General features: G+C 73.7%; 51 protein-coding genes, 1 rRNA gene and 1 pseudogene (1 of these 53 running past the window's edge). 14 read left to right on the top strand and 39 right to left on the bottom strand.

The features are described 5' to 3' along the window. From ACZ4M5_RS18760 to ACZ4M5_RS18750, 3 genes are all read right to left on the bottom strand, one after another. A protein-coding gene (locus ACZ4M5_RS18760) for a S1 family peptidase (RefSeq protein WP_369198067.1) crosses the window boundary here: on the bottom strand, positions 1-97 show its 5' end (the start). Its footprint begins 809 nt before the window's first position; only the first 97 of its 906 coding nucleotides appear in the window; it begins with the start codon at positions 95-97; its stop codon lies beyond the left edge, outside the window. A gap of 213 nt (positions 98-310) precedes the next feature. Beyond that, on the bottom strand, positions 311-1,096 hold the full coding sequence (locus ACZ4M5_RS18755) for a DUF1684 domain-containing protein (RefSeq protein ID WP_467738146.1): 786 nt from the start codon (positions 1,094-1,096) through the stop codon (positions 311-313). Positions 1,097-1,123: 27 nt separating this feature from the next. Further along, the gene (locus ACZ4M5_RS18750; RefSeq protein ID WP_467738144.1) at positions 1,124-2,371 is read right to left on the bottom strand and encodes a DUF5685 family protein; all 1,248 of its coding nucleotides are present in this window, start codon (positions 2,369-2,371) and stop codon (positions 1,124-1,126) included. A gap of 289 nt (positions 2,372-2,660) precedes the next feature. Between ACZ4M5_RS18750 and ACZ4M5_RS18745 the strand changes: the two genes are divergently transcribed. Then, complete coding sequence (locus ACZ4M5_RS18745; protein WP_467738142.1) at positions 2,661-3,098, top strand: cell division protein SepF; 438 nt, start codon at positions 2,661-2,663, stop codon at positions 3,096-3,098. A gap of 51 nt (positions 3,099-3,149) precedes the next feature. On the opposite strand, the gene ACZ4M5_RS18740 is transcribed toward ACZ4M5_RS18745, so the two are convergent. Together ACZ4M5_RS18740 and ACZ4M5_RS18735 are read right to left on the bottom strand one after the other, a co-directional pair. After that, a complete protein-coding gene (locus tag ACZ4M5_RS18740) occupies positions 3,150-4,340 on the bottom strand; it encodes an acyl-CoA dehydrogenase family protein (RefSeq protein ID WP_467738140.1) in 1,191 nt (396 codons plus the stop codon). 152 nt (positions 4,341-4,492) lie between these two features. Further along, on the bottom strand, positions 4,493-6,103 hold the full coding sequence (locus ACZ4M5_RS18735; protein ID WP_467738138.1) for an MFS transporter: 1,611 nt from the start codon (positions 6,101-6,103) through the stop codon (positions 4,493-4,495). Between the two features lie 266 nt (positions 6,104-6,369). On the opposite strand from ACZ4M5_RS18735, the gene ACZ4M5_RS18730 reads away from it, so the two are divergent. Together ACZ4M5_RS18730 and ACZ4M5_RS18725 are read left to right on the top strand one after the other, a co-directional pair. Continuing rightward, complete coding sequence (locus ACZ4M5_RS18730; protein WP_467738136.1) at positions 6,370-7,578, top strand: mannosyltransferase family protein; 1,209 nt, start codon at positions 6,370-6,372, stop codon at positions 7,576-7,578. A gap of 227 nt (positions 7,579-7,805) precedes the next feature. Continuing rightward, the gene (locus ACZ4M5_RS18725) at positions 7,806-8,801 is read left to right on the top strand and encodes a phosphatase PAP2 family protein (protein ID WP_467738134.1); all 996 of its coding nucleotides are present in this window, start codon (positions 7,806-7,808) and stop codon (positions 8,799-8,801) included. A gap of 84 nt (positions 8,802-8,885) precedes the next feature. On the opposite strand, the gene ACZ4M5_RS18720 is transcribed toward ACZ4M5_RS18725, so the two are convergent. The 4 genes from ACZ4M5_RS18720 to ACZ4M5_RS18705 form a co-directional block, all read right to left on the bottom strand. After that, positions 8,886-9,101: an I78 family peptidase inhibitor gene (locus ACZ4M5_RS18720; protein WP_467738132.1), complete on the bottom strand. Its 216-nt coding sequence runs from the start codon at positions 9,099-9,101 to the stop codon at positions 8,886-8,888. 388 nt (positions 9,102-9,489) lie between these two features. Next, entirely contained in the window at positions 9,490-10,530 is a 1,041-nt protein-coding gene (locus ACZ4M5_RS18715; RefSeq protein ID WP_467738130.1) for a helix-turn-helix transcriptional regulator, read from the bottom strand. 39 nt (positions 10,531-10,569) lie between these two features. Next, a complete protein-coding gene (locus ACZ4M5_RS18710) occupies positions 10,570-11,856 on the bottom strand; it encodes an ABC transporter substrate-binding protein (RefSeq protein ID WP_467738128.1) in 1,287 nt (428 codons plus the stop codon). Beyond that, on the bottom strand, positions 11,831-12,388 hold the full coding sequence (locus ACZ4M5_RS18705) for an MTB12 C-terminal domain-containing protein (protein WP_467738126.1): 558 nt from the start codon (positions 12,386-12,388) through the stop codon (positions 11,831-11,833). The genes ACZ4M5_RS18710 and ACZ4M5_RS18705 overlap by 26 nt, the downstream gene beginning before the upstream one ends. 163 nt (positions 12,389-12,551) lie before the next feature. Here ACZ4M5_RS18705 and ACZ4M5_RS18700 point away from each other — a divergent pair, with 163 nt between their 5' ends. From ACZ4M5_RS18700 to ACZ4M5_RS18680, 5 genes are all read left to right on the top strand, one after another. Further along, positions 12,552-13,028, top strand: coding sequence for a hypothetical protein (locus ACZ4M5_RS18700; RefSeq protein ID WP_467738742.1), 477 nt, complete (start codon positions 12,552-12,554; stop codon positions 13,026-13,028). Continuing rightward, a complete protein-coding gene (locus tag ACZ4M5_RS18695) occupies positions 13,028-16,072 on the top strand; it encodes an ABC transporter permease subunit (RefSeq protein ID WP_467738124.1) in 3,045 nt (1,014 codons plus the stop codon). The genes ACZ4M5_RS18700 and ACZ4M5_RS18695 overlap by 1 nt, the downstream gene beginning before the upstream one ends. Then, a complete protein-coding gene (locus tag ACZ4M5_RS18690; protein WP_467738122.1) occupies positions 16,069-16,710 on the top strand; it encodes an ATP-binding cassette domain-containing protein in 642 nt (213 codons plus the stop codon). Before ACZ4M5_RS18695 ends, ACZ4M5_RS18690 begins: the two co-directional genes overlap by 4 nt. A gap of 351 nt (positions 16,711-17,061) precedes the next feature. Next, the gene (locus tag ACZ4M5_RS18685) at positions 17,062-17,844 is read left to right on the top strand and encodes a hypothetical protein (protein WP_467738120.1); all 783 of its coding nucleotides are present in this window, start codon (positions 17,062-17,064) and stop codon (positions 17,842-17,844) included. Between the two features lie 86 nt (positions 17,845-17,930). Further along, entirely contained in the window at positions 17,931-18,323 is a 393-nt protein-coding gene (locus tag ACZ4M5_RS18680; protein WP_467738118.1) for a hypothetical protein, read from the top strand. Between the two features lie 62 nt (positions 18,324-18,385). Here the strand turns inward: ACZ4M5_RS18680 and der are convergent, their stop codons facing one another. The 5 genes from der to aroH form a co-directional block, all read right to left on the bottom strand. Beyond that, positions 18,386-19,879: a ribosome biogenesis GTPase Der gene (gene der, locus ACZ4M5_RS18675; RefSeq protein ID WP_467738116.1), complete on the bottom strand. Its 1,494-nt coding sequence runs from the start codon at positions 19,877-19,879 to the stop codon at positions 18,386-18,388. 80 nt (positions 19,880-19,959) lie between these two features. Then, positions 19,960-20,607 (bottom strand): lysophospholipid acyltransferase family protein, encoded by a 648-nt coding sequence (locus tag ACZ4M5_RS18670; protein WP_467738114.1) that lies wholly within the window; start codon positions 20,605-20,607, stop codon positions 19,960-19,962. After that, positions 20,604-21,287, bottom strand: a complete 684-nt coding sequence (cmk, locus tag ACZ4M5_RS18665) for a (d)CMP kinase (RefSeq protein WP_467738112.1) — start codon at positions 21,285-21,287, stop codon at positions 20,604-20,606. The genes ACZ4M5_RS18670 and cmk overlap by 4 nt, the downstream gene beginning before the upstream one ends. Positions 21,288-21,413: 126 nt before the next feature. After that, a complete protein-coding gene (locus ACZ4M5_RS18660) occupies positions 21,414-22,499 on the bottom strand; it encodes a prephenate dehydrogenase (protein ID WP_467738110.1) in 1,086 nt (361 codons plus the stop codon). Then, positions 22,496-22,858 (bottom strand): chorismate mutase, encoded by a 363-nt coding sequence (gene aroH, locus ACZ4M5_RS18655; RefSeq protein ID WP_369198046.1) that lies wholly within the window; start codon positions 22,856-22,858, stop codon positions 22,496-22,498. The genes ACZ4M5_RS18660 and aroH overlap by 4 nt, the downstream gene beginning before the upstream one ends. A 222-nt stretch (positions 22,859-23,080) precedes the next feature. Between aroH and ACZ4M5_RS18650 the strand changes: the two genes are divergently transcribed. Together ACZ4M5_RS18650 and ACZ4M5_RS18645 are read left to right on the top strand one after the other, a co-directional pair. After that, complete coding sequence (locus ACZ4M5_RS18650) at positions 23,081-23,506, top strand: Rieske (2Fe-2S) protein (protein WP_467738108.1); 426 nt, start codon at positions 23,081-23,083, stop codon at positions 23,504-23,506. 23 nt (positions 23,507-23,529) lie between these two features. After that, the gene (locus ACZ4M5_RS18645; protein WP_467738106.1) at positions 23,530-24,273 is read left to right on the top strand and encodes a nucleotidyltransferase domain-containing protein; all 744 of its coding nucleotides are present in this window, start codon (positions 23,530-23,532) and stop codon (positions 24,271-24,273) included. On the opposite strand, the gene ACZ4M5_RS18640 is transcribed toward ACZ4M5_RS18645, so the two are convergent. The 12 genes from ACZ4M5_RS18640 to ACZ4M5_RS18585 all read right to left on the bottom strand — a co-directional run bounded on the left by ACZ4M5_RS18640 (position 24,199) and on the right by ACZ4M5_RS18585 (position 38,283). Next, on the bottom strand, positions 24,199-24,957 hold the full coding sequence (locus tag ACZ4M5_RS18640; protein ID WP_467738104.1) for a nucleotidyltransferase domain-containing protein: 759 nt from the start codon (positions 24,955-24,957) through the stop codon (positions 24,199-24,201). The two genes, ACZ4M5_RS18645 and ACZ4M5_RS18640, sit on opposite strands and share 75 nt — an antisense overlap. A 3-nt stretch (positions 24,958-24,960) precedes the next feature. After that, complete coding sequence (locus ACZ4M5_RS18635) at positions 24,961-25,980, bottom strand: ADP-ribosylglycohydrolase family protein (RefSeq protein WP_467738102.1); 1,020 nt, start codon at positions 25,978-25,980, stop codon at positions 24,961-24,963. Next, the gene (locus tag ACZ4M5_RS18630) at positions 25,977-26,696 is read right to left on the bottom strand and encodes an NUDIX hydrolase (protein ID WP_467738100.1); all 720 of its coding nucleotides are present in this window, start codon (positions 26,694-26,696) and stop codon (positions 25,977-25,979) included. The genes ACZ4M5_RS18635 and ACZ4M5_RS18630 overlap by 4 nt, the downstream gene beginning before the upstream one ends. A gap of 61 nt (positions 26,697-26,757) precedes the next feature. Then, entirely contained in the window at positions 26,758-27,879 is a 1,122-nt protein-coding gene (locus ACZ4M5_RS18625; protein WP_467738098.1) for a pseudouridine synthase, read from the bottom strand. After that, the gene (scpB, locus tag ACZ4M5_RS18620; RefSeq protein WP_467738096.1) at positions 27,879-28,565 is read right to left on the bottom strand and encodes an SMC-Scp complex subunit ScpB; all 687 of its coding nucleotides are present in this window, start codon (positions 28,563-28,565) and stop codon (positions 27,879-27,881) included. The genes ACZ4M5_RS18625 and scpB overlap by 1 nt, the downstream gene beginning before the upstream one ends. Beyond that, positions 28,562-29,599 carry a segregation and condensation protein A gene (locus tag ACZ4M5_RS18615; RefSeq protein WP_467738094.1) on the bottom strand — a complete coding sequence of 346 codons (1,038 nt, stop codon included), beginning with the start codon at positions 29,597-29,599 and terminating at the stop codon, positions 28,562-28,564. The genes scpB and ACZ4M5_RS18615 overlap by 4 nt, the downstream gene beginning before the upstream one ends. Positions 29,600-30,166: 567 nt before the next feature. Then, a complete protein-coding gene (locus ACZ4M5_RS18610) occupies positions 30,167-30,709 on the bottom strand; it encodes a hypothetical protein (protein WP_467738740.1) in 543 nt (180 codons plus the stop codon). Continuing rightward, positions 30,706-31,833, bottom strand: a complete 1,128-nt coding sequence (locus ACZ4M5_RS18605) for a ParA family protein (RefSeq protein WP_063888884.1) — start codon at positions 31,831-31,833, stop codon at positions 30,706-30,708. Before ACZ4M5_RS18605 ends, ACZ4M5_RS18610 begins: the two co-directional genes overlap by 4 nt. Positions 31,834-32,258: 425 nt before the next feature. After that, the gene (ald, locus tag ACZ4M5_RS18600; RefSeq protein WP_467738092.1) at positions 32,259-33,383 is read right to left on the bottom strand and encodes an alanine dehydrogenase; all 1,125 of its coding nucleotides are present in this window, start codon (positions 33,381-33,383) and stop codon (positions 32,259-32,261) included. 137 nt (positions 33,384-33,520) lie between these two features. Continuing rightward, positions 33,521-35,560, bottom strand: a complete 2,040-nt coding sequence (locus tag ACZ4M5_RS18595) for a tetratricopeptide repeat protein (RefSeq protein WP_467738090.1) — start codon at positions 35,558-35,560, stop codon at positions 33,521-33,523. 345 nt (positions 35,561-35,905) lie between these two features. Then, complete coding sequence (locus ACZ4M5_RS18590; protein WP_467738088.1) at positions 35,906-36,532, bottom strand: NUDIX domain-containing protein; 627 nt, start codon at positions 36,530-36,532, stop codon at positions 35,906-35,908. Between the two features lie 104 nt (positions 36,533-36,636). Then, positions 36,637-38,283 carry a CTP synthase gene (locus tag ACZ4M5_RS18585; protein ID WP_398110455.1) on the bottom strand — a complete coding sequence of 549 codons (1,647 nt, stop codon included), beginning with the start codon at positions 38,281-38,283 and terminating at the stop codon, positions 36,637-36,639. 472 nt (positions 38,284-38,755) lie between these two features. Here ACZ4M5_RS18585 and ACZ4M5_RS18580 point away from each other — a divergent pair, with 472 nt between their 5' ends. Then, entirely contained in the window at positions 38,756-40,558 is a 1,803-nt protein-coding gene (locus ACZ4M5_RS18580) for a glycoside hydrolase family 15 protein (protein ID WP_467738738.1), read from the top strand. A gap of 80 nt (positions 40,559-40,638) precedes the next feature. On the opposite strand, the gene ACZ4M5_RS18575 is transcribed toward ACZ4M5_RS18580, so the two are convergent. Beyond that, the gene (locus tag ACZ4M5_RS18575; RefSeq protein ID WP_467738086.1) at positions 40,639-41,595 is read right to left on the bottom strand and encodes an LLM class F420-dependent oxidoreductase; all 957 of its coding nucleotides are present in this window, start codon (positions 41,593-41,595) and stop codon (positions 40,639-40,641) included. A gap of 127 nt (positions 41,596-41,722) precedes the next feature. On the opposite strand from ACZ4M5_RS18575, the gene ACZ4M5_RS18570 reads away from it, so the two are divergent. Continuing rightward, positions 41,723-43,366, top strand: coding sequence for a PucR family transcriptional regulator (locus ACZ4M5_RS18570; RefSeq protein ID WP_467738084.1), 1,644 nt, complete (start codon positions 41,723-41,725; stop codon positions 43,364-43,366). Between the two features lie 6 nt (positions 43,367-43,372). Here the strand turns inward: ACZ4M5_RS18570 and ACZ4M5_RS18565 are convergent, their stop codons facing one another. From ACZ4M5_RS18565 to ACZ4M5_RS18545, 5 genes are all read right to left on the bottom strand, one after another. After that, positions 43,373-44,515, bottom strand: coding sequence for a glycosyltransferase family 4 protein (locus ACZ4M5_RS18565; RefSeq protein WP_467738082.1), 1,143 nt, complete (start codon positions 44,513-44,515; stop codon positions 43,373-43,375). 224 nt (positions 44,516-44,739) lie between these two features. After that, complete coding sequence (gene recN, locus ACZ4M5_RS18560) at positions 44,740-46,458, bottom strand: DNA repair protein RecN (RefSeq protein WP_467738736.1); 1,719 nt, start codon at positions 46,456-46,458, stop codon at positions 44,740-44,742. Between the two features lie 161 nt (positions 46,459-46,619). Further along, the gene (locus ACZ4M5_RS18555; protein ID WP_398110451.1) at positions 46,620-47,525 is read right to left on the bottom strand and encodes an NAD kinase; all 906 of its coding nucleotides are present in this window, start codon (positions 47,523-47,525) and stop codon (positions 46,620-46,622) included. Next, positions 47,522-48,337, bottom strand: a complete 816-nt coding sequence (locus ACZ4M5_RS18550) for a TlyA family RNA methyltransferase (RefSeq protein ID WP_467738079.1) — start codon at positions 48,335-48,337, stop codon at positions 47,522-47,524. Before ACZ4M5_RS18550 ends, ACZ4M5_RS18555 begins: the two co-directional genes overlap by 4 nt. Positions 48,338-48,344: 7 nt before the next feature. Then, positions 48,345-48,629, bottom strand: a complete 285-nt coding sequence (locus ACZ4M5_RS18545; protein ID WP_467738077.1) for a hypothetical protein — start codon at positions 48,627-48,629, stop codon at positions 48,345-48,347. Between the two features lie 42 nt (positions 48,630-48,671). Between ACZ4M5_RS18545 and ACZ4M5_RS18540 the strand changes: the two genes are divergently transcribed. Beyond that, on the top strand, positions 48,672-49,019 hold the full coding sequence (locus ACZ4M5_RS18540) for an SCP2 sterol-binding domain-containing protein (RefSeq protein ID WP_467738075.1): 348 nt from the start codon (positions 48,672-48,674) through the stop codon (positions 49,017-49,019). Here ACZ4M5_RS18540 and ACZ4M5_RS18535 read toward each other — a convergent pair. From ACZ4M5_RS18535 to ACZ4M5_RS18520, 4 genes are all read right to left on the bottom strand, one after another. Further along, a complete protein-coding gene (locus tag ACZ4M5_RS18535; RefSeq protein WP_467738073.1) occupies positions 49,003-49,920 on the bottom strand; it encodes an ABC transporter ATP-binding protein in 918 nt (305 codons plus the stop codon). The two genes, ACZ4M5_RS18540 and ACZ4M5_RS18535, sit on opposite strands and share 17 nt — an antisense overlap. Continuing rightward, positions 49,917-50,957 carry a FecCD family ABC transporter permease gene (locus ACZ4M5_RS18530; RefSeq protein ID WP_467738071.1) on the bottom strand — a complete coding sequence of 347 codons (1,041 nt, stop codon included), beginning with the start codon at positions 50,955-50,957 and terminating at the stop codon, positions 49,917-49,919. The genes ACZ4M5_RS18535 and ACZ4M5_RS18530 overlap by 4 nt, the downstream gene beginning before the upstream one ends. After that, on the bottom strand, positions 50,954-51,997 hold the full coding sequence (locus ACZ4M5_RS18525) for a FecCD family ABC transporter permease (RefSeq protein WP_467738069.1): 1,044 nt from the start codon (positions 51,995-51,997) through the stop codon (positions 50,954-50,956). The genes ACZ4M5_RS18530 and ACZ4M5_RS18525 overlap by 4 nt, the downstream gene beginning before the upstream one ends. A 124-nt stretch (positions 51,998-52,121) precedes the next feature. Further along, a complete protein-coding gene (locus ACZ4M5_RS18520) occupies positions 52,122-53,153 on the bottom strand; it encodes an HAD hydrolase-like protein (protein ID WP_467738067.1) in 1,032 nt (343 codons plus the stop codon). Positions 53,154-53,226: 73 nt separating this feature from the next. Between ACZ4M5_RS18520 and ACZ4M5_RS18515 the strand changes: the two genes are divergently transcribed. After that, a complete protein-coding gene (locus ACZ4M5_RS18515) occupies positions 53,227-54,516 on the top strand; it encodes a DUF1015 domain-containing protein (protein WP_467738065.1) in 1,290 nt (429 codons plus the stop codon). Between the two features lie 67 nt (positions 54,517-54,583). Here ACZ4M5_RS18515 and ACZ4M5_RS18510 read toward each other — a convergent pair whose 3' ends face one another. From ACZ4M5_RS18510 to rrf, 3 genes and pseudogenes are all read right to left on the bottom strand, one after another. Next, a complete protein-coding gene (locus ACZ4M5_RS18510) occupies positions 54,584-55,363 on the bottom strand; it encodes a tetratricopeptide repeat protein (protein ID WP_467738734.1) in 780 nt (259 codons plus the stop codon). 363 nt (positions 55,364-55,726) lie between these two features. Further along, a pseudogene (locus tag ACZ4M5_RS18505) lies at positions 55,727-56,530 on the bottom strand (hypothetical protein); the annotation flags it as partial. A gap of 125 nt (positions 56,531-56,655) precedes the next feature. Next, positions 56,656-56,747: ribosomal RNA gene (gene rrf, locus ACZ4M5_RS18500) — 5S ribosomal RNA — on the bottom strand; the annotation flags it as partial.

Genomic DNA, 56,747 nt, shown 5'->3' with positions numbered 1-56,747 from the left:
TCGCGATCGCGGCGGCGGCGACGAGGCCGGTGGAGACGGCGATCAGCCGGGTCCGTCTCGAGATGCCGCTGCTGGGGGTGGTGCGCTTGATCCTCACTTGTCGTTCCTCCACAAAAGGAAGTCGGGGGCCCTCGTGGGGTTTCGGGCCCGTGAGGCGCAGCCGGGGGCGGGCCGTCCGGATTCCGAACACGCCGTGCCCCTGACAAGCGCTGAGGGGGAGTATTCGGCCGAACGGCCGGTCGGCGCAAGGGTGCCTTTCGGTCGTCAACTTTTGAACGATCTTTGCCTACCGTCCCCGGGGGCCCACCCGTCACGCACGTACGCGCTCTCCGGCCGCAATGGGGACGTCCAGGGTGTTGCCCGGCGGCGGGAAGGGGCAGACGAAGTGGTCGGCGAAGGCGCACGGCGGCAGGAGCGCCCGGTTGAAGTCGACCGTCGTACGCCCCTCGGCGTCCGGCGCGCCGGGCTCGAGGAACCGGAAGCGGTAGCTGCCGTTCCCGCTGGTGGCGTCGGCGAACACGGCCCACAGCGAGCCGTCCTGCCGGACGGTCACCTGGAGGGTCAGCTCCCGGCCGTCCAGCTCGAAGGCCAGCTCCCCGCCGAGGCCGAGTCCCCGTTCCCGGCCGTCGGCGTTCGGCACCCGAACGGTACGGCCGCCGGCGTCGTAGGGCGTGAAGCGTCCCGGCACCGCCCAGCGCGGGTCGTACGGGGTCACGCGCAGACCGCCGAAAGCCCGGCGCGCGGGAGACTCGGGGTCGTAGTCCCGCACGCCCCACACCCCCTCGCGCACCAGGACAACCAGCCGGCGCCGCCCGTACGCCACCCTCGCGCGAGCGACCGGCCCCGGGTCGGCCGTGAGCCGCACCTCTCCGGTGAACGGCTGTCCGTCCACCGCGAGTCCGTCCGTTTCGGCGGCGATCAGCACCACCGCGTCACCGTCGGCCCGCCACCGCCCGGGGATGTCCGGAAGTCGACCGTCCGGATAGTCCTCGATCCAGTGCGTGCCGATGAGCGCGAGTGGCCCGTGGGGCGCCGCGACGGTCTCCGCACGCCGCTCGCGCCACCGCTGCCAGTCCTGGATCGCGTCGCTCGTCATACGGGCGACCCTGTCACACGCGGCGGGTCAGCCGTCGCAGGGGCAGCAGCAGTCGCACCCGTCGCAGTCGCAGTCCCGGCAGACGCCCTCACGCTTCTTGCGGGACCACGGCCCCTCGTACTCCTTGGCGCAGCACATCTGGCAGGTGCAGCACAGCAGCCAGAACATCCCGCAGCCCGCCCAGAACCCGCGCCGGCGAGGCGGCTGGGGCACCGGAGCGCCGAAGCCACCGAAGCCGTCGCCCCCGAACCCGCCCCCGCCGCCTCCCCCGCCGTAGGGGTTCCCGCCCCCGCCGGCGTACGGGTGCTGCGGCGAACCGCCATAGGGGCCCTGCTGCCCGTGAGGCCCCGGCTGGCCGTACGGCCCCTGCGGCGGCTGCTGCCCGTACGGTCCGCCGCCCTGGTGCGAGGCGCACACCGGCACCGTGCCGAACGCCCGGTCCACCGAGCGCCGCAGTTCGTGCACCAGGAGCAGGTGCACGAGCCTGCCGTCGGTGAACTCGGCGTCCTCCAGGGCCAGCCGCACCCCGTGCACCGCGTCGTCGGCGAGCCGCCGCGCCTCCGCCAGGGGCGTACCCGTCGCGGCGATCGGGTTCCAGGCACCCACCGCAGCGTCCGTGTGCAGGTCCTCCACGGCGTCCAGCAGGTGGGCGAGGCGCCCGAACAACCGCCCGGCCTCCGCCAGCGGCGCCGCGTTCTCCGGCCGCCCGGCGAGGACCGCCGTGTGCGCGAAGGCCGCTGCCGTGGCGGTCTCGGTCGGCTCGGTGACCGTGAGCAGGGGCGTCCCGGGTCCGGCCAGCGCCTCGACGCCGCCCTGCCGGTCCACCGCGTCGAGCAGGACCGCGGTGTCGAAGCCCACGGCGGTGCCGGTGCGGGCACCGGCCGCGTCCCAGCTCGCCGCGACCCGGCGTGCGGCCCGCGCCACCGGCCGGCGGGCCAGCAGCCCGTCCCCGTCACCGATGTGGTCCCGCACCTTCGCCGAGGCCAGCACCAGCGAGACGGCCGCCGCCAGGCGGGCCCCCTCGCCGTGCGCGACGGAGGCGGTGCGCATGCCGCGCAGCGGGCAGGGACCGGCCGTGCGCCGCGCATTCCCGCCCGGCTCGGCCTGAGCCTCCGTCAACACCGATACGAGAAGGCCGTCGTAGTTCGTCACGATACGGGCGAACTGCCCGTGGTCTCCGCGGAGTGCGAGGCAGAGTCCGCACAAATGCGCCATCCACTGCCCGGCGAGCTTCTCTCCCAGCCGGTGTCTGCACGGCCTGACGATTCCGAACACGACGTTCCCCCGAGGTTCGTTGCGACGTTGAGCTGCGGCATCGTATCGGCCCCCGCATTCACCCGTACGCCCCGGCCGTCACCCGTACGCCGAGAAGAATCATATTTCACTCACAGTCAGCAGCCGTTTGGGAAACGGCCCTTGGGACACACGGACTCTCGACGGATTCGCTGTGCACCAGTACCGTCACAAACCCCCCGCGCGGCGTCTATCCACTTGGCGCGCCATCCGCATCATGGACGACCATAGGGATGCGGAAAGAGAAAGACCGCTGTGAGAGGAGGCGTCCATGGGATCGGTACGCAAGGCAAGTGCCTGGCTTGGCCTCGTCGACGACAACGAAGACGAGCGTTACTACGACGACGACTACTCCGACGGGACCGAGCCCGGGGAGGCCTGGGTCACGGATCCGCGCGTCAAGGTGGCCTCGGACGTCGCCGAGGAGAAGTGCCGGCGCATCGGCACGGTCACCCCGGACAGCTTCCGGGACGCCCGCGCCATCGGCGAGCTGTTCCGCGAGGGCGTGCCGGTCATCATGAACCTCACGGCCATGGAGGCCTCCGACGCCAAGCGCGTGGTCGACTTCGCCGCCGGGCTGATCTTCGGCCTGCGCGGTTCGATCGAGCGGGTGTCGACCCGGGTGTTCCTGCTGACCCCCGCCCACACCGAGATCGTCAACGGCGACCCGGCCGCGCACCGCGCGGACGGGTTCTTCAACCAGAGCTGAGGCAGGGCCGCTCACCGGCCCCGCCCCCGCGCGGGGTGCGACCGGACCCGCCTACCGGAAGGCGTCGAGTCCGGTGAGCGCCTTGCCCAGCACGAGCTGGTGCATCTCGACGGTGCCCTCGTAGGTGAGCACCGATTCGAGGTTGGTCGCGTGCCGCATCACGGGGTATTCGAGCGAGATGCCGTTGGCCCCGAGGATCGTGCGGGCCGTCCGGCAGATCTCGATGGCCTCGCGCACGTTGTTGAGCTTGCCGAAGCTGACCTGCTCGGGACGCAGGCGGCCGGCGTCCATCCGCCGCCCCAGGTGATGGGCGAGCAGAATCCCCTTGTGCAGTTCGACCGCCATGTCGGCGAGTTTGGCCTGGGTGAGCTGGAAGCCACCGATGGGCCGGCCGAACTGCTCCCGTGACTTCGCGTAGTCGACCGCGGCCTCGAAACAGCTGCGGGCCGCCCCCATGGCGCCCCAGACGATTCCGTACCGGGCGTGGGACAGGCAGCCGAGCGGTCCGCGCAGCCCGGTGACCTCGGGCAGGACGGCGTCGGCGGGCAGCCGTACGTCGTCCATGACCAGCTCGCTGGTGACGGAGGCGCGCAGGGACCACTTGTGCCTGATCTCCGGCGCGGAGAAACCGTCGGTCTCGGTGGGCACCGCGAACCCGCGGATGCCGTCCTCGGTCTGCGCCCACACGACGGCCACCCCGGCGACCGAGCCGTTGGTGATCCACATCTTGCGGCCGTTGAGGATCCAGTCCGTGCCGTCGCGCTTGGCGTAGGTGCGCATGGAAGCGGGGTCGGAGCCGTGGTCGGGCTCGGTGAGCCCGAAGCAGCCGATGACCTCGCCGGCGGCCATCCGGGGCAGCCAGTGCTGCTTCTGCTCCTCGCTGCCGAAGCGGTGGATGGCGTACATGGCGAGGGAGCCCTGCACGGAGACGAGCGAGCGGATGCCGGAGTCGGCGGCCTCCAGCTCCAGGCAGGCGAGCCCGTACTGCACGGCGCTCGCGCCGGCGCACCCGTAGCCCTCCAGGGACATCCCGAGGGCCCCGATACCGCCCAGCTCCCGGGCCAGTTCCCGGATCTCGGGCAGCTCCCCCTTCTCGTACCACTCGGCGACGTTCGGCAGCACCCGGTCCGCGGCCCAGGCCCGGACGGTGTCCCGGATGCCGAGGTCCTCCGGCTCCAGCAGGTCGTCCACGCCGAGGGGGTCGGCGGGGTCGAAGGGAGGCAGCTTGGACGAACCGGACATGATCGACACCCTCCGAAGCTCTTTAACTAGCACCGCTAACCGAGACGCTACGGCCTCCCCCGCCCTGCGCACCACCCCGCACTGCCGGCCGCGCGGGACGGGAACCCGTCCGGACCCCTCACCTCCGCGCGGCCGGGTCGCCGAAGGGGCGGTCAGACCGAGACGCGGGACTCCGCCGCGTCCCGCTGCGCGGGCACCTCGACCGGGCCCGCCGGCGCCGCCTCGCACTGCATCGCCCGCGGCAGCCGCAGTGCCATCGCCGCGCCCAGGAGCAGCAGCCCCGCGCTCACCAGCAGCGTGACGTGCAGCCCGTGCACGAACGCGTCCCGGGCCGCGTGCCGCAGGGCGACCCCGGCGGAACCGCCCAGCTGGGCGGCGACCTCGTAGGCCTCCCCGAGCGAATGCCCGGCAGCGGAGGACGCGCCCTCCGGCACCCCGGGCACCCGCGACAGGCCCGGCGCGTACGCCGCGTTCATCACCGTGCCGAGCAGCGCGATGCCGATGCCCGCTCCCAGCTGGTACGACGTCTCCCCGATCGCCGCCGCCCCGCCGGCCTGCTCCTGCGGGGCCTCGCTCAGCATGGACTCGTACGCACCGAACAGCGTCGTCTCCAGGCCGAAGCCCAGCAGCACGAACCCGCCCAGCATCAGCGCGCACTCGTCGGTCCGTCCCAGCCCGGTCAGCAGGACCACCGCGAACGCGGTCAGGCAGAAGCCCGTGCACACCATCCGCCGCGGCCCGAACCGCCGCAGCATGCGCGCCCCGGCCAGTCCGGCCGCCATGGCGGCGAACGTCAGCGGCAGCAGCCGCAGCCCGGTCTCCAGCGGCGACAGCCCGAGCACCAGCTGGAGGTACTGCGCGGCGATCAGCTCCAGGCCCACCAGGGCGAGCATGGCCAGCACGATGCACCCGACGGACGTGCTGAACGCCGGGCGCGCGAACATCCTCAGGTCGACCAGCGGATGCGTCCGCCGCCGCTGCCGCCGTACGAACGCGGTCAGCAGGGCCGCACCGGCCACCAGCGGCAGCACGGTGAGCAGGCTCCCCACGGACTCGCCGCTGCCCAGCCGCTTCACGCCCAGGACGACCCCGAACAGGCCGGCCGCCGCCATCAGCGCCCCGACCACGTCCCACGGGCCCGTGCCGTCGCCCTTCGACTCGGGCAGCAGCAGCCGTCCCACCGGGAGGCTGACCAGCATCAGGGGGATGTTGACCAGGAAGACCGAGCCCCACCAGAAGTGCTCCAGCAGGAAGCCGCCGAGCAGCGGCCCGACCGCGGCACCCACCGCGGCCACGGCGCTCCAGATGCCGATGGCCAGCGCGCGCTCGCGCCGGTCGGGGAAGACCTGCCGCAGGATCGACAGGGTCGCGGGCATGATCATCGCGCCGCCGACGCCGAGCAGCGCCCGCGCCACGATCAGGACCTGGGCGCTGTCGGCCAGGGCCGCGAGACCGGAGGCCACGCCGAACAGGGCGTACCCGAGGAGCAGGACCCGTCTGCGGCCGACACGGTCGCCCAGCGTGCCGAACAGGATCAGCAGCGAGGCGCAGACCAGTGGGTAGACGTCGACGATCCAGAGCAGCTCCATCCCGCCGGGCCTGAGGTCCTCGGTGACGGCGGGAACCGCCACGTGCAGCACGGTGGCGTCGACCGCGACCAGCAGCAGGCTGACGCAGAGGACGACGAGGACCACCCAGCGGTTGGCACCGGCCCCGGCCGCCCGACGGCGCAGCGCAGCGGCGGCCGTGGTCGTCCCGGACATGTACGTACCTCCCAGATGTTCCCTCGCGATCGGCGGGCTCACGGGGTGGGGGACGCCCCCGCGACTCGGCCGGAGAGGAGCGGTGGATCTCCGGCCCGCGCAAACGAAAAGCGAGTGACACGTCAGCGTACGCGAGTCCACGCCGGAGCCCAGTGGCGGACCTCTCACGACTTCGGCGGAAGGATGTGGCGTACGCCACTGCCCTTCGCCGCCGGAAACGCCCCGGCCGGCCCGGCCGGTTCCCGCCGGGGCCGATAATCGGGCCCGTGACCGATCTCCAGACGCGCACGGCCCCGCCGCGCGCCGGGGCGCTGCGCCGGGCGGCCCCGGCACTCCTCGGATACGCGGCCGTCCGCGCCCTGGGCCTGCTCGCGCTGCTGCTGTGGAGCGCGGCGCGGGACAAGAGCGCGTACACGTTGCTCACCGCCCGCTGGGACGCGCTCTGGTACGTCCGGGTCGCCGAACTCGGCTACGGCTACGAGGTGCGACTGCCGAACGGCGACGTCCACTCCAACCTGGCCTTCTTCCCGTTGCTGCCCTGGCTGGAGCGGCTGGTGGCGGTGGTGTCGCCGCTGTCGTACGCGGACGGCGGGTTCGTCGTCAGCCTGCTCGCCTCCCTCGCCGCGGCCTGGGGGATCTTCGCGGTGACGGACCACGTGTACGGCTGCCGGGCCGGGGTGTGCGCGGTACTGCTGTGGGCGGTCCTGCCGGTGGGGATCGTGCAGTCGATGGCGTACAGCGAGTCGTTGTTCACGGCCCTGGCCGCCTGGTCCCTGTACGCGGTGCTGACCGGCCGCTGGGTCACGGCGGGAGTGCTGGCTTCGGCGGCGGGGCTGACCCGGCCGGTGGGGGCGGCGGTGGTCGCGGCGGTCTGGGCGGCGGCGATCGCCTCCTTCGTCGCGGAGCGGCGCACGGACCCTTCGCGGCGGGTGGCGGCTGCGGCCGGGGAGCACGGCGGGCCGGGCCCGGCGGCCTCCCCGGCCCGTCGCCTGGTCGGCATGCTCCTCGCTCCCCTGGGCACCGCCGGATACGTGCTGTGGGTCGGCCACCGCACCGGTGCGGGCCCGCTCGGCTACCTCGACGTCCAGGCCGGCTGGCGCAACGGCTTCGACGGCGGCCACGCCTTCGCCGGGTTCGTCGCCGGCAAGTTCACGTCGTTCCCCTCGGCCCTGGCCGGTGCGGGGCTCGTCCTCGGGGTCGCGTCAGTCGTCTGGCTGTACGGGGTGGGTGTACGTCAGCGCCAGCCGCTCCCCTTGCTGGTCCACAGCGGCCTGGTGACGCTCCTGGCGCTGTGCGCGTCGAGCTACTTCGGTTCGAAACCGCGGCTGCTGATGCCCGCCTTCCCGCTGCTGCTCCCCCTCGCGCTCCTCCTGGCGCGTGCCCGTCCGCGCAGGTCAGCCCTGGTGCTGGGGGGTCTCGCGGTGGTCGGCGCGGTGTACGGGGCGTTCTGGCTGAACGGCTCCGGTCCCCCCTGACCCGCTGTGAGCGCCGGGGGAATTCCAGCCCATGCCCGGGTGAACGAATTCAAAAGCGCGATAAAACCCGGCCCCGGGATGATCAAAGGAATTGAAGGCCGCAGCGGCCGGCGATTACAGAATCGCTGGAAATAAACCCCCTGTTGAGAGGAATCCCACATCACATCGTCATCACAAAGCCGTTGATTCGACCGGGATCTCAGCTCACTCGCTGTAACGTCGATTGGGTGCGTACCGAACCGAAGCTCACCCGTCTGGACCGGGTGTTCGCCCGGCTGGACCGTGAGCCGGAACGACCCGCCCACCTCGATGTGCCGAAGATGAGCAGGCACCGCGTCGTGCTCCTCGCGGCGACGCTCGCCTTCTACGGCGCGATCGTGTGGGCCGTGCTGATCACGTCCTGGCTGGTCCGGCTCGACTGGCAGGTCATGTTCTTCCGGCCCTACCAGCAGTGGTCGCAGATCCACTGGTTCGTCGACTACTACGTGGTCCTCGGCCAGCGCGGCCCGACGGCCGTGATGGTCGCGGCCTGGCTGGGCTGGCGCTCCTGGCGGCAGCACACCCTGCGTCCGCTGCTCGCCCTGGGCGTCTCGCTGCTGCTGCTGAACGTGACGGTCGGCGCCGCCAAGTACGGCATGGGCCGTCTGGGGCCGCACTACGCGACCGTGATCGGCTCGAACGAGATGTGGCGCGGCGGCGATATATTTCCGAGCGGTCACACCGCGAACGCCGTGGTGACCTGGGGAATCCTGGCCTACATGGCCTCCACTCCCGCCACGCGCCGCTGGCTGTCGGCCGTGTCGGCGGTGACCTCCCTGGGTGTCGGGATGGCCACGGTCTACCTCGGTACGCACTGGCTGAGCGATGTGCTCCTCGGCTGGGTCGCCGGCCTGCTGATCCTGCTCGCCCTGCCGTGGTTCGAGCCGCTCATCGCCCGTGCCGAGGCCCGCATCCTCGAACTGCGCGACCGGGTGCGGTCGCGTCGGCGCCGGACCTCGGCCGTTCCGGCCGGCGTACCGCCCCTGGTCGTCACACCGCTGCCGGCCGAGCGGGACGACGTGACGGCCCTGTCGCCGCGGACCCCCGTCTACCTCGCGCCGGGACCGCACACGAGCCGCGCGGAGCGCGCTCCGACCACCCCGGCCGGCAGTCGCCGGCCGCCGCACGCGGAGCGTCACCCCCGCGGTTCCGCCTCCTCGGCCCGCCCGGTGGCGGGCGGCTGACGGCCACGGACCGCCCGGTACGCGGCCGTCTCCCGGCACGGCGAAGGCCCCGGTTCCTCGGTGAACCGGGGCCTTCGGCGCGTCTCAGCCCTTCCAGGCGCGGGCCACGCGGCCGGCCTTCACCTCGAAGTTCAGCCGGCCCACGCGGTACTCCATGGTGATGATCGCCCCCGGCGGCAGCGAGCGCACCGTCGGCCAGCCGCGCTCACGCGCGAGGTGCTCGGCCCGGCCGGCCTCCAGGCCGACGTAGGTGTCCGGGCTGTCGTCGGGTTCCGCGGGAGGTGTCGGAGTCGGTGCCATGCCGCCACGCTATGTCCTGCCCGGCTGCCGCGGAAGCCCGGGCCCGGCTGCCGCGGAGGCCCGGGCCGGGCGCCTCGTCACTGTGCGCGTCAGGTCACGCTTCTGTCACAAGATCACGACAGGTGTTCGGGGCACCACCCGTCACACGCACGAGCGGTTCGCGGCCCCTTGGGCAGGCATTCGGGCGTAATTCCCCGCTCCCCTGTCCGCCACCGGAAAGGCCCGCCGTAAAGCGAATGCGTGAGGTGCTCCAGGCCTTTTCGCATTCCGCCGCCGGAGCGGCCGGGCGGGGCGGCGCACCGGCGGAAATACCGGGCCGGGGAAGCGCCGCGTGCGGTACGCGCCGCCGGGGCCGCGCGGTGACGCGGGAACGAGGTGAGCCGGGACTTCACGACGCCGGGCCGGATCCGCTCGGGGCCGTCGGGGTCCGGTCGGCGCCCTCCGCGGTGCGCGGCGGTGACTGCGCGGCCCGGGCCAGAGCCCCGTCGAGCCGGTCGCGCGTCCTCCTGATCGCGTCCACCAGCCCGGCCGGCTCCAGCACCTCGAAGTCGAAGCCCAGCATGACGACGTGGATGACCATCACGTCGAGGCTGCCGGCACCGCAGCGCAGCAGGCAGGTGTCCGGCCCTTCGGCCTCCAGCACCCCCGCGGAGGGCGAGATGTGCTCCCGGGCCTCGGCCAGGGGCGCGAAGAGCCGCACGACGCCGTGGGTGGCGTAGGCGCGCGTGGACACGCCCTGCGAGACGTAGGCCGCCAGGTCCTCGGCGGGCGGGTCACGGGGGACGAAGCGCGGGCCGTGCGGCGGTGTCGGCGTGATGCGGTCGACGCGGAAGGTGCGCCAGTCCTCCCGGTCGAGGTCCCAGGCGACGAGGTACCAGCGGCGCTCGGTGCACACCAGGCGGTGCGGTTCGGCGCGGCGGCGGGACGGCGTGCCGTCGTGGCCCTCGTAGGCGAAGCGCAGCGTCTCGGCGTCCCGGCACAGGTGGGCCAGTTCGGTGAGCACGGCCGGGTCCACCGAGGAGGGCAGCGAGCCGCGCAGCATCGGCACCGTGAAGGAGTTGAGGGCGCTCACGCGGCGGCGCAGCCGGTTCGGCAGCACCTGCTCCAGTTTGGCGAGGGCGCGTACCGAGGTCTCGCCGATGCCGTCGATGCCCTGCCCGGCGGCGGTGCGCAGCCCGACGGCCACCGCGACCGCCTCGTCGTCGTCCAGGAGCAGCGGGGGCAGTTCGGCGCCCGCGCCCAGCCGGTAGCCGCCGCCGGTGCCCGGGCTGGCGTTGACCGGGTAGCCCAGTTCGCGCAGCCGGTCCACGTCCCTGCGCAGGGTGCGGGCGCTGACGCCGAGCCGGCCGGCCAGTTCGGCGCCGGGCCACTCGCGGTGGGCCTGGAGCAGGGACAGCAGTCGCAGCAGGCGGGCCGAGGTCTCCAGCATGGGGACGAGTCTGCCAGCCCTCGCGGACAACGGCTGTCCTCAAGGGCTGTAGGCCAGTTGGGGGACGTCGAAGCAGGTGCGGTTCATGTCGCCCTGGCTCACCCAGCCCCTGCCGTCCTGCCAGCGGGCCACGGACAGGCAGGTGTGCCGGGTCCTCGGGGGTTCCGCGTCGTGGGCGAACTCGACGGGCAGCAGCAGTCCCCCGGCGGTGTAGCCCCGGCTGCGGTCCATGAAGCGGTCGACGCACGCGCGCGTGACGCCCTCCTTCGTGCAGGACCGGGCGGCGTCGGTGAACCAGCGCGCGGCCGCCCACCCCTCCAGCTGCCACTGGGAGTGCGTCTTCAGGGCGCGGGTGGCCGCACGGAACTCCCGGACGGCCGGGTGGCCCGTGTCCTCGAAGTTGCGGCTGGCGCCGGTCGCCCAGAGGGCGTTGCGGCAGTGCGGGGCGTCCTCGTGGTCGCCGGCGACGGTGGAGGTCCAGTTCTGCACGTTGGTCACCTTCGCGGTGAGCCGGACGCCCTCCTCGTCCAGGGCACGGCACAACCGGGCGTTGCCGTGCCCGTCGAGGGCGTCGAAGACCAGGTCGGCTCCCTGTTCCTTCAGGTCGGCCGCGACGGCGCGGAAGTTGGGCAGGGCGAAGTCGACCTGCTCGGTGACGACCCGGTAGCCCTCGGCGCGCAGGCCGCGTTCGACGAGCCGGGCGTAGGCGGCCGAGGCGGACTGGTTGTAGGAGACGACGGCGGCGGTGCGGGCGCCGTGCTCGCGCCGGAAGTAGCGGTAGACCTCGGTGCCGCCGTACAGCCTGCCGTCCCAGCCGGTGGTGCCCTCGCGGGGGGCGAGGCTGCCGTAGATGCCGTAGAGGTGGGGGTAGGTGTCGTAGGCGGCGCCGATGGGCTGGCCGCCGATGTCGGGCACCCGCGCGGCGGAGACACGGGAGGCGCCCGCGTAGTCCAGGGCGGTGGTCGCGACGAGGGCGACGACCCGGTCCTCGTCGACGAGCCGGTGCACGCACGCGTTGTTGCCGACGCCGCTGCCGCCGTCGTCGCAGGCGCGCACCTCGACGCGCCGTCCGTCGATGCCGCCGCGGGCGTTGAGCCGCTCGAACCAGGCCCGCGCGCCGTCCCGCGGGCCGGTGAAGGCGTTGCCGCCGACCGGGCTGGTGGCGCTGGTGATGATGCCGACCCGCAGGGGCGCCGCCTCCCGGGGCGCCGGGCTGCGCCCCTCGTGCTCGAAGTCGCTCTCCGGGAGCCGGCTGCCGCAGGCCGCGCTCGACGCGAGCAGCAGCACCGCGGCGAGCGTCTCAGCAACCCGGAACCGGCGACGCATTGCCGCTCAGTTGCACCAGCGCGCAGAGGGTCTTGGCCGACACCTTCCAGGTGCCGTCCTGTTCGACGGCGCTCCCGGAGGCGTCCGGAAGGACGGTGGCGCCCTTCAGGGTGAGGGTGTAGGTGACGTCCGCCCCGGTCGCCGAGGTGAACGCGACCTTGTCGACCTGCGCCTGGACCTGCCCGCCGCGCTCGTCACCGCTGAAGGATTCGAGGACCGGGCCCAGCCGGTCGCCGTTCTCCAGGACGGCCTGCTTGTCCTCGGTCGAGGTCCCGGGGTCGAAGAACTTCTGCCAGTTCTGCCTGATCTCCGCCTCGGCCGCGGCGCGGTCGGCGGGGGCGCTGGCCGGAGCGCTCGTGGTGCGCTCGGTGGTCGGCGTGGGCGGGGTGCTCCCGCCGCCGCTGTCGTCGCTGCAGGCCGCCAGCGCCGGCACGAGGGCCAGGACCACGGCGGCGGCCATCGCCGTGCCGCGTCCCGCGGTACGCGGACTCCCCGTCGCGTTCCCCCTCCTGAGGTCGCTGTCGAGCACCATCTGGCTCACCACCGGGTGTCGGTCCGGGCCGTGGGCGCCCGGTGCTTTCAGGGTCGGCTTCCACAGGGCATAGTGCAAGCGATCGGCGGGCGTGGGCAGGCGGCCGGACACGCGCACGGCCAGGGACGACGTGTGGGAGCCGGTGATCCAGGTGATCCAGGTGATGTGGACGAGCCGACTGCGGACCGTGCCTCCCCTGCGGTGGGCCGGCTGGGCGGCGCTCGCCGCCGGTGCCGTGCTGTGCGTGGCCGGCTGGTACGGCGTCTCCGGCGAGCGCTACGCCGAACGGCAGCTCCCCTACCTCGCCTCCTGCACGATCCCCGGTGCCGCGCTGATCGTCGCGGGGGCGGTGCTGCTGGCCCGCGGCAGGGAGGCGGTCGCCGCCGCGCGCGTGGAGGAGCTGTACGGCCTGCTCGTCGAACCCGGTCCCGGCGACGAGGACGCGCCGGGCCAGGGCGTCGCCGCGCCGCTCGCGATCAGCGGCCGGCTGCTCATGGTGCCGGGCGGCACGCTGTACCACCGGGCGGACTGCCCGCTGGTCGCCGGGAAGGCGGAGGCGGTCCCGGTGGACTCCAAGCCGGTGGCGAGCGGTGAGCTGGGGCCCTGCCCGATCTGCGAACCGGCCGGGGAAACCGACTGATGTCCTCGCTGACGTACGACCTCACCCTCGCGGGTCTGTCCGTGGGCGCCGCGGCGGCCCTGACCGGGATCGGCCTGATCGTGACCTACCGCGCGACCGGGGTGCTGAACTTCGCGCACGGGGCGATCGCGATGGTGTGCGCGTACGCGCTGCGGCAGTGCGTGGTCGAGTGGGGCTGGCCGCTGTGGCTCGGGGCGGTGGTGACGCTGCTGGTGCTGGCACCGGGGCTGGGGGTGGTGCTGGAGCGGTTCGTCTTCCGGCCGCTGTCGGTGCTCGGGTCGGACCCGGCGCAGACCCTGGTGGCGTCCCTCGGCGTGTTCGTGCTGCTGGTGGGCGGGGCGGCACTGCTGTGGGGGCAGGGGGCGCGGGACGACGCGCCGGTGCTCGTGCCGGACGAGCCGTGGGGGCAGCTGGCGGTGGTGCTGGTGCTGGCCGCCGGGGTCGCGGTGGTGGTCCGCCGGACGCGGTTCGGGCGGGAGCTGCGGGCCGTGGTCGACGACCGGCGGCTGGCGGTGCTGAGCGGCATCGACGCGGAGCGGGTCGCGGCGGCGGGCTGGGCGTTCGGCGCGTTCACGGCGGGGCTGACGGGCGTGCTGCTGGCGCCGTACGTGCGGCTGGACCCGTACGGGTTGCCGCTGCTGGTGATGGAGGTCGTGGCGGTCGCGGTGGCGGCGCGGATGCGCAGCACGGCCGTCGCCGTGGTGGTGGCCCTGGCCATCGGGGTCGCGCAGAGCCAGCTGACGCGGCTGCACCCGCCCGGCTGGGGCGAGCCGCTGCTGCAGGCGGCCGGCACGAACCTGTTCGTCGTCGCGCTGCTGGTCGCGGCGCTGGTCCTGCCGGGCGTCGGGACGGAGGGCGCGCTGCCGCGTCCGGCCACGGCCCGGGCGCCCGCGGCGCCGGGGGCCTGGATCGTGGCGCTGGTGCTGTTCCTGCTGCCGCTGGGCCTGGCGGGCCGGGACCTGCACACCTCGGTCCAGGTGCCGGCGCTCGCCGTGATCCTGCTGTCCCTGGTGGTGGTCACCGGCCGCGCCGGCCAGATCTCCCTGGGACAGGCGGCGTACGCGGGCCTCGGCGCCCTCTTCACGGCGCTGCTGGCGGCGGGCCGCTTCCCGGGCCTGCCCCGCCTGCCGGAACTGGCGGCCCTCGCCGTGGCGGTCGTGCTGGTGGCCCCGCTCGGCCTGCTGACGGGCGGGCCGGCGATCCGCCGCCGGGGCCTGGCCCTGGCGCTGGCGACGTTCGCCGTCGGCGTCGGCGTGAGCCGCTTCGTCTTCACCCAGCCGTACGCCACGGCGGGCCTCACGCTCGGCCGCCCGGCGGGCTTCGACGGGGACCGGGCCTACTACGCGCTGGAGCTGCTGGTCCTGGCCGGGGCACTGGCGGCGACGCACCTGCTGCGCCGGGGGCGGTCCGGCCGCGCGCTCGCGGCCCTGCGCGACCACGAGGCGGGGGCGCGGGCGGCGGGCGTCCGCGTGCCGTCGCTGAAGCTGCTGGCCTTCGTCGTGGGCGCCGCGCTGGCCGCGCTGGGCGGCGGGATGCTCGGCATGGGGCTGCGGGCCTTCGACGCCGCCGCGTACGACCCGGTGCGCGGTCTGCTCTGGTTCGCCGCGGTGGTGGTGCTGGGCGCCGACAGCACGCTGGGCGCGCTCGCCGCGGCGGCCCTCCTGGTCGGCCTGGACGCGGGGGCGCGCGGTGGTGTCGCGGCGGCGCTGATCGGTGTGCTCGCGATCCTGGTCGGCCGCTTCCCTGGCGGAGCGCCGGAGGTGCTGCGCACGGCCCGGGCCCGCCTCCGCCCGCGGCCGACGGCGGCGCTGACGTCGGCGGGCACCCGGGTGCGCGAGAAGCTGCGCGCCGCGGCGCCCGGCAGGTACGGGACCGGACCGGCGCCCCTGCCGGTGCCGCTGGGCGCGACGCCGACGGGTGCCGGGGGAACCGGAGCCGGCACTCAGAGCCGCACCGGCTCCCCGGCCCGCCCGGGCCGACGCACCCCGGCCACACCTGCCACGCCGGCCGCCACGGGCACCGCGGCCGCACCGTCCCGCCGCCCGCCGGCCGTGCCGGGCACCCCCGGCACGCCGGTCGTACCGCCGACGGCTGCCGCGCCCGCCGGACCGGCAGAACCCGGCACACCCACCCGCCTCGCCGCCCTCACCCGAGCCCTCCGCCCCGGCCGACGCCCCCGGCGCACCCAGGGCGTCACAGCCGCTCCGGCTCCGCGCACGCGGGACGCCCTCGACAGCCCCGCCGTGCCGGCCACGTCGGCGGCTTCGAGTGCCCCGGCCTCTTCCGCCGAGCCCGCCGGTCCCCTCACGTCGGCCACCCCGGTCTTCCACCCTGCGGCCCGTTCCGCCGCTCCCCTCCTCACCGCCCGGCGCCTCCACGCCCGCTACGGCGGGTTCACCGCCCTCGACGGGGTCGACCTGGATCTCTTCCCCGGGCGGATCACCGCGGTGGTGGGGCCGAACGGGGCCGGGAAGAGCACTCTGTTCCACTGTCTGGCCGGGACCGTGCGGCCCGTGCGCGGCACCGTGCGGTTCGACGGGCGCGACATCACCGCGCTGCCCGCCCAGGCCCGCACCCGGCTGGGTGTCGCCCGCACCTTCCAGCAACTGGCCGTCTTCCCCACGCTCACCGTGGCCGAGAACGTCCGGGTCGGTGCCGAACAGGGCCGGCCCGCCGGTCCGGGCGCCGTGGAGCGGCCCCTGCGCCTGCTCGGCCTGGACGGGCCCGTGCGCGCCCGGCCCGCCGCGGGACTGCCCACCGGCACGCTGCGCCGCGTCGAACTGGCCCGGGCCCTGGCCGGCAGCCCGCGCGTGCTGCTGCTCGACGAGCCCGCCGCCGGCCTCGACACCGCCGAAGTGACCGCGCTGGCCGGAGTCCTGAAGGCCCTGGCCGCCGACGGGACGGCCCTGCTGGTCGTCGAGCACGACCTGGACCTGGTCGCGGACCTCGCCGACGTCGTGCACGTGATGAACGCGGGGCGGATCGTCGCCTCGGGTCCGCCCGGGCGGGTCCTGGACGCCCCGGGGACGGGGGCCGGCACATGACCACGATCGCCCTGCGCCACGCGCGCGTGCGCTACGGCCCGCTGGAGGCCCTGCACGGCGTCACCCTCACCGCTCCCGGACCGGGCCTGACCGTGCTGCTGGGCCGCAACGGCTCCGGCCGCAGCACCGTCCTGCGCGCCCTGGCCGGCACCGTCGCCCTGTCGGGGGGCGCGGTCGTCTGGGACGGCGACGACGTCACAGGCGTCCCGGCGCATCAGCGGGCCCGGCGGGGACTCTGCATGGTGCCGGAGCGGCGGGCCGTGTTCGGCTCCCTGACCGTGCGGGAGAACCTCGACCTGACGTCCGCCCGCCACGGCCCGGCCCTGGACGCCTACCCGCAGCTGCGTCCCCTGCTGGAGCGGCGGGCCGGCACCCTCTCCGGCGGTGAGCAGCGGATGCTCGCCCTGTCCCGGGCCCTGCTGGCACGCGCGCGCGTGGTGCTGGTCGACGAGCCCGTCCAGGGCATGTCACCCCCGGTCGCGGCCCGGACGTACGAGCTGCTGAGCGGGCTGGACGCGTGTGTCGTGATCGCCGAGCAGCGGCTGCCGCCCGTCCTGCGCGGACGGCCCGCCGTCGTCTACGAGCTGCGGCGCGGCGCGGTCGTCTTCGCGGGTGAGGCGGGCGAACTCACCCGCTGACGGGCGGGCCGGCAGCCCACCCGGGCAGGCCGTCCGCGCCTACCTCGGGTAACGGCGACTTCCAGCCACCCATTTCATTCGCGGATTTCCTGATTTGTCGACCCAGACAGTAGCGAGTCCACGACCGTCCGTCGACGCCCAACGCCACCTGAGAGGCGTCGAGTTGACGGCAGGCGCATCGAGTGACCCCGAACGGGCTCCCGTGCGCTGGTTGGTTCGATTCCGTTCGCCCCGGGGCGTTACTCCCGCCACGGATCGCCCGTTGTCTTCTTCATGAGCCGGGGCCCACCCGGACCACGGGCCGGGAGCCACCCGGCCTCGCCACGCACCGCATCCCCGAGGGAGCCACCCGTGCCGCGCATGCTCGACGTCAGCGACGAGGTACGCGCCGAGATCGGCGACGAAGAAGCCGACCGCCTGCTCGCCGGAGAGACCGCCCCGGGCAGTTACGACTGCACGTCCTGCCGCACTCCGGGCGACTCCGAGCAGGAGCGCACCAGCACCGTCCTGTTCATCGGGGACGAGACCGCCGTCCTCGCCTTCGCCCACGCCGGCTGTCTGCCCTCCCAGGTCGTCCAGGTCACCGAGGAGCAGCTCCGGGGCGCGGTGAAGTCCATCACCGGCGACACCGTCGACCTGGAGCCCGACAAGATGGTGCCCGAGCAGGCGGTGCTCGGGGTGACCAGCGGGCTGGTCCTGATCGGCGGTGAGCTGCACCCGGCCCTGGTGGTGGAGCCGACCGCGCCCATCGCCCGGCCCGGCACGATCGGCGGCGGGGACGACTTCCTGCCGCTGCTCATCGAGCAGGGCTTCATGCCGCTGACGGAGCTGTCGGCGGTGCCGCCGGTGCTGCACGGCTGGTCCGTGCTGCTCGCGGTGGGCCAGCTGCACGCGGTGCTCCAGCCGGGGACCAACGGAGGCCAGCCCGTGGCCTGGTGGCAGGCGCACCAGCCGCTGCAGGTCACCGACGCCTGGCGTGCGGCCGCCAACAAGCACCAGCAGGTGCTGATGTTCGCCGCGCCCGTCGGCTCGATCGGCCGCCAGCCGCGCGAGGACCTGCTGCGCGACGCCCTGGACAAGGCGGCGGCCAACGGCAAGCTGGTCGCCGCGGCGCTGCCGCTGGCCGGCACCTGAGCGCCCCGTCACCCGCGCGGACCCCACCCCCGCGAAAGCCGTGAGCACGGCCGCATCCCTTGACCCACGAGGTCGTTTGGACATACGTGCACGCATACGACGTTCCCCGCCGCCAGTCCTACTCGCCGATCCCCTCCGCGCGATCGGCGCAGGACGTCCAGGGCGGCCCATCGGCCACGCCGATCTACGACGCGCTCTACGCCGAGTACGTCAAGTCCTTCCGCGCGCTGCCCGGTGACCGCAGCGGCGAGGAGAAGCTGGGCTTCACGGCCTTCGGGAACATCCCGCACAGTACGACCGGCTCGTACGGCAGCGGCTACAGCAGTTCGTACAGCGCGTACAGCGCGGGCGCCCAGAGCGCCCGGCACGCCGCCGGGCAGCAGCCGCAGTGGCAGCGCGTCGGGGCCGTCGGCCCGCACGGCACGCAGATGCACTACGTACCGGCCGCGCTCCCGCCGGGGCGGCGCGGGCACGGCTGAGCGCGCACGCAGCAGTGAGGGGCGGCTCCCATCCGGGGGCCGCCCCTCACTGCTGTACCGGGCTACTTCTTGCGGCCGCGCTTCTCGCGCACCCGCACCGAGATGTGGATCGGCGTGCCCTCGAAGCCGAACTCCTCACGCAGCCGGCGCTCGATGAAGCGGCGGTAGCCCGCCTCGATGAACCCGGAGGCGAACAGCACGAACCGCGGCGGCTTGGTCCCGGCCTGGGTGCCGAACAGGATGCGCGGCTGCTTGCCGCCCCGCACCGGGTGCGGGTGGGCGGCCACCAGCTCGCCCAGGAAGGCGTTCAGCCGGCCCGTCGGAACCCGGGTCTCCCAGCCGGCGAGGGCCGTCTCGATCGCCGGGACGAGCTTCTCCATGTGCCGGCCGGTGCGGGCCGAGACGTTCACCCGCGGCGCCCACGCCACCTGGCCGAGCTCGGTCTCGATCTCCCGCTCCAGGTAGTAGCGGCGCTCCTCGTCGAGGGTGTCCCACTTGTTGAACGCCATGACGACCGCGCGGCCCGCCTCGACGGCCATCGTGACGATCCGCTGGTCCTGCACGGAGATGGACTCGGTGGCGTCGATCAGGATGACCGCGACCTCGGCCTTCTCCACGGCGGCCGCGGTGCGCAGCGAGGCGTAGTAGTCGGCGCCCTGCTGGAGGTGGACCCGCTTGCGGATGCCCGCCGTGTCGACGAACTTCCAGGTCACGCCGCCGAGTTCGATCAGCTCGTCGACGGGGTCGCGGGTCGTGCCGGCCAGCTCGTTGACGACGACGCGCTCCTCGCCGGCCACCTTGTTGAGCAGGGAGGACTTGCCGACGTTGGGGCGGCCGATCAGGGCGATGCGGCGCGGGCCGCCGATGCCGCCGCCGGCGAACGTCTCGCGCGGCGCCTCCGGCAGGACCTCCAGGACCTGGTCGAGCATGTCGCCGGTGCCCCGGCCGTGCAGCGCGGAGACCGGGTACGGCTCCCCCAGGCCCAGCGACCACAGGTAGGACGCGTCGGCCTCGCCGCTCGGGCCGTCGACCTTGTTGGCGCACAGCACGACGGGCTTGCCGGCCTTGCGCAGCAGCCGCACGACGGCCTCGTCGGTGTCCGTGGCGCCGACCTTGGCGTCGACGACGAACACGACCGCGTCGGCGGCCTCGATCGCGTACTCGGCCTGGGCCGCGACGGAGGCGTCGATGCCGAGGACGTCCTGCTCCCAGCCGCCGGTGTCGACGACCTTGAAGCGGCGGCCCGCCCACTCGGCCTCGTAGGTCACGCGGTCGCGGGTGACGCCGGGCTTGTCCTCGACGACGGCCTCGCGACGCCCGATGATGCGGTTCACGAGGGTCGACTTGCCGACATTGGGGCGGCCGACGACGGCGAGCACGGGCAGCGGGCCGTGACCCGCCTCCTCCAGGGCGCCCTCGACGTCCTCGAGGTCGAAGCCCTCCTCCGCGGCGAGCTCCATGAACTCCGCGAACTCGGCGTCGCCGAGCGCCCCGTGCTCGTGCTCGTGCGCGCCCTCGTACGCGTCCGAGCCGTCGGGCTGGCTGTGGTCGTTCATGAAGTCCGTACCTCGTCGTTCATCGTGGTGGTCGGTGGAGCACCCGCGGTCGGTGCGGCTGATCCACTACTCAGTGTCGCCTAGCGCCCGGTCAGGCGCCTGGCGTTTTCCAGGTGGGCGGCCAGCTGCTTCTGGATGCGCCCGGTGGCCTCGTCCAGCGCCTTGCGCGTGCGGCGGCCACTGCCGTCGCCCGCCTCGAAGGGCTCGCCGAAGACGACGTCCACGCGCGAGCGCAGCGGAGGCAGCGCCTTTATCAACCGTCCCGGTCGCCCGGAACTTCCCAGCACGGCCACCGGCACGACCGGGGCCCCGCCGCGCACCGCGAAGTACGCCAGGCCCGCGCGCAGCGAGGCGAAGTCGCCCTCGCCCCGGGTGCCCTCCGGGAAGATGCCGAGCACGCCGCCGTCGTTCAGTACGCCGAGCGCCTGGGTGATGGCCGTGCGGTCGGGGGTGTCGCGGTCGACCTTGACCTGCCCGATGCCGAGCAGGAAGGGGTCGAGCGGGCCGACGAACGCCTCCTTCTTGATCAGGAAGTGCGTCGGCCGGGGTGCCACGCCCATGACCATCGGGCCGTCGATGTTGTGGGAGTGGTTGACCGCCAGGATCACCGGGCCCTGCGTGGGCACCCGCCAGGCGCCGAGCACGCGCGGTCTCCACAGCCCGTACATCAGGCCGACGCCGATGCGCCGCCCGACCTCCGCGCCGCGTGCCGAGGGCAGCTCGGTCACTTCCCGGCCCGCTTCTCCTCGACCAGGGTGACGACGCACTCGATGACCTGGTCGAGCGTGAGCTCGGTGGTGTCCACCTCGACGGCGTCGTCCGCCTTGGCGAGCGGCGAGGTCTTGCGGCTGGAGTCGGCGGCGTCCCGCTTGATCAGGGCCTCGCGGGTGGAGTTCACGTCGGCGCCCTTGAGCTCGCCGCTGCGGCGGGCGGCGCGCGCCTCCGCGGAGGCGGTGAGGAAGATCTTCAGGTCGGCGTCCGGCAGGACGGTGGTGCCGATGTCGCGGCCCTCGACGACGATGCCGCCGCCCTGCGCGGAGGCCGCGATCGAGCGCTGCAGCTCGGTGATCCGGGCCCGCACCTCGGGCACCGCGCTGACCGCGCTGACCTTGGAGGTGACCTCCTGGGTGCGGATCGGGGCGGCCACGTCGACGCCGTCCACCGTGATCGTCGGCCCCTTCGGGTCGGTGCCGGAGACGATCTCGGGCTTGCCGGCGGCGGCCGCGATCGCGCCGGGGTCCTCGACGTCGATGCCGTTGTTCACCATCCACCAGGTGATCGCCCGGTACTGGGCGCCGGTGTCCAGGTAGCTCAGTCCGAGCTGCGCCGCCACGGCCTTGGAGGTGCTCGACTTGCCCGTGCCCGACGGGCCGTCGATGGCGACAATCACTGGCGTGGCGCTTTCCACTGTGGGGACCTTCCTGAACCGGGCCTGAGGGGGTGAGGGCGCGACCGCCCCGCACAAGGTTACTGGGTACGAGTCACTCGTCCGGCCGCGCGTCCCGGGGCCCCGCGGACGCCGGCCGCACACCCCCTACTGCCGCAGGGCCCAGCCCCGCTCCCGCAGTGCGGCACTGAGCACGGGCACCGCCTTCGGCTCCACCATCAGCTGCACGAGACCGGCCTGCTGCCCCGTCGCGTGCTCGATCCGCACGTCCTCGATGTTGACGCCGGCCTGCCCCGCGTCGGCGAAGATCCGGGCCAGCTGTCCCGGCTGGTCGTCGATCAGCACGGCCACGACCTCGTAGGCCCGCGGGGCGGACCCGTGCTTGCCGGGCACGCGGACCTGCCCGGCGTTGCCCCGCCGCAGCACGTCCTCGATCCCGCCGGCGCCCGTTCGCCGTTTGTCCTCGTCGGAGGACTGCAGGGCGCGCAGGGCCCGCACGGTCTCCGCCAGGTCCGCCGCGACGTCCGTGAGCAGGTCGGCGACCGGCGCCGGGTTCGCGGAGAGGATGTCGATCCACATGCCGGGGTCGGAGGCCGCGATCCGCGTCACGTCCCGGATGCCCTGCCCGCACAGCCGCACCGCGGACTCCTCGGCGTGCTCCAGACGCGCGGCGACCAGGCTGGAGACCAGGTGCGGCATGTGGGAGACGAGGGCGACGGCACGGTCGTGGGCGTCGGCGTCCATCACGACCGGCACGGCCCTGCAGTGCGAGACCAGCTCCAGCGCGAGGTTCAGCACCTCGGTGTCGGTGTCCCGGGTCGGGGTCAGCACCCAGGGGCGGCCCTCGAAGAGGTCGCCGGTCGCGGCGAGCGGGCCGGACTTCTCCCGGCCCGACATGGGGTGGGTGCCGATGTACGCCGAGAGGTCGAGGCCGCGTGCCTCCAGCTCGCGGCGCGGCCCGCCCTTGACGCTGGCGACGTCGAGGTAGCCGCGCCCGGCACCCCGGCGCATGGCGTCGGTCAGCACGTCGGCCACGTGCGCGGGGGGCGCGGCGACGATCACCAGGTCGACGGGCCCGTCGGGGGCCTCGTCCGTGCCGGCGCCGAGCGCGGCCGCCGTACGGGCCTGCTCCGGATCGTGGTCGGCGAGGTGCACGGTGACGCCCCGCTGGGTCAGGGCGAGGGCGGCCGACGTGCCGATGAGGCCGGCTCCGATGACGAGTGCGGTCCTCACTGGGCGATGTCCTTGCGCAGGGCGGCCGCGGCGCCGAGGTAGACGTGGGCGATGCCGGAGCGGGGCCGGTCGGACTCGATGTGCGCGAGGACCCGGACGACCCGGGGCATGGCTCCCTCGATGTCCAGCTCCTGGGCGCAGATCAGCGGGACGTCGACGATGCCCAGCTTGCGGGCGGCGGCCGCCGGGAAGTCGCTGTGCAGGTCGGGCGTGGCCGTGAACCAGATGCTGATCAGGTCGTCGGCGCTGAGGTCGTTGCGTTCCAGGATGGCCGTGAGCAGGGCTCCGACCTGCTCGTCCATGTGCCCGGCCTCGTCCCGTTCGAGTTGGACGGCGCCCCGGACCGCTCGTACCGCCACGGCGATGCTCCTTGCTGACGTACGTGTCGCTCTTGTCCGGCCAGCCTAGTCAGCCCGTGCGGCCCGGGTGCGCGGCGCCCGCCCGGTGAGACGCCGGGACGGCCGCCCGTTGGGTATTTTCGTGACAGCAGACCGGAATGACCCTTTTCTCGACTTCCTTCCTTGGCTCCCCTTTCTTCTTGTTCTTCCGATTTTCGGTATACCGACACCCGGAGTGACGACATGACCCACGAGACCACGCGCCGCACGGTTCTACTGGCGACGGGGGCGACGGGCGCGGCGGTGTTCGCCGCGGCCTGCGGCGGGGGCGGGGACGGCTCCTCGTCGGCCGAGTCCCCCGCGGACGAGGGCACGCAGGCCGGCGGGCGGCTCGCCACCACCGGCGAGATCCCGGTCGGCGGGGGCAGGATCTTCAAGGACGAGAAGGTGGTGGTCACCCAGCCCGAGAAGGGCCGGTTCAAGGCCTTCTCGGCGATCTGCACCCACCGGCAGTGCCTGGTGGGCTCCGTCTCCGACGGCACGATCGACTGCCCCTGTCACGGCAGCCGCTTCCGTGTCTCCGACGGGTCCGTCGTCGACGGCCCGGCGACGCGGCCGCTGCCCGCGGAGCAGATCACGGTGGAGGGAAATTCGATCCGCCTCGCCTGATCGGTGCGCGTACGCTCCCGGGCATGCAGCCCGAGAGCCTGGTCCGCGACCACACGATCTACGCCTGCGTGATGGGATCGCGCGCCTTCGGGCTGGCGACGGACGGCAGCGACACCGACCGGCGCGGGGTGTTCGTGGCGCCCACTCCCCTGTTCTGGCGCTTCGCCAAGCCCCCGACCCATGTCGAGGGGCCCGCCGAGGAGCAGTTCAGCTGGGAGCTGGAGCGTTTCTGCGAGCTGGCGCTGCGCGCCAACCCGAACATCCTGGAGTGCCTGCACTCCCCGCTCGTGGAGTACGCCGACAACACCGGCCGCGAACTGCTCGCCCTGCGGGAGGCGTTCCTCTCACGCCAGGTCCACGAGACGTTCGCCCGGTACGCGCACGGCCAGCGCCGCAGGCTGGAGGCCGGTGTCCGCCGCCACGGCACGCCCCGCTGGAAGCACGCCATGCACCTGCTGCGCCTGCTTCTGACCGCCCGCGACCTGCTGCGCACGGGAACCCTCACGATCGACGTCGGCGAGCAGCGCGAGCCGCTGCTCGCCGTCAAGCGCGGTGAGCTGTCCTGGGACGAGGTCGGGGCGTGGATGTCGCGCCTGGAGGAGGAGGCCGCCCGGGAGGCGGAGCGCAGCCCGCTCCCGGCGGAGCCCGACCGGCGGCGCGTGGAGGACTTCCTCCTGCGCGTCCGCCGCGCCTCAGCCCTGCAGCCGGACCCGTACGACGAGGTCGTGCAGGGCGTCGTGGGCGGTGGGGGCCGGCGGCAGGACTGAGTCCTGCTGCGCGGCGTCCAGCACCTCGTGCAGCCGCTCGACGTCCTCCCGCACGCGCGCCCGGTCGACCTCGGCCGGGCCGTGTTCGCGCTCGGCCTTCGCCGCGATGAGGTTCGGCAGGCAGGCGGGCGCGTCGACCTCGCCGAGCAGCGTCGGCAGATGCGCCTGCAGTTCGCCGCTGCGCATCAGGTGGATGCCGGTGAGCAGGACGCGGAACGTGTAGAGCAGCGGCTTGAGTTCGCCGGTCCGGTCGAACAGCCGCCACTGGGTGTTCGCGAAGCCCCGGTAGTGGTGGGCGTGGTGGCTGGTGAGGACGCCGGGGGCGAGCGCCGCCAGTTCGCGGTGCGTTTCGGTGGTGTGCACGACGAGCGGGGAGAGCAGCTGCTCCAGCACGTAGCCGTTGCGGCGCAGCATCAGGCGGACGAACTTGCGCAGGTCGTGCGTGACGAGGTCCATCTCGATCCCGTCGCGGTCCCACATCCGCGAGCGGGTCTCCTCGGGCTCGCGCAGGCCGACCAGGTCGGCGGCGGGCAGCAGGTGCACGCCGCGCAGATCCACGTCCGAGTCGCGGGACGGGAAGCCGTAGAGGTGGGCTCCGGAGACGGTGGCGAACAGCACCGGGTCGGGCTGCTCGGCCACGACGGGGCCCAGGTCGACGTCCATGACGTCCAGGGTGCCGGTCATGGCTCACGCGTCCCAGAGGGCGCCGAGCGCGACGAGGTCGCCGCGGTACTCGATGCGGTCGGCCCACTCGGCCGGCCAGACCTCCGCGCCCAGGTACGCGCCGGCGAAGGCGCCGGCCAGGCAGGCGAGGGAGTCCGAGTCGCCGGCGGTGCAGGCGGCGCGGCGCAGGGCCGTCAGCGGCTCGTCGACGAAGAGCAGGAAGCACAGCAGCCCGGTCGCCAGGGCCTCCTCCGCGATCCAGCCCTCGCCGGTGGCCAGGCACGGGTCGGTCTCCGGCGAGACGGTGCGCACGGCGTGCTGGAGCCGGTCGAGGATCGCCAGGCACTCGTCCCAGCCCCGCGCGATGTACTGCTCCGGACCCGGGTCCCCGGCCCGCCGCCACAGGTCGCCGAGCCAGCGCTCGTGGTAGCGGCTGCGGTTCTCCAGGGCGTACGAGCGCAGGCGCCCGACCAGGCCGGTCGGTTCGGCGCCCCGGGCGAGCAGGTGGACCGCGTGCGCGGTGAGGTCGGAGGCGGCCAGGGCGGTGGGGTGCCCGTGGGTGAGGGCGGCCTGCAACTGCGCCGCCCCCGCGCGCTGTTCGTCGCTCAGGCCGGGGATCAGCCCCAGGGGCGCGACGCGCATGTTGGCGCCGCAGCCCTTGGAGTGGATCTGGCTGGCGTCCTGCCAGGGGAGGTCGGTGCGTTCGAGCAGGGCACAGGCCCGCAGGCAGGTGTTGCCGGGGGCGCGGTTGTTCTCCGGGGAGCGGTTCCAGGCGATGAACTCGCGGCGTACGGCCTCGGTCATGCTCCCGGGTTCGAGCACGCCCCGGTCCATGGCGGCCCGCAGGCCCCGCCCCAGCGCCAGCGTCATCTGCGTGTCGTCGGTGACGATCGCCGGCGTCGGCAGCTCCATCCGCCGCCAGGGGCCGCACTTGGCGAGGATCGCCGGTACGTCGTCGAACTCGGTCGGGAAGCCGAGCGCGTCCCCGAGGGCGAGCCCCGTCAGTGCGCCGGTGGCGGCTTGTTTGTGGACGAGGGTGGTCATGCGGGGCGTCCTTCCCGGGTCGGCCGCAGGAGAGGCGGGTGGAGTGCGGTGGCGGTGCCGGCGCGGTAGAGCGCGGCGGGCTTGCCCCGGCCGCCGGTGAGCCGGGCGGCACCGGGGACGGGTTCGACGAAGCCGGGGGTGGCGAGCACCTTGCGCCGGAAGTTGGGCCGGTCGAGTCCGGTGGCCCAGACGGCCTCGTAGACCTGCTGGAGCTCGCCGAGGGTGAACTCGGGCGGGCAGAAGGCGGTCGCGAGACAGGTGTACTCGAGCTTGGCGCCCACCCGCTCGTGCGCGTCGGCCAGGATGCGGTCGTGGTCGAAGGCGAGCGGCCCGGCCGTGCCGTACGGCACCCAGCGGGCCTGGGCGGCGTCGCTGCCGCCGTGCGCCTCGGGGGCGTCGGGCAGCAGCGCGGCGAACGCGACCGACACGACCCGCATGCGCGGGTCGCGGCCGGGTTCGCTATAGGTGCGCACCTGCTCCAGATGCAGCCCGGAGACGTCGGACAGGCCGGTCTCCTCGGCGAGTTCGCGCCGTGCGGCCGTCTCCGCGGACTCGTCCGGCTGCACGAACCCGCCGGGCAGCGCCCACCGCCCCGCGTACGGCTCCTGCCCGCGTTCGACGAGGAGTGCGTGGAGGACGCCGTCGCGCAGGGTGAACACGGCGAGATCGGCGGTGACGGCGAACGGTTCGTGGGCGTACTTGTCGTAGCCGTCCACGCTCCCACCCCCTTTTATAGTCAGGACGACTATAAAAGGGGGTGGGGGTGGCTCACAAGGCCTAGAGGTCGACTTCCTGCATCAGCATGCCGACCTCGGTGTTGGACAGCCGCCGCAGCCAGCCCGACTTCTGGTCGCCCAGGGTGATCGGCCCGAAGGCGACCCGCACCAGCTTGTCGACCGGGAAGCCGGCCTCCGCCAGCATCCGGCGCACGATGTGCTTGCGGCCCTCGTGCAGCGTCACCTCGACCAGGTAGTTCTTGCCGGTCTGCTCCACCACCCGGAAGTGGTCCGCGCGCGCGTAGCCGTCCTCCAGCTGGATGCCGTCCTTGAGCTTCTTGCCCAGGTCGCGCGGGATGGGGCCGACGATGTGCGCGAGGTAGGTCTTCTTCACGCCGTACTTCGGGTGGGTCAGCCGGTGCGCCAGCTCGCCGTGGTTGGTGAGCAGGATGACGCCCTCGGTCTCGGTGTCGAGCCGGCCCACGTGGAAGAGCCGGGTCTCGCGGTTGGTGACGTAGTCACCGAGGCACTGCCGGCCCTCGGGGTCCTCCATGGTGGACACGACCCCGGCGGGCTTGTTCAGCGAGAAGAACTGGTAGCGCTGCGTGGCGACGGTCAGGCCGTCGACCTTGATCTCGTCCTTCTCCGGGTCGACCCGCTTGCCCTGCTCCAGGACGATCTCGCCGTTGACCTCGACGCGGGCCTGCTCGATCAGCTCCTCGCAGGCACGCCGGGAGCCGAAGCCGGCCCGGGCGAGGACCTTCTGCAGCCGCTCGCCCTCCTGCTCGGCGCCGGGGAAGGTCTTGGGCAGCTTGACCTCCGGCTTGCCGGCGTAGCGGTCGCGGTTGCGCTCCTCCGTCCGCGCCTCGTACTCACGCGAGCGCGAGGGAGCCGTCCGGCCGCCGGAGCGCTGGCCCTGCTTGGGGCCGCCCTTGGCGCCGCCGCGGGCGGAGGGGCCGCGTCCCCACTTCGGGCCGTCCTGCGTCGCGCCGGGGCCCACGTCGTAGCGCCGCTCCTCCGGGCGCGGCTTCTTCGGACGGCCGCTGCCCTGCTTGTCGTCGCGGTTGTTGCCGGCGCCGCGGTGGTTGCCGCGGCCACCGCCACTCCCGCCGCGGCCGCCGCTGTTGCCACCACGGCTCCCGCCGTTGTTTCCGCTGCTGTTCCTGCCGCTGCTGCTTCGCATCAAAGTTCCGTCTGGTCGTCTTCGTCGTCGGTCCCCGGGCTCACCGGGCGGCCCGGCGCGTCGTCGTCGGGCGCGTCCGGGTCGAACGACGGTACGCCCTCCTGGGTCTCGGCCTCGATCGCCTCCGCCTCCGGGAGGAAGGGCGCGAGCTCCGGGAGCTCGTCCAGACCGCGCAGGCCCATCCGCTCCAGGAAGTAGTTCGTCGTCCTGTACAGGATCGCACCTGTTTCGGGTTCCGTGCCCGCCTCCTCTATCAGACCGCGCTGCAGCAGGGTGCGCATGACACCGTCGCAGTTCACTCCGCGCACGGCGGAGACCCGGCTGCGGCTGACCGGCTGGCGGTAGGCGACGACGGCGAGGGTCTCCAGTGCGGCCTGGGTCAGCCGGGCCTGCTGGCCGTCCAGCCCGAAGCGCTCGACGGCCGGGGCGTAGGCGGCCCGCGTGTAGAAGCGCCAGCCGCCCGCGACGTACCGCAGCTCGAAGCCGCGTCCCTGTGCACGGTACTCGTCGGCCAGCTCGCGCAGCGCGTCCGCGATCCGGCGCCTGGGCCGCTCCAGGATCTTCGCCAGGTGCTCCTCGGTCGCGGGTTCGTCGACGACCATGAGGACCGCCTCCAGGGCGGGCTTGAGGTCGAGGTCCGCGACGCCGCGGGTGCCGGCCGGCAGGCCGTTGGTCGGCTGGCTCACGTCTTCTCCTCCTCCTTCGGCGGCTCAGGCGGCCGGTCGAACTCGTCGGTGACGGCCGGCGCCTCGTCCCCGTCGCCGCCGGTCCACCGCACGAGCAGTTCGCCCAGCGCGGCCTCCTGCTCCAGGGCGACGGCCTTCTCGCGGTACAGCTCCAGCAGGGCCAGGAAGCGGGCCACGACCGTCAGCGTGTCGTCCGTGTCCTCGACGAGCACCCGGAAGCTGGCCTCGCCGAGGTCCCGCAGCCGCGCCACGACGACCTGCGCCTGCTCCTGCACGCTGACCAGGGGGGCGTGGATGTGGTCGACGTACACCTGCGGCTCGGGCCGCGGCTGCATCGCCTTGACGGCCAGCCTGGCGAACCCCTCCGCCCCGATGCTGATGACCACCTCGGGCAGCAGCTCGGCGTGCTGGGGCTCCAGCCCGACGGTGCGCGGGTAGCGCCGGGCCTCCTCGTCCAGCCGGCCGTTGAAGATGTCGGCGATCTGCTTGTACGCGCGGTACTGCAGCAGCCGCGCGAAGAGCAGGTCCCGGGCCTCCAGCAGGGCCAGGTCACCCTCGTCCTCCACCTCGGCGGCGGGCAGCAGCCGGGCCGCCTTCAGGTCGAGCAGCGTGGCCGCGACCACCAGGAACTCGGTCGTCTCGTCCAGGTCCCAGTCCGGCCCCAGCGCCCGGATGTGCGCCATGAACTCGTCGGTCACCTTGGACAGCGCGACCTCGGTGACGTCCAGCTTGTGCTTGGAGATCAGCTGGAGCAGCAGGTCGAAGGGCCCCTCGAAGTTCGCGAGCCGGACCTTGAAGACCTTGCCGTCGTCGTCGGCGGCGTCGCCCGGCTCGTTCTCGGGGTCGGGGGCCGCGGCGGGGGTGCCGGTCCCGGCGGTGAGCGCCGCGGTCCCCACCGGACCTTCGGGCGCGACGACGGCCCGGGCCGTCACGGCGGACGCCTCGGCGACGGAGCCCCCGGGTCCGGCCCCCGGACGGGAGACCTGCTCCGGCGCCGGTGGGCCGCCCCCGCGGCCCGCTCCGGCGAAGGGCACATGCCCGGCACCCCCGGAAGCGGCAGGCCCGGGTACAACGGCTTCGGAAGCCGCAGGCCCGGAAGCCGCAGGCCCGGAAGCGGCAGACCCGGGTGCGACGGTTTCGGGAGCGGCACCCTCGGAAGCGGCAGGCCCGGTTACAACGGCGTCGGAAGCCGCAGTCCCGGATGCCGCAGTCCCGAGTGCGACGGTTTCGGGAGCGGCAGGCGCGGAAGCCACCGTCCGGGGCGCGGCAGCCCCGGGCGCACGGCCCGGACCGGTCGCCGTGGCCGCCGCCTCAGGTCCGGCCGGGACTCGCGGCCCCGGAGAAGCGGGCGGCTCCCCGCCGTTCGTGTCCCGGGCGCCCGCATCCGCCTCGGCGGACGGGCCACCCGCGTCGGCGGCACGGGCCGGCTCCTGTGCCGTGTCCGGCTCGGCAGGGTCCGCGGGCGACGCCTCGGAGCAGGCCCCGTCCGGCGGCTCGGGCCGGGGAGCCCCCGGACCCCTCCCCAGCGCACGCCGTCGGCCGGCCGGGCCGCCGGGGGGTGGTGGGGAAGCGTTCGAGGTCATGACCTCCGCAGGCTACCGCTACCGCCCGCGCAGCCGTCGTACGAGGATGCTGGCGTCTCCCCGGGTCTCCAGGTCGGCGAGGACCACCGCGACCGCCTCGCGGACGATGCGCCCGCGGTCGACGGCCAGGCCGTGCTCGCCGCGGAGCACCAGGCGGGCGTGCTCCAGGTCCATGAGCTCCTCGGCCGACACGTACACGGTGATCTTCTCGTCGTGCCGCTCACGGCCGCTGGGCCGGCGAGCGGCGGCCCGTCCGCGCTTGCGCGGGGCCGCTGCGTCGGCGGCAGAACCTTCCTGCGCCGCCGGCCGGCGGCCGGAGCCGGACCGGCTGCGGGACTCCCCGGCCTCGGACCGGTCCGTGTCCGCCGCGGCGTGCTCCGCGCCCTCGCCGTCGCCGCCCTGCGCGGGCACCGACTGCGGGGCGTCCTCCGCGGCCGCGCCGCCCTCCCCCGCCGGAGCGGGCACCCGGGCGTCGCCGTTGGCCGGACGCCTGGGCGAGGACGGCTGCAGCCCCATCCCCCCTGTCGTACGGAAGAGTTCGTCGGCCCCCGGCAGACTCACTCGGCGTGACACCGGGCGAGCACCTCCCTGGCGAGCTGGCGATAGGCGGCGGCACCGACGGAGTTGGAGGCGTACGTGGTGATCGGCTCACCGGCGACCGTGGTCTCCGGGAACCGGACCGTGCGCCCGATGACCGTGTGGTAGACGTGGTCGTCGAACGCCTCGACGACCCGCGCGAGCACCTCACGGCTGTGCACCGTGCGCGAGTCGTACATCGTGGCGAGGATCCCGTCGAGCTCCAGGTCGGGGTTGAGCCGCTCCTGGACCTTCTCGATGGTCTCCGTCAGCAGGGCCACACCGCGCAGCGCGAAGAACTCGCACTCCAGCGGCACGATCACCTTGTGCGCGGCCGTCAGGGCGTTGACCGTGAGCAGGCCGAGCGAGGGCTGGCAGTCGATGACGATGAAGTCGTAGTCGTCCAGCAGCGGCTTCAGGGCGCGCTGCAGCGTCGACTCGCGGGCGACCTCGGAGACGAGCTGGACCTCGGCCGCCGACAGGTCGATGTTGCTGGGCAGCAGGTCCATGTTGGGGACCGCCGTCTTCAGCAGCACCTCGTCGGCCGCCATCCCCCGCTCCATGAGCAGGTTGTAGACGGTGAGGTCGAGCTCCATCGGATTGACGCCGAGTCCGACCGACAGCGCGCCCTGCGGGTCGAAGTCCACGAGCAGGACACGGCGTCCGTACTCCGCGAGCGCGGCACCCAGGTTGATGGTCGACGTGGTCTTGCCGACGCCGCCCTTCTGGTTGCACATCGCGATGATCTTCGCGGGTCCGTGGTCGGTCAGCGGGCCCGGGATCGGGAAGTACGGCAGCGGGCGTCCGGTCGGGCCGATGCGCTCCCGGCGCTGTCTGGCCGCGTCGGGCGCGAGAGTGGCCGCGTACTCGGGATCGGGCTCGTACTCCGCGTCGGGGTCGTAGAAGTGCCCCTCGGGCAGTTCGTCGTAGTCGGCGAAGTGGTTGTGGGGCGCGCCACTTCCGTCGCCGGCCATGGCGTTCACGTGATGGCCATCCATCTTCTGGTGTGCTGTGTGAGTCGCCTGCTGACTCTGGTGGGCTGCGAAGGTGCGCACAGCGACGGAGCCGACAGCCGCGAAGCCCGCGGGCTCCTGGTCCCGTGCAGGCATTCCTGGTTGACCACCCCCGGGAGTAAATGTCGACTCATTCACAAGTCGTCTTACCTCCTTGGTGACCAGGAAACTTCTAGACAGGTCAGCGTGGCACCATGCCGACGGTTGGCGACTCTATGGCGTGTCGGGCGTCCGCAGCAACACAATCCGCCGGACCCGGCCCGATGTGTCGGCAATGAAACATCCCGCTGTCAAGGGCGTACGGCCGTCGCACGGCAGGTTTCACCGGTGTGCGAATCGGTTGAAGGGTTACGTTCGAGGCGAGTTGCCCGAGAACCGCGAAGTGACCATACACACATCCGGCCGGACCTTGCGGGCAAGGTCCGGCCGGGTGCGCGGCGTTGACGACCTGTGTTGACGTATCGCCTTTGCCGTGGGGTGACTTAGCCGACTTGGCGGCTGCCGGGGTGTCGGTGCGCGGCTCAGCCGAGCAGCGAGGACAGCTCGACGTGCTCCACGCCGTGCGCCTCCGCGACCTCGCGGTAAACGACCTTGCCGTCATGCGTGTTGAGACCCTTGGCCAGCGCCGGGTCCCGGCGCAGCGCGTCCACCCAGCCGTGGTTGGCCAGTTCGACGATGTAGGGCAGCGTGGCGTTGGTCAGCGCGTAGGTGGAGGTGTTGGGCACCGCGCCGGGCATGTTGGCGACGCAGTAGAAGACCGACTCGTGGACCTTGAAGGCCGGTTCGGCGTGCGTGGTCGGACGGGAGTCCTCGAAGCAGCCGCCCTGGTCGATCGCGATGTCGACAAGAACACTTCCGGGCTTCATGCGCGAGACCAGCTCGTTGGTGACCAGCTTCGGGGCCTTGGCGCCGGGGATCAGCACCGCGCCGATGACGAGGTCGGCCTCTAGGCAGGCCTTCTCCAGCTCGAAGGCGTTGGAGACGACAGTCTGGATCTTCGTGCCGAAGATCTTGTCGGCCTCGCGGAGCTTGTTGACGTCCTTGTCGAGCAGGGTCACGTGGAAGCCCATGCCGATGGCGATCTGCGCGGCGTTCCAGCCGGAGACGCCACCGCCGATGACGACGGCACGGCCGGCCAGCACGCCGGGGACGCCGCCGGGCAGCACACCGCGGCCACCGTTGGCGCGCATCAGGTGGTAGGCGCCGACCTGCGGGGCCAGCCGGCCCGCGACCTCCGACATCGGCGCGAGCAGGGGCAGCGCGCGGTTCGGCAGCTCGACGGTCTCGTAGGCGATGGCCGTGGTGCCGGACTCCAGCAGGGCGTCGGTGCACTCCTTGGAGGCGGCCAGGTGCAGGTAGGTGAAGAGCGTCTGGTCCTTGCGGAGGCGGTGGTACTCCTCGGCGATGGGCTCCTTGACCTTCAGCAGCAGGTCGGCGGTGGCCCAGACCTCGTCGGCGGTGTCCAGGATCCGGCCACCGGCGGCGACGTACTCCTCGTTCGTGATCGAGGAGCCGACACCGGCGTCGCGCTCGATGACGACCTGGTGGCCGTGGCGCACCAGCTCGTGCACGCCGGCGGGGGTGATGGCCACCCGGAACTCGTTGTTCTTGACCTCGCGGGGGATGCCGACCTTCACGTCGATCACGGTCCTTGGCTCAGAGGGTATGGGGGGTATTTCTTAGACATACCCGGGCACGCACGGGCACACCGGGAGAGACCGCAGGGAACGTGCGGCAGAGCCAGTCTAATGAAGGCGTTCCACCTGTCTAGCCTTTCATTGCATCAATCTTCAGCTGATGCGGTACGGATTTCGCAGGCGTCAGGGTCATTTTGAAGGTTTGAGTCATCGAGAATCTGCTCTGCGGCGCTCCGGTGCAGCCCGGCCGAGGCCGGATCACCGAGGCGTTCGAGGGTGTCGGCGGCCCGCAGGTGCAGGGCCGCCTGAAGGGGCGGGTCCTCCGCCCGCCGCGCCCACTCCACGGCCTCCCGGCACGTGCGCAGCGCCTCCTCGGACCGGCCGGCGTACTCCTGGACCCGTGCCAGCTCGCTCAGCGCCCGCGCCTGGGCGCCCACATCGCCGCTCCTGCGGTGTCCGGCGACCGCGGCGCGCCAGTTGCGCAGGGCCTCGTCGTAACGGCCCGCGACGGCGTGGGCGGCGGCGATGCGCCCGTACAGCCGGGCGGCGTCGGCGTGCTCGCCCCGGGCGAGCCGCTCGACCAGGGCCCGGCCGAACCAGTCGGCGGCCCGGTCGACGTCCCCGAGCTCCAGGTGCGCAGCCCCTACGGATTCCATCGCGCGGCCGGTCGCGTACGGGTCGTTCACCTCGCGTCCGGCGTCCAGCGCCTCCCGGTAGCGCGTCAGGGCGTCCTCGGTACGGCCGCTCCGCGCGTCCAGGTCGCCGAGGTTCAGCAGGGCGGCGGCGCGCTCGCGCGGCAGGTTCCGCCGCTCGGCCACGTCGAGGACCAGGCTGTGGATCTCGTACAGGTCGGGCGCCGCGGCCCGGGTGCCGACGTGGGCCGCCGTGGCCCGCACCAGCTGGGACATCAGCCGCCGGGCCAGGGTGTCCAGGTCCCCGTCGGCCACCGCGAGCCGGGCCGCGGCCAGCAGGGCGGGGCGGGTCAGCCGCAGCCACTCCGCGGCCGCCCGGGGCGTGGGGAAGCGCAGGGTGCGCGGCATCTCCAGGAGCTTCTGGCGGGCCCGCGGGCTGTCGGTCTCGGTGATCGCCCGGCAGGCCTGGAGCAGCCGCACGGTCCGCTCCAGCATGCGGGCGCGGGCGAGCTGGAGCTCGGCGGGGCGTTCGTGGCGTGCGACGAGGACCCGCAGCTCGGGGTGGAGGCACGCGGGCACCTCGTACTGCGGCAGCGGACAGTCGACGGCGTGCAGGAAGCCCAGGGCGACGAAGTCGTCGAGGGCGCTGCGGGCGCTGTCGACCGAGCAGCCGGCCAGCGCGGAGGCGGTCTGCGGGTCGACCAGCCCGGCCGGGGCGAGGGCGAGCAGGCGCAGCATCCGGGCGGCGCTCGCGGGCAGCGCGGCGTGGGCGAGCCGGAACACCCTCGTCAGGGCGGTGCCCTCGCTGTCCTCGGCGCGCAGCTGCTTGGCCAGGTCGGAGACGGCCGCGTTGGGCCGGGCCGCCAGCCAGCCGCCCGCCAGCACCAGCGCCGCCGGCTGGCCCTGGCACTCCTCGGCGAGCCCCTCGGCGGCCCGGGGGTCGACGGTGACGCGGACCGAGCCGGTGTGCCGGGCCAGCAGTTCCACCCCCGACTTGGCGTCCAGACCGCCCAGGGTGCAGGGGCGGACGTCGGAGATGCCGGTCAGCGGGCCCGCGGAGACCGCGACGACCAGGCAGTCGGGGGTGTCGGGGAGCAGCGCGTCGACCTGTCCGGCGTCGGCCGCGTCGTCGAGCAGGAGAACCGCGCGGCGGTCGGCCAGGGCGGTGCGCAGGGCGTCGGTGAGGTCGTCCTCGCAGGCTCCGGCCGGGGCCGACTCGTCCAGGGCGGCGAGCAGGTCCCGGGCGGCGCGCTCCACGGGTACGGGGGTGCCGTCGGGGTCGGTCAGGCGGGCGCGCAGCACCCCGTCGGGGTAACGGTCCGCGACCTGCCGGACGAGTTCCGCGGCCAGCGCGGTGCGGCCGGAGCCGGGCCGGCCGGCGATGAGCAGCACCCGCGCGCGGGGCGCCTTGCGGCCGGCCAGGGTGTCCAGTCCGGCGCGCTCGATGTCGGCGCGCAGTTCCTTCAACTCCCGTGTGCGGCCCAGGAACTCGCGCTGCACGGCAGTGCTCCCGGCCGGACGCGCGTCGTCCGTCTTCACGACCTGATCCGTCACGGGCCACACTCCCGTCCCACCGCACACGCGAGCCCGCCGGGACTCCGGCTCGGGCGTGTTCCAGAGCCTAGTTCACGCTCTGCAACGCCCCCGGAGCAGCACGACGGGCACGACGGACACGTCCCCCGATCGGATCAGCAGATGGTACGACCGACCCCCGTCACTCGGGGGCGCGGGGAACTGCGCAACCACCCACGACAGCGCCGCACACACCGAACGAGCGCACCCACTCAGGGGCGCGGGGAACTGCGCGACAAGCCCCGGCGCCGCCGCACCCGACCACGACCGCCCCCGACCACGACCGTGCCCGGCCGCGCCCCACCGTCACCCCCGCCCGACGGAGCGCTACGCCTCGAACGGCCGCGCCGGCCACGGCGCCTGAGCCGGCCGCAGCGCGTCGAGGCCGTCGCCGGCCCGCGCGGCGACCAGGGACAGCACACCCACGACCAGGCAGTTGTTGTGCAGCTCGCCCGCGAGCACACCCCGCACGAGGTCCTCGACCGGCACCCGGTCGAGTTCCATGTCGGCCTCCTCCTCCGCGACCGCGAACCGCTCACCCACGGCCTCGGACAGATCACGGGCGAGGAAGATCCGCACGGCCTCGTCGCAGCCGCCCGGCGTGGTGTAGACGTCGGTCAGCACCCGCCAGTCCTCGGCCTTGACGTGCGCCTCCTCGTACAGCTCGCGCTGGGCCGCGTGCAGCGGGTTCTCACCGGGGACGTCGAGCAGACCGGCCGGGATCTCCCACAGCTTGTGGCGCACGGGGTGGCGGTACTGGCGCAGGACCAGGACGCGGTCGGCCTCGTCGAGGGCGAGGACGGCCACGGAGCCGGGGTGGACCTGGTAGTCACGGCCGACCACGGTGCCGTCGGGCATGACCACGTCGTCGGTGCGCACGGAGGTCTTGTTTCCCACGAACGGGGTGTTCGTCGCCCGGACTTCCCACTCCTCGGGAGTGTCCTTGATCGTCATGCCTGTCCTTCCACGTGCCACGTGCCCTGCACGGCCTGCCGAAAACGAAACCGGGGTGCACACCCGTTGAAGGAATGCACCCCGGCCACCGTACAACCGGTGTGTTACTTCGAGATCTTCCGCTCGACCGCCGCCTTGACGAGCCCGGCGAACAGCGGGTGCGGACGCGTCGGACGCGAGCGCAGCTCCGGGTGCGCCTGCGTGGCGACCAGGTAGGGGTGGACGTCACGCGGGTACTCGACGTACTCGACGAGCTTGCCGTCCGGCGAGGTGCCGGAGAACAGGATGCCCGCCTGCTTCTCCAGCTCGGCCCGGTAGGCGTTGTTCACCTCGTAGCGGTGCCGGTGACGCTCCTCGACGTACTCCTTGCCGTCGTACACCTCGCGCACGATCGAGCCCTCGGCCAGCTTCGCCGGGTACATGCCGAGCCGCATCGTGCCGCCCATGTCGCCCTCACCGGCGACGATGTCCATCTGCTCCGCCATGGTGGAGATGACCGGGTGCCCGGTGGCGGGGTCGAACTCGGTGGAGTTGGCGTCGGCGATGTCGGCCAGGTTGCGCGCGGCCTCGATCACGATGCACTGCAGGCCGAGGCAGAGGCCGAGCAGCGGCACCTTGTTCTCGCGGGCGTAGCGGATGGCGCCGACCTTGCCGTTGACGCCGCGCTCGCCGAAGCCGCCGGGGATGCAGATGCCGTCGACGTCGCCGAGCTGGGCCGCGGCGCCGGCGGGGGTCTTGCAGTCGTCGGAGGTGACCCACTTGATCTTGACGCGGGCCCGGTTGGCGAAGCCGCCGGCCCGCAGCGCCTCGGTGACCGACAGGTACGCGTCGGGCAGGTCGATGTACTTGCCGACCAGGGCGAGGGTGATCTCGTGGTCGGGGTTGTGGACGCGGTCGAGCAGGTCGTCCCAGGTCGTCCAGTCGACGTCACGGAACGGCAGGTCCAGCTTGCGCACCACGTACGCGTCCAGACCCTCGCCGTGCACGGTCTTGGGGATGTCGTAGATCGAGCGGGCGTCGGGGCAGGCGACCACGGCGGCCTCGTCGACGTCGCACATCAGCGAGATCTTCCGCTTGATCGCGGTGGGGACCTCGCGGTCGCAGCGCAGCACGATGGCGTCCGGCTGGATACCGATGTTGCGCAGTGCCGCAACCGAGTGCTGGGTCGGCTTCGTCTTCAGCTCACCCGAGGGGCCGATGTACGGCAGGAGCGAGATGTGGACGACGAACACGTTGTCGCGACCGACCTCGTGACGGACCTGGCGGACGGTCTCCAGGAACGGCAGCGACTCGATGTCGCCGACCGTGCCGCCGACCTCCGTGATCACGACGTCGACCTCGTCCGTCGCCATGCGCCGGATGCGGTGCTTGATCTCGTTGGTGATGTGCGGGATGACCTGCACGGTGTCGCCCAGGTACTCGCCGCGCCGCTCCTTGGCGATCACGGTGTTGTACACCTGGCCGGTGGTGACGTTCGCCGAGCCGTCGAGGTCGCGGTCGAGGAAACGCTCGTAGTGGCCGATGTCCAGGTCGGTCTCGGCGCCGTCGTTGGTGACGAACACCTCACCGTGCTGGAAGGGGTTCATCGTGCCGGGGTCGACGTTCAGGTACGGGTCGAGCTTCTGCATCACGACGCGCAGGCCGCGGGCCTTGAGCAGCATGCCGAGGCTGGAGGCCGTCAGGCCCTTGCCGAGCGAGGAGGCGACACCCCCGGTGACGAAGATGTGCTTGGTCGTCGTGGAATTGGGCATGGCCAAGAGGGGGCTCCCGTGGTCGCGATCTGGAGGTGCGGTTCGGGGGTCAGACGCCCACCGGTCCACGGGCTACCAGCGTATCAGCGCCGCGGGGTGATGGCTTCCGGCCACGCTCCGCGCACATCCCGACACGGCGCGGTCACCGTCACCGGTCCCTCACCCCCTGCTCACTCGTTCGGCGTACCCGCCTTGCCGCGACGGGCACCCGGAACATCCGTGTGCGTCGTATCCTGCTCGGACACTCGCTGCCGAGCCCGCCCGGCCCAACGGCACCACCCCCCGCCCGTACGTACCGGAACCACGCGAGCTCGTCAGTTCGTTGAGCAACAATCGGCGCTTTGCTTCACGGCCGAGTGACCTGTTTTGCTTCATCGCTCAACGACGGATTGCAAGATCTGCTGAACCCCCTTGACCGCACCAAGCGACAGCCCCCTTGCGGGGTGACGTGGCCGTTCGACTGGAGTTGCACGTGGCCGGGCGCATCGAAGACTACGCACTCATCGGAGACATGCAGACCGCTGCCCTGGTCTGCCGGGACGGAACGGTCGACTGGCTGTGCCTGCCCCGCTTCGACTCCCACGCCATCTTCGCCGGCCTGCTGGGCACCGAGGAGCACGGCTTCTGGCGGCTCGGCCCCGCGTACGCCCCCGGCCAGGAGCCGCCCACCGCGGCCCGGCGCCACTACCGCGGTGACTCGCTGATCCTGGAGTCCGAGTGGGACACCCAGCGGGGCACGGTCCGGGTGACGGACTTCATGCCGCCGCGTGACGGCGCCCCCCAGCTGATCCGCATCGTGGAGGGTGTCTCGGGCCGCGTGCCGATGCGGTCGGAGCTCAGGATGCGCTTCTCCTACGGCCGGGTGGTGCCCTGGGTGCACAAGCACGAGGGGCGCACGGTCGCCGTCGCGGGACCCGACTCCGTGTGGTTCGACACCTCCGCGGAGACCTACGGCAAGTCACTGACGACGTACGCGGACTTCACCGTCGCACCGGGCGAGCGGATCGCGTTCACGATCTCCTGGGAGCCCTCGCACAAGCAGCCGCCGCCGCTGCCCGAGCCGGAGCAGTCGCTGGAGGCGACGGAGAACTTCTGGCGCGAGTGGGTGGACCACTGTACGTACCACGGCCCGTACCGCGAGGCCGTGGTCCGCTCGCTGATCACGCTGAAGGCACTGACGTACGCCCCCACCGGCGGCATCGTGGCCGCGCCGACCACGTCCCTGCCGGAGGACATCGGCGGCGTCCGCAACTGGGACTACCGCTACACCTGGCTGCGCGACGCGGCCATCACCCTGTCGTCGCTGCTGCGCACCGGCTACCGCGAGGAGGCCCGCGCCTGGCGCGAGTGGCTGCTGCGGGCGGTCGCCGGCGACCCGGAGAACCTGCAGATCATGTACGGCATCGCCGGCGAACGCGAGCTCGGCGAGGCGGAGCTGGACTGGCTGCCGGGCTACGAGAACTCCGGCCCGGTCCGGGTCGGCAACGGCGCGGCCCACCAGCTCCAGCTGGACGTGTACGGCGAGGTCACCGAGGCCCTGCACCTGGCCCACATGACGGGCCTCGCCCGCAACGACTACGCCTCGCTGCTCCAGCTCAAGCTCATCCGCTACCTGGAGGGGCACTGGCAGGAGCCGGACGAGGGCATCTGGGAGGTGCGCGGCCCGCGCCGCCACTTCGTGCACTCCAAGGTGATGGCCTGGGTCGCCGTCGACCGCACGATCAAGCTGATCGAGTCCGGCGACGCCGACGGCCCGCTGGAGCGCTGGAAGGAACTGCGCGAGGAGATCCACCGGGACGTCTGCGAGAAGGGCTACGACAAGGAACGCAACACCTTCACGCAGTCCTACGGCTCGAAGGAGCTGGACGCCTCTCTGCTGCTGATCCCGCAGGTGGGCTTCCTGCCCCCGGACGACAAGCGCGTCATCGGCACGATCGAGGCGATCCAGCGGGAGCTGTCCACGCCGGACGGCTTCATCCTGCGCTACCCGACCGAGGGCGACGACGAGGGCGTCGACGGTCTGCCCGGCGACGAGGGCGCGTTCCTCGCCTGCTCGTTCTGGATGGCCGACGACCTGGCGATGATCGGCCGGGTGGACGAGGCCCGCCGGCTGTTCGAGAAGCTGCTCTCGCTGCGCAACGACCTGGGGCTGCTCGCGGAGGAGTGGGACCCGCGCCTGCAGCGCCAGGTGGGCAACTTCCCGCAGGCTTTCAGCCACGTGCCGCTCATCGACACGGCGCTGCGTCTGACGGCCTCGGGCGCCTACGGCGGCTGACCCGCACGCCCCACCCAGGCGCTCACCCGGCCCGCACCACGGCGCTCACCCGGCCCGCACCACGGCGTTCACCACGGCGCTCACCCCGGGGCGAGCGCCGTGAGCGTGCGCTCCCCCGCCGGGTCGCCCGCGGTGGCGGGGACGAGGGCGATCTCGTCCAGCCCGGCCTCGGCGTAGGCGTCGATCCGGGCGCGGACGGCGGCCGCGTCGCCGACGAGGGCGACCGTGGCCGCGGCCTCGGGCGGCAGGGCCTGGACGAGGGTGTCCCGGTCGGCACCCTTGACGGCCAGTTCGACGACCTCGGCGAAACCGGCGTCTATGAACATGTCGCTGTAGCCCGGCACGGCCAGGTAGCCGGCGACGCTGTGCAGGATCTGTGTGACCGTCTCCGGTTCGGGGTCCACGGCGGCGGGCAGCCAGGCGGCCAGCCGCGGCGGGGTGCGTCCGGCCGCGTCGGCCGCCGTGAGCATCCGGTCGCGCAGCATGCGCACCTGCCCGGGCGAGACGATGTCGAGCAGCATCCGGTCGGCGTGCGCCACCGCCGCGGCGACCGCCCGCTCCCCGAAGGCGGCGACGGTGAGGAGGCCGCCGGGCGGCGGCAGCCGGCGCGGGAAGCCGCTGCCGGGCACCACCGGCTCGCCGGGCAGGCTGTCCATCAGCGCCCGTACGGCCGCCGCCGACTCCGCGAGGGTGGTCGCGGGGCGGGTGCGCGGCCGGCCGTGCACGCCCTCCACGACCCGCTTGCTGGAGGTGCCGAGGGCGACGCCCACGCTCCGGCCGGTGACGGCCGCGGCGGACGCGGCGCCCCGGACGACCGTGAGGGGGTCGCGCACGTTCACCGGCACGGGCCCGGCGGTCAACGCCACCCGCTCGGTCGCCGCGCCGATCGCCGTCGCCAGCACGAACGAGTCCCAGGTCGGCCCCTCCCCTGCCCAGACCTCCCGGTACCCGAGCCGGTCGGCGAGCACCGCGACCCGCAACGGCTCCTCGACCGGACTGTCGTCCTCCCGCCCCACCGCCACCACGCTCATGTCCATGACCGCGCCGGTACCCGGCCGGCCACGCGGTAATCCGGCGCCGTCCGCGGCGCGTGGGCGCGGCGGTGATCGTTCCGCTGCCGCCCTGGGATGTCCGCGGGGCACCGGCCCGGGTACCGTCCGGCACATGGACAGCGGGACGGACAGCGCGTACGGCACCCAGGGCGCCGGGATCACCGTGCAGCGGGCCCTGGAGCTGCCCGCGTTGCGCAGCGGGCTGCCCGAGGTGCTCGCGGGCGCCGAGCGGCTCGGACGCACGGTGCGCTGGGTGCACGCCGGCGAGGTGCCGCACATCGCCTCGCTGCTCAAGGGCGGCGAACTCCTGCTGACCACCGGCTACGGTCTCGGCACCCGCCCCGCCGAACAGCGGGCGTTCGTGCGCACCCTGGCCGAGCGCGGCATCGCCGCCCTGGTGGTGGAGCTCGGCCCGCGCTTCACCCGGCTGCCCGCGGCCCTCGTCGACACCGCCCGCAGCGCCGGGCTGCCCCTGGTCCAGCTGCACCGCGAGGTGGCGTTCGTCACCGTCACCGAAGAGGTCCACACCGAGATCGTCAACGGCCACTACGCCCTGCTCCAGCGGGCCGAGGAGGTGCACCGGCGGTGCACGCGGGCCGTCCTGGGCGGCGGCGGGGTGCCGCACGTGCTCGGCATCCTCGCGGACTTCGCCCACAACCCGGTCTTCCTGGAGACGGCGGAGGGGCAGTTGCTGTACGCCGCCGGGCCCGGTCCCGAGGGCGCCGACCCGCTGCAGGTGTGGGAGGGGCTGCGCGGCCAGCACAAGGGCGAGCCCCCGCTGGCCGGTTCGGTCCTGGTCGACGTGCCGGGGGGCGGGCCGGGCAGCGGGGGCGTCCGCGCGCGGCTGGTGCTGCTGCCCGTCCGCGCCGCCCTGGCGCCCGTGCACCGGATGGCCGCCGAGCGCGCCGCGGGGATCCTCGCGGTGGTGCTGATGCAGGCCCGGCAGGAGGAGGAGCTGGCGGCGCGCGGGCGCGGCGACTTCCTCACCGACCTGGCCGAGGGCCGGGTCACGGCGGACGACGCCCCGGCGCAGGCGCGGGTGCTGGGGTTCCGGCCGGGTGAGGGCCCGCTGCTGCCGGTGGTGATGCGGCTCGGTGACGCCCTGCCGTCCGGCGGTGGCTGGGCGGTGCTGGCGAGGGCGGTGTCGGAGGAGCTGGCCGGGGTGGGCGCGCCGGTGCTGCTCGGGGTGCGGCCGGTGGAGGGGCGGCTGCTGGTGCTGCTGGGGCTGCGCTCGGAGTCGGAGCGGGATGCGGTCGCGGACCGGGTCGCGGCGGCCCTGCGGGCCGGGGTGGACCGGGCCGGGACACTGCGGCCGGGCGGGCAGCCGCCCGTGGTGGTCGTGGGGCTGGGCGGCGGCTGGGCGGCGGTGGCCTCGGGCCTGCGGCACGCCGCCGAGACGGCGACCGCGGCCCGGGGCCTGCCGGACCGGCCCTGGTACGACGCCCGCCGCCTCGACATCGACCTGCTGCTGTGGCGGCTGCGCGACCAGCCGGACCTGGCGGCGTTCGTCGACCGGGCCCTGGGGCCGGTCCTGGAGCACGACCGGCGCTCCAAGCCGCCGCTGCTGCCCACCCTGGCCACGTACCTCGCGCACGCCGGCCGCAAGGCGGAGACCGCCCGGGAGCTGCACCTCAACCGGCAGACCCTCTACAACCGCCTGGCGCGGATCGGGGAGTTGCTGGGCACGGACCTGGACGACCCGCAGACGGTCCTGGCGTTGAGCCTGGCCCTGCGCGCCCGCCGGCACGTGCCGTAGGGCGGCTCAGGCGAGGGGCTGGGGCCGGGTCAGTTCGTCGTAGACGCTGAGCACTTGGGCGACCGTCTCGTCCTCGCTCGGCCAGGTCGCCGCCTGCCGGGCCCCCTTGACGCGCAGCGCCTCCCGGCGGGCGGGATCGCCGAGCAGCCGTACGACGGAGTCGGCGAGGGCTCCGGCGTCGCCGCCGGGGACGAGTTCGGCGGCGTCGCCGACGAGTTCGGGGATGCCGCCCACGGCCGTCGCGACGAGCGGCACGCGCGCGTGCAGCGCCTCCTGGGCGAGAACGGAGCGCGCCTCCCACCGGCTGGGCAGCACGGCGAGGTCGGCCGCGGCGAGCAGGTCGGCGATGTCCTCGCGCCGCCCGAGGAGCCGGACCGGCAGGCCCTCCCGCTCGATCCGGGCCTGGAGCTCTGCGCGCAGCGGCCCCTCCCCGGCGACCGCGACCAGGGGCACCGGGTCCAGCCGGCGCCACGCGCGGGCGGCGTCCAGCAGCACGTCGTAGCCGCGGTGGCGTTCCAGGGAGCCGACGGCCATCAGCAACGGCCTGCCGATGGAGCCCAGTTCGGCTCGCACCTTGGGGCGCAACCGGTCGGGGTCGTCGGGGTCGAGGGGCCCGCGGGGGCCCGGCAGCGCGACGGCGGCGAGCCGGGCGTCCCGCGCGCCGGTGCGCCGGGCCCGGTCCACGAGCGCCGACGAGGTGCCCAGCACCACGGTGGCGGCCTTCACGACCCGGCGCTCCAGCACCCGCAGCAACTGGGCGCGCGCACCCTCGGCGTGCGCCCGGTCGTGCCACGTCACGACCAGCGGAGTGCGCACACGCCGGCCACTGAGGGCGAGCACGGCGCGGAAGGAGGCGTGCAGGCCGTGCGCGTGCACCAGGTCGGCGTCGGCGCAGGCGGCCCGCAGTGCGGCCACCGCCACCGGGTCGCTGCTGCGCGGCACATGGACGTGGGCGGCCCCGGCGCCGCTGAAGTCGTAGGAGCGGTCGGCCTCGTGGGGGGCGCAGACCGTGACCCGCACTCCCCGGGCGACGAGCCCCGCGGTCAGCGAGCGCACGTGCGCACTGCTCGCGGCGTTGCCCCCGCCGAGCACCTGCACGGTGCGCAGCGGCGACCGGCCGTGCGGTGAGTGGCTGCTCGCGGGGGTCACGTGGCCGGAGGCTCCTGGTTCGGGTCGGGCGTCACGACGCGGCTTCGGCGCGTACTCCGCCAAGCATGCCAGGACGCACGGGGGTTCCGGGAACGCCCGGAGCCCCGGAGCCACGGGCCCGGGGCGCCCTTACGGGGGAACCGACAGGGCCGAGGTCACCCACACGAGTGAACTTGGGTGACCGGCCCGGGAACCGGCCTCTCGACCACCCGGGGCGCCGGGGGTCAGCCGTCCGCCCGGGCCGTCTCCAGCAGTTCCTCGGCATGGGCCCGGGCCGTCTCCGAGTTCTCCTGCCCGGCCAGCATCCGGGACAGCTCCCGGACCCGGTCCTCACCCTCCAGGACCTTCACCCCGGAGCGGGTGACGGACCCGTCGTCGGTCTTCTCGACCAGCAACTGCCGGTCGGCGAAGGCCGCCACCTGCGGCAGGTGCGTCACGACGACGACCTGCGCGGTCTTCGCCAGCCGCGCGAGCCGCCGCCCGATCTCGACGGCCGCCTTGCCGCCGACACCCGCGTCGACCTCGTCGAAGAGGTACGTGGGCACCGGATCCGTCCCCGCGAAGACGACCTCCACGGCCAGCATCACGCGGGACAGCTCACCACCGGAGGCGCCCTTGGCGATCGGCCGGGGCGGCGCGCCGGGGTGCGGGGCCAGCAGCAGCTCGACCTCGTCGGCACCGGCCGGGCCGTACGCGACCGGACGCCCGCCGACCTCGACGCCCTCGGGGTCCTCGGTCTGCCTGATGTCGAACGACACGCGCGCGTGCGGCATGGCGAGCGAGGCCAGCTCCGCGGTCACGGCGGCGGCGAACCGTTCGGCCGCCTCCGTCCGGGCGTCCGTCAGCGCCTGCGCCAGCCCGCCCAGCTCCGCGCGCAGCGCGTCCCGTTCGGCGGTCAGCTCCCCGATCCGCTCGTCGTCCCCGTCGAGTTCGGTCAGCCGGGTGGCGCTGCTCTCCGCCCAGGCCAGCACGGCGGCGATGTCCTCGCCGTACTTGCGCGTCAGCCCGGTCAGCGCGGCCCGCCGCTCCTCGACGGCCGACAGCCGCAGCGGGTCTGCGTCCAGGTCGTCGGCGTACCCCGCGAGGTCCCCGGCCGCGTCGCGCAGCACGATCCCGATCTCCCCGATCCGGTCGGCCAGGGCCGCCAGCGCCGGGTCGTGCGACCGTACGGCGTCCAGGGCCCGCTGGGCGCCCGCGACGAGCGTGCCGGCGTCCACGCCCTCGGGGTCCTCCGGGTTGCCCGCGAGGGCGGCGTGCGCGGCCGCGGCGGCGGAGGCCAGCGCCTCGGCGTGCCCGAGCCGCTCGGCCTCCTCGGCCAGCTCCACGTCCTCCCCCGGCCGGGGCTCGACGGCGGCGATCTCGTCGAGCCCGAAACGCAGCAGGTCGGCCTCCTGGGCCCGCTCCCGCGCGCGGGTGGTGATCTCGTCGAGCTCGGCCGAGACGGCTCGCAGCCGCTTGTACGCCTCGGAGTACTTGGCCAGCGGGACGGCGACCGCGTCGCCGGCGTACCGGTCGAGCGCCTGCCGCTGCCGGGACAGCTTCAGCAGCCCCTGCTGGTCGGTCTGCCCGTGCACGGCCACCAGCTCGTCGGCCAGCTCGGCCAGCACGCCCACGGGCACGCTGCGCCCGCCCAGGTGTGCCCGCGAGCGCCCCTCGGCGGAAACGGTCCGGCTGATCAGCAGCGCCCCGTCGTCGAGCTCGGCCCCGGCCTCCTCGGCGCGCACGGCGGCCCCGGCGCCCGGGGGAACGGTGATCCGCCCCTCCACGACCGCCTTCCCCGCCCCGATGCGCACGAGCGCCGGGTCGGCCCGCCCGCCCAGGAGCAGTCCCAGGCTGGTGACGACCATGGTCTTGCCCGCGCCCGTCTCACCGGTGACCGCGGTGAATCCCGGCGACAGCTCGACCACCGCGTCGTCGATCACACCGAGCGACCGTATCCGCATCTCCTCCAACACGGACACGACCTTACGAGGTCCGAGCCGGGGATTGCGACCGGCCCACCCTTGTCACCCACGCGAGTGGACCGGCCCCGGGGCGTGGGGACCCGCGCGAACAACCACGATCCACCCGCACGCGCCGACCGGTCACGGCCCCCTGCGGGCCGCTAGTGAGGCGCCCCCCGCCACCCGGAGACGGGCAGCGCGAACTTGGCCACCAGCCGGTCCGTGAAGGACGCGTGATGCAACCGGGCCAGCCGCACCGGCACGGCCCCACGCCGCACCTCCACCCGCGCACCCGCGGGCAGCTCCACGGTCCGCCGCCCGTCGCACCACAGCACACCCGGCGGGATGTGCGGCAGCACCTCCACGGCCAGCACGGAGTCGGGCGAGGTCACCAACGGCTTGGCGAACAGCGCGTGCGCGGAGATCGGCACCATCAGCAGCGCCTCGACCTCCGGCCACACCACCGGCCCGCCCGCCGAGAAGGCGTACGCCGTCGACCCCGTGGGCGTGGCGCACACGATGCCGTCGCAGCCGAACCCCGTCACCGGCCGCCCGTCGATCTCCAGGACGACCTCCAGCATCCGCTCGGCGGACACCTTCTGCACGGCCGCCTCGTTCAGCGCCCAGTCCGTGTGCACGATGTCGCCGTTCTGGTGCACGACGACATCGACGGTCATCCGCTCCTCGACCTCGTACGCCCTGCTCACCACCCGGTCGACGACCTTGTCGAGGTCGTCCCGCTCGGCCTCCGCGAGGAACCCGACCCGCCCGAGGTTGACGCCGAGCATCGGCACCCCGGACGCGCGGGCGAACTCGGCGCCGCGCAGCAGCGTGCCGTCGCCGCCGAGCACGATGAGCAGCTCACACCCGTCGAGGCACTGCGGGGTCGCCTCCTTGACCAGCACCACCTCGTCCGGCAGCGGCAGGTCCCGCGCCTCGTCCTCCAGGACGCGCACGCCCAGACCCGAGCGGAGCAACCCCTTCACGACGAGCTCGGCGCTGCGCACGGCCGCTGGCCGGCCCGTGTGGGCGAGCAGGAAAACAGTACGAGCTCGGTTCTCGGTCAACGCGGCCCCTCCGCCACTGCTCGATCGACGTCGGCCGGGTCGAGTTCCGCTGCCCCGGCCCGCAGCCACAAGAAGTATTCGACATTCCCCGACGGCCCGGGCAGCGGACTGGCCGTCACGCCCCGCACCCCCAGGCCCAGCCCCCACGCCTTCTCCGCCACACCGCGGACCGCCTCGGCCCGCAACTGGGGGCTGCGGACGACTCCCCCGCTACCGAGGCGCTCCTTGCCCACCTCGAACTGCGGCTTGACCATCATCACCAGATCGGCGTCCGGCTTCACGCACCGCACCAGAGCGGGCAGGACCAGCCCGAGCGGGATGAAGGACAGATCCCCCACGACAAGATCCACAGGCTCCCCATCGATCGCCTCAAGCGTCAACTCGCGTACGTTCGTACGGTCCTTGACGGTGACGCGTTCATCGTTGCGCAGGGACCACGCGAGTTGGCCGTATCCGACGTCCACGGCGACGACGTGGGCGGCGCCCGCCCGCAGCAGGACGTCGGTGAAACCGCCGGTGGACGCGCCGGCGTCGAGCGCCCTGCGCCCCTCGACGGCCAGACCCTGCGGCACGAACGCCTCGAGCGCGCCGGCGAGCTTGTGGCCGCCGCGGGAGACGTAGTCGGGGTCGGCGTCGTCCTGGGCCACCACGATGGCGGCCGCCGTCTCCACCTGGGTGGCGGACTTGGTCGCGACGGTCTTGCCGACGGAGACGCGCCCGGCGGCGATCAGCTGGCCGGCGTGCTCGCGCGAGCGGGCGAGCTTCCGGCGGACCAGCTCCGCGTCGAGACGACGGCGTGCGACTCCTGCCACGTTCGGTTCAGCTCCTAGGTCCAGGCGGCGACGGGGACGAGAGGGGTGCCGGGGGTCCCGGGCGTGCGTCGAGCGCGGTGAGCGCGTCGCGCAGTCCCCGGTGTACATCCTCGTACACCTCGACGTGTCCGTCCGTGGCGAGGTGGTCGGCGTCGCCGAGCCGCTCCAGGGCCGCGTCCACACCGGGGTCGCCGGTGGGGGTGCGGGGCACGTTCAGGGGGGCCGGGGCGGCCGGGTCGGCGGCGGGCTCTTCCACCGCGGCCGGGGGCGTCCCGGGAACTGCGTCGTCCATGCCCCGACGCTACCGCGAACCGCTGCGGTACCGTCGATCGCGATGGCCACGATCGAGGAGTGCCGCAGCGCACTCGACAAGCTCTCGGACACCATGCAGCACGCCGAAGGGGACGTCCGCGCGGCCGCGGCCCTGGACCGTTCGGTGAGCTGCCACATCACCGACCTGGACGTCACCTTCACGGGCCGGATGCGCGGCGGGCGGATCGAGGTGCACGACACCGTGACCGGCCCGCCGCCCGGCAAGGCCGAGATCAGACTCGCCATGACCGGCGACGACCTGGTGGCGCTGGTCGGGGGCGAGCTGAACTTCGCCAAGGCCTGGGGCTCGGGCCGGGTCAAGCTGCACGCGGGCGTGCGGGACCTGCTTCAGCTCAGAAAGCTTCTTTAGCGGCGGCCCCGTCCGTCGCCGCCCCGTCGCTCCGCCGGGCCGTCGCACCGGCGCGTGCCCGGCGGGCCGCGGGCACCACCAGCGGCGTGCCGGTCTCCGGGTCGTCGATGACCTGGCAGCGCAGTCCGAAGACCTCCTCGACCAGCTCCGCCGTCACGACGTCCCTCGGCGCGCCCTCGGCGACGACCCGGCCCTCGCGCAGGGCGATGAGGTGGGTCGCGTAGCGGGCGGCGTGGTTGAGGTCGTGCAGCACGGCGACGAGCGTGCGGCCCTGCTCCTCGTGCAGCTGCGCGCACAGGTCCAGGACGTCGATCTGGTGCTGGATGTCCAGGAACGTCGTCGGCTCGTCGAGCAGCAGCAGCGGGGTCTGCTGGGCGAGCGCCATGGCGATCCACACGCGCTGGCGCTGGCCGCCCGACAGCTCGTCGACGTAGCGGTCGCCGAGCTCGGCCACACCCGTCTGCCGCATGGACTCCTGCACGACCCGCTCGTCCTCGGCGGACCACTGACGCAGGATGCCCTGGTGCGGGTACCGGCCGCGTCCGACGAGGTCCGCGACGGTGATGCCGTCGGGCGCGATGGACGACTGGGGCAGCAGGCCCAGGGTGCGCGCGACCTTCTTCGCCGGCATCGACTGGATGACCTGCCCGTCGAGCAGGACCCGGCCCCGGTGCGGCTTGAGCATCCGCGACAGCGCCCGCAGCAGCGTGGACTTGCCGCACGCGTTGGGGCCGACGATCACGGTGAAGGAGTGGTCGGGTATCTCCACCGACAACTGCTCGGCGATCACCCGCTGGTCGTAGGCCAGGGTGACGCTCTCGGCGGACAGGCGGTTCACGGGGCTCCTTCGGTTGTTCGGTCCGCTGCCGGTGACGCTCCCTGCGTCGTGGCCGGCGCTCATATCCGGCCCGCCTTGCGCTCGGTGACCAGCAGCCACAGCAGGTAGACACCGCCGAGCACACCGGTGACCACGCCGACGGGCAGCTGCTCGGCGCCGAACGCCCGCTGCGACACCCAGTCGGCTACGACCAGCAGGGCGGCGCCCATGCACAGGGAGGGCACCAGGTTCGGCCCGGGCGAGCGGGTCAGGCGCCGGGCCAGTTGCGGAGCGGTGAGCGCCACGAAGGCGACCGGTCCCGCCGCGGCCGTCGCGGAGGCCGTCAGCAGCACGGCCGCCACCATCAGCAGCAGCCGCACGCGCTCCACCCGCACACCGAGGGCGTAGGAGACGTCGTCGCCCATCTCCATCATGCGCAGCCCGCGGGCGTTGACCAGGACGAGCGGCACCAGCACGGCCGTCAGCGCCAGCAGCGGCCCCACCTGGTCCCAGTCGCGGCCGTCGAGGGAGCCGGTCATCCACACCACCGCACGGGCCGCGTCGACGATGTCGGACTTGGTGAGCAGGTAGCCGTTGACCGCCGTGACGATCGCCGAGACACCGATGCCGACCAGGACCAGCCGGTAGCCGTGCACGCCGCGCTTCCAGGCCAGCACGTAGATCGCGGAGCCGGTCACCAGACCGCCCACGAGCGCCCCCAGCGCGACCTGGGCGGCGCTGCCGGAGAACAGCACGATCACCGTGAGCGCCCCGGCGGTCGCCCCCTGGCCGAGGCCGAGCACGTCCGGACTGCCCAGCGGATTGCGGGAGATGGACTGGAACAACGCGCCGCCCAGTCCCAGCGAGGCGCCGACGAGCAGCCCGACCAGGACGCGCGGCAGCCGCAGTTCGTTGACGATGAACTCCTGGCCCGCATCGCCCTGGCCGGCCAGGGTGCGCAGCACGTCGGCGGGCGGGATCGGGAAGTCGCCGGTGCCGATGAGCACGACGCCCGCCACGAGCGCCGCCACCACCAGCGAGAGCCCGACGGTCAGGGCCCGCACGTCCAGGCGTATCGAGAGCCCGCCCGGGGTCCGCACGGCACGGTTGGTGGTCTTCACAGCTGGGCCGTCCTCCGCCGTCGTACGAGAAAGATGAACACCGGGCCGCCGATGACGGCGGTGACGATGCCCACCTGGAGCTCCGCGGGCCGGGCCACCATCCGGCCGACGACATCGGCGCCGAGCAGCAGCACGGGCGACAGGACCGCCGCGTAGGGCAGGATCCAGCGCAGGTCCGGCCCGGTGAACGAGCGGACCACGTGCGGCACCATCAGGCCGACGAACACGATCGGCCCGCAGGCGGCGGTCGCGGCCCCGCACAGCACGGTCGCGGCCAGCATGGACAGCGCCCGGGTGCGGTTCAGGTTCGCCCCCAGGGCCCGGGCGGTGTCGTCGCCCATGGACATGGCGTTGAGCGGCCGCGCCAGGGCGAGGGCCAGGACGAACCCGGCCAGCAGGAACGGCAGGACCTGCTCGATGGTCGCGTCGGTCGCCGACGACAGCGAACCCACCGTCCAGAACCGCATCTTGCCGAGCGCCGCCTCGTCCATGATCATCACGGCCTGGAGGTAGCCGTACAGCGCGGCGCTGATCGCCGTCCCCGCGAGGGCCAGCCGCACCGGTGTCGCACCCCGGCTGCCACCGAGGAACCACACCAGCGCCCCGACCGCGGCCGCGCCGACGAAGGCGAACCAGACGTAGCCGGTGAGCGAGGTGACCCCGAAGTACGTGATGGCCGTGACGACCGCCGCGGACGCGCCCGCGTTGATCCCCAGCAGCCCTGGGTCCGCCAGCGGATTGCGCGTGAGCGCCTGCAGGACCGCCCCGGCCAGACCGAGGGCGGCGCCGGCGAGCAGCCCGAGCACGGTCCGCGACAGCCGCTCGGCGACGACGACGTCCCCGTAGGACCCCGTGTCGGCGAACAGGCCGTGCCAGACCTGCGCGAGGGACAGCTCCTTCGCGCCGATCGCGATACTCGCCAGCGCGACGAGCACCAGGATCGCCGCGGACAGCACCAGCCCGACGGCTCGCACCGCCCGTCGTCTCGGGGGCGCGGGGGCGGTCTCCGCGCGCTGTTCGGGGGGACTCTCGACCAACACGCAGTTAGGTTAACCTAACCTCGCTACCGGGCAAGATCCGGTGCCCGCCCCCTCCCGGCACCCGGCGGCAGGCACCCCGCACTCCCGCCCGTGGCCGCCCGGAGCCCCACCGTGTGGCACTCCCTCAAAGTCCCAGCCGCGCCAGCGCCTTCGCCCCGTCCAGCTCGCACCCCTCCTCGCCCGAGGCCGTCCACGCGGCGGCGCACAAGGCGCGCAGTCCGTCGAGCGCCTCGCCGTCCCCCTCCAGCTCCAGCCGGCCGGCCCGGGCGGCCGCCGTCCAGCCGCCGCACCGGAACGCGCCGTCGCCCGCTTCCGCGACCTCCGGCTGACCGCCCAGCATGCCCCGCAGATCGGCGTCCACGTAGGTCGGCCGGTGCTGCGGGGGCGCGGCCAGCAGCTGCGCCCCGTCCGTGACCCCCGTGAGGACCAGCAGCGAGTCGACCTCCCCGTTGAACGCGCCCTCGATGTCCGTGTCCAGCCGGTCCCCCACCACCAGCGGCCGCTTCGCCCCGGTGCGCAGGATCGTCTCCCGGTGCATCGGCGGCAGCGGCTTGCCCGCGACCTGCGGCTCGGCTCCCGTGGCGATCCGCACGACCTCCACCGCCGCGCCGTTGCCCGGCGCGATGCCCCGGCCGCTCGGGATCGTCAGGTCGGTGTTCGACGCGAACCACGGCACGCCCCGGGCCACCGCGTAGGAAGCCTCGGCGAACCGGCCCCACGGCAGATCGGGACCGCCGTACCCCTGCACGACCGCCACCGGCTCGTCGTCCGCGGACTCGACGGGCTCCAGCCCCCGCTCGCGCAGCGCGACCCGCAGTCCCTCACCGCCGATCACCAGCACCCGGGCGCCGCGCGGCACCTGCTCGCTGATCAGCCGCGCGACCGCCTGCGCCGAGGTGATGACGTCCTCCGCGCCCGTCGGTATCCCGAGCTCCGTCAGGTGCCCGGCCACCGCGTCCGGCGTCCGCAGCGCGTTGTTCGTCACGTACGCCAGGCGCATCCCGCCCTCCCGGGCCGTGGCCAGCGACTCGACGGCGTGCGCGATCGCGCTCCCGCCCGCGTACACGACACCGTCCAGGTCGAGCAACGCCGTGTCGTACGCCTCGCTCAGGGCCTGCCCACTGCCCTCGGGCCTCGTCCTGACGCTCCGGCTCATCGCGTATCGCTCCTCGTTCGGCGGCTTTTCCCCCGATCATCCCCCATGGCACCGACACCCGTACGATGCCGGGATGAACACAGCAGGTCACTCGGAGGCAACGGCGCACCGCGGCCTGGAACTCACCCCGTTCCGAGGCCTTCGTTACGACCCCGACCGGGTCGGCAGCCTTGCCGCCGTCACATCCCCGCCGTACGACGTCGTGGTGCGCCCCGACGGCCTGCACCACCTCGAGTCCTCCGACCCGTACAACATCGTCCGCCTGATCCTTCCCCAGGCCGCCACCGCCGGTGCCCGCAACGAGCAGGCCGCCGAGACCCTGCGCCGCTGGGTGGCCGAGGGCGTCCTGACCACCGACCCGGATCCGTGCCTGTACGTCTACGAACAGCGCGACGGCGAGGGCATGCTGCAACGCGGGCTCATCGGGACCCTGCGCGTGTCCGACCCGGACGAGCAGGTCGTGCTGCCGCACGAGGACGTGATGCCGCACGTCGTCGCCGACCGCGCGGACCTGATGCGGGCCACCTCGGCCAACCTCGAACCGCTGCTGCTCACCTACCGCGGCAACGGCACCACCGCCACCGCGGACCTGATCGAGCGCACCGCGGACCTGCCGCCCCTGCTGGAGACCACCACCGAGGACGGCTTCCGGCACCGCCTGTGGTCGCTGACCGACCCCGCCGACCTGGACGCGGTCCGGTCGGACCTGGCCCGCCAGCAGGCGCTCATCGCCGACGGCCACCACCGCTGGGCGACCTACCGCCGCCTGCGCGCGGAGCACCCCTCGCCCGGCCCGTGGGACCACGGCCTGGTCCTCCTGGTCGACACCGCCCGCTACCCCTTGCGGGTACGCGCCATCCACCGCCTGCTGCTCGACCTCCCGGTCGGTACCGCCGTGGCCGCCCTGGAGGGACACTTCCGCGTCCGCCGCCTCGAAGCACCACTGTCCGAAGCCCTGGAGACCCTGGCCGACGCGGCCTGCGCGGGCAACGCGTTCCTGCTCGCCGGCGACGGCGCCTTCCACCTCGTCGACCGCCCGGACCCGGCGCTGCTGGACCGCACGATCCCCGCCGACCGCCCCGCCGCCTGGCGCACCCTGGACGCGACGGTCCTGCACGCCACGCTGCTCAAGCACGTCTGGCACATCCCGGAGGACTCCCCGGACCGCATCGCCTACATCCACGACACGGCCGCCACGGTCGAGAAGGCGGAACGCGACGGCGGTACGGCGGTGCTGCTGCACCCGGTCCGCGAGGAGGTCGTCCGCGACCTGGCCCGGCAAGGCGTGACGATGCCCCGCAAGTCGACGTCGTTCGGCCCGAAACCGGCCACGGGGCTGGTCCTGCGCGCGCTGGACCTCTGACGCCGGACATGCGAAGGGGGCGGGACCCGGCCGGGTCCCGCCCCCTTCGCGTGTGCGCTGCTCTCCGTCAGTCCTTCTGCTCGGACTCGTCGGCCGAGGAGGCGTCGGAGGAACCGCCCTCGTCCTCGGCCTCGACCTCGACATCGACATCGACCTCGGCCTCGTCCTCGGCCATGACGTCGACGAACTCCACGCCGTCCAGCTCGGCGAGCCGGTCGGAGGCGTCCGTGCTGCCGTCCCGGTCGGCCTCGACGGCCTTGGCGAACCAGTCCCGGGCCTCGCCCTCACGCCCGGCGGCGAGCAGCGCGTCGGCGTAGGCGTAGCGCAGACGCGCGGTCCACGGCTGCACGGAGTTGGCCGCCAGTTCGGGGCTCTGCAGGGTCACGATGGCCGCGTCCAGCTGCCCCATGTCACGCCGGGCGCCGGCCGCGACGAGCCGCATCTCGACCTGCCCGGCCTTGTCGAGCTTGTGCACCTCGGGCGCGCCGGCCATGTCGAGCGCCTTCTCCGGCCGTCCGAGCCCGCGCTCGCAGTCGGCCATGACGGGCCACAGGTCGATGTTCCCGGTCATCCGCTTGGCGGCCCGGAACTCGGCCAGCGCCTCGCCGTACTTCTGGCTGGCGTACGCGGCGAACCCGGCGGCCTCCCGCACGGCGGCGACACGCGACGCCAGCCGCAGCGCGACCCGGGAGTACCCGTAGGCGCCCTCGGGGTCCTCGTCCAGCAGCCGCGCCACCATCACCAGGTTCCGGGCGACGTCGTCGGCGAGCGTCTTGGGCAGGCTCTGGAGCTCCTGCCGTACGTCCTTGTCGATCTCCTCACCCGTGACGTCCTCGGGGATCGGCAGCCGCTTGATGGGCTCCCGGTCCCGGTCGCGCTCCTCACGGAACCGGCCACCACCGCGCCGGTCGTCGCCACGCCGGTCGTCGCGCCGGTCGTCACGGCGGTCGTCCCGCCCACGGAACCCGCCGGGGCGCCCACCACGGTCGTCGCGACGGGGGCCACGACCGCCACGGTCGTCACGCCCGCGGAAGCCTCCGCGCTCGCCGCGGTCACCGCGGTTGTCGTCGCGCCGGAAGTCACCGCCACGGTCGGTGCGGGGGCCGTCGTCGCGGCGGAACGCGGGACGCGCGCCCCTGCCGGCGTCATCGCGCCGGAACCCACCACGGTCGCCACGGTCGTCCCCACGCCGCTCGTCGCGTCCCCGGAACCCACCACGGTCGTCGCGCCGGAACCCACGGTCGCGCTCATCGCCCCGGAACCCACGGTCCCGGTTGTCGCCGCCACGGTAACCCCGGTCATCACGCCGGTCGTCGCGCCGGTCATCGCGGCGGTCGTCGCGGCGGGGGTAGCCACCACGGTCGGCGTCGCGCCGGTCATCGCGCCTGTCGTCGCGGCGGTCATCACGCCGGAAACCACCGCGAGGCCCGCGATCGTCACCCCGGCGGTCATCACGCCGGCCGTACCCACCGCCGCGGTTGTCGTCACGCCGATTGTCGTCACGCCGGCTGTCGTCCCGACGGAACCCGCCGCGCTCGCCCCGGTCGTCCCGACGCTCCCCACGGTCGTCGCGACGGAACGTGGGACGGTCGCCACCACGATCGTCGCGACGGAACGCAGGACGGTCGCCACCACGGTCGTCACGACGGAACGCAGGACGGTCCCCGCCGCGGTCGTCACGACGGAACGCAGGACGGTCGCCACCACGATCGTCACGACGGAACGCAGGACGGTCGCCCCCACGGTCGTCACGGCGGAACGTGGGCCGGTCACCCCGGTCGTCCCGGCGAGGTCCGCGGTCGCGGTCGCGGTCGTCGCGTCGACCGTAACCGCCACCCCGCTGGTCACCACCGCGGCTGTCGTCACGCCGGCTGTCGTCCCGACGGAACCCGCCGCGCTCGCCGCGGTCGTTGCGGTCACCGCGCGGAGCACCGCGGTAGCCGCGGTCGCCCCGGTCGCCCTCCCGTCGCCGCTGGTCGCGCTCCGGTCGGTCGTCGGGAGAGTTGGTGGACATGGTGACTCCTGTCTTCGTACCGCAAAGTCATTCTCGCGCAGCCGGGTGCCCAGCGCGCACTGCAAAAACAAAAAAGGACCCTTGGTCCCAGCTGAACGCTGGGACCAAGGGTCCTTCCAAAGATTGTTCGGCGGCGTCCTACTCTCCCACAGGGTCCCCCCTGCAGTACCATCGGCGCTGTAAGGCTTAGCTTCCGGGTTCGGAATGTAACCGGGCG

It is taken from the genome of Streptomyces sp. NPDC026246 (genome assembly GCF_055567995.1).
Note: the sequence above shows the minus strand (reverse complement) of the source record. Positions and strands in the feature narration are given on the sequence as shown.

Excerpts from the sequence above, each read along its gene's own strand:
- ACZ4M5_RS18545 (WP_467738077.1), bottom strand. The coding sequence starts at position 48,629 with ATGGACGACGCAGTTCCCGGGACGCCCCCGGCCGCGGTGGAAGAGCCC.
- ACZ4M5_RS18590 (WP_467738088.1), bottom strand. The coding sequence starts at position 36,532 with ATGACGATCAAGGACACTCCCGAGGAGTGGGAAGTCCGGGCGACGAAC.
- ACZ4M5_RS18635 (WP_467738102.1), bottom strand. The coding sequence starts at position 25,980 with ATGACCACCCTCGTCCACAAACAAGCCGCCACCGGCGCACTGACGGGG.
- recN (WP_467738736.1), bottom strand. The coding sequence starts at position 46,458 with ATGCGGATACGGTCGCTCGGTGTGATCGACGACGCGGTGGTCGAGCTG.
- ACZ4M5_RS18515 (WP_467738065.1), top strand. The coding sequence starts at position 53,227 with ATGAACACAGCAGGTCACTCGGAGGCAACGGCGCACCGCGGCCTGGAA.
- ACZ4M5_RS18605 (WP_063888884.1), bottom strand. The coding sequence starts at position 31,833 with ATGCCTGCACGGGACCAGGAGCCCGCGGGCTTCGCGGCTGTCGGCTCC.
- ACZ4M5_RS18650 (WP_467738108.1), top strand. The coding sequence starts at position 23,081 with ATGACCCACGAGACCACGCGCCGCACGGTTCTACTGGCGACGGGGGCG.
- ACZ4M5_RS18520 (WP_467738067.1), bottom strand. The coding sequence starts at position 53,153 with ATGAGCCGGAGCGTCAGGACGAGGCCCGAGGGCAGTGGGCAGGCCCTG.
- ACZ4M5_RS18710 (WP_467738128.1), bottom strand. The coding sequence starts at position 11,856 with ATGCGTCGCCGGTTCCGGGTTGCTGAGACGCTCGCCGCGGTGCTGCTG.
- ACZ4M5_RS18585 (WP_398110455.1), bottom strand. The coding sequence starts at position 38,283 with ATGCCCAATTCCACGACGACCAAGCACATCTTCGTCACCGGGGGTGTC.
- der (WP_467738116.1), bottom strand. The coding sequence starts at position 19,879 with ATGAACGACCACAGCCAGCCCGACGGCTCGGACGCGTACGAGGGCGCG.
- ACZ4M5_RS18700 (WP_467738742.1), top strand. The coding sequence starts at position 12,552 with ATGTGGACGAGCCGACTGCGGACCGTGCCTCCCCTGCGGTGGGCCGGC.
- ACZ4M5_RS18645 (WP_467738106.1), top strand. The coding sequence starts at position 23,530 with ATGCAGCCCGAGAGCCTGGTCCGCGACCACACGATCTACGCCTGCGTG.
- ACZ4M5_RS18575 (WP_467738086.1), bottom strand. The coding sequence starts at position 41,595 with ATGGACATGAGCGTGGTGGCGGTGGGGCGGGAGGACGACAGTCCGGTC.
- ACZ4M5_RS18755 (WP_467738146.1), bottom strand. The coding sequence starts at position 1,096 with ATGACGAGCGACGCGATCCAGGACTGGCAGCGGTGGCGCGAGCGGCGT.
- ACZ4M5_RS18740 (WP_467738140.1), bottom strand. The coding sequence starts at position 4,340 with ATGTCCGGTTCGTCCAAGCTGCCTCCCTTCGACCCCGCCGACCCCCTC.
- ACZ4M5_RS18705 (WP_467738126.1), bottom strand. The coding sequence starts at position 12,388 with ATGGTGCTCGACAGCGACCTCAGGAGGGGGAACGCGACGGGGAGTCCG.
- ACZ4M5_RS18535 (WP_467738073.1), bottom strand. The coding sequence starts at position 49,920 with ATGAGCGCCGGCCACGACGCAGGGAGCGTCACCGGCAGCGGACCGAAC.
- ACZ4M5_RS18720 (WP_467738132.1), bottom strand. The coding sequence starts at position 9,101 with ATGGCACCGACTCCGACACCTCCCGCGGAACCCGACGACAGCCCGGAC.
- ACZ4M5_RS18715 (WP_467738130.1), bottom strand. The coding sequence starts at position 10,530 with ATGCTGGAGACCTCGGCCCGCCTGCTGCGACTGCTGTCCCTGCTCCAG.
- ACZ4M5_RS18640 (WP_467738104.1), bottom strand. The coding sequence starts at position 24,957 with ATGACCGGCACCCTGGACGTCATGGACGTCGACCTGGGCCCCGTCGTG.
- ACZ4M5_RS18570 (WP_467738084.1), top strand. The coding sequence starts at position 41,723 with ATGGACAGCGGGACGGACAGCGCGTACGGCACCCAGGGCGCCGGGATC.
- ACZ4M5_RS18690 (WP_467738122.1), top strand. The coding sequence starts at position 16,069 with ATGACCACGATCGCCCTGCGCCACGCGCGCGTGCGCTACGGCCCGCTG.
- ACZ4M5_RS18625 (WP_467738098.1), bottom strand. The coding sequence starts at position 27,879 with ATGCGAAGCAGCAGCGGCAGGAACAGCAGCGGAAACAACGGCGGGAGC.
- ACZ4M5_RS18695 (WP_467738124.1), top strand. The coding sequence starts at position 13,028 with ATGTCCTCGCTGACGTACGACCTCACCCTCGCGGGTCTGTCCGTGGGC.
- ACZ4M5_RS18540 (WP_467738075.1), top strand. The coding sequence starts at position 48,672 with ATGGCCACGATCGAGGAGTGCCGCAGCGCACTCGACAAGCTCTCGGAC.
- ACZ4M5_RS18745 (WP_467738142.1), top strand. The coding sequence starts at position 2,661 with ATGGGATCGGTACGCAAGGCAAGTGCCTGGCTTGGCCTCGTCGACGAC.
- ACZ4M5_RS18735 (WP_467738138.1), bottom strand. The coding sequence starts at position 6,103 with ATGTCCGGGACGACCACGGCCGCCGCTGCGCTGCGCCGTCGGGCGGCC.